41 protein-coding genes, 1 rRNA gene and 1 pseudogene (1 of these 43 cut by a window edge) are annotated in these 47,506 nt (G+C 71.9%); 29 read left to right on the forward strand and 14 right to left on the reverse strand.

Annotation, left to right across the window (positions count from 1 at the left end; all coding sequences use genetic code 11):
* A protein-coding gene (locus ACIQ87_RS22010) for a methyltransferase domain-containing protein (protein ID WP_402409263.1) crosses the window boundary here: on the forward strand, positions 1 to 948 show its 3' portion. It extends 156 nt beyond the left edge of the window; the window shows 948 of its 1,104 coding nt (coding positions 157-1,104); its start codon lies off the left edge, out of view; it ends in the stop codon at positions 946 to 948.
* A 128-nt stretch (positions 949 to 1,076) separates the two neighbouring features.
* Entirely contained in the window at positions 1,077 to 2,384 is a 1,308-nt protein-coding gene (gene aspS, locus ACIQ87_RS22015) for an aspartate--tRNA(Asn) ligase (RefSeq protein ID WP_402409266.1), read from the forward strand.
* 129 nt (positions 2,385 to 2,513) lie between these two features.
* Here the strand turns inward: aspS and ACIQ87_RS22020 are convergent, their stop codons facing one another.
* From ACIQ87_RS22020 to ACIQ87_RS22030, 3 genes are all read right to left on the reverse strand, one after another.
* On the reverse strand, positions 2,514 to 3,227 hold the full coding sequence (locus tag ACIQ87_RS22020) for an IclR family transcriptional regulator (RefSeq protein WP_030246527.1): 714 nt from the start codon (positions 3,225 to 3,227) through the stop codon (positions 2,514 to 2,516).
* 244 nt (positions 3,228 to 3,471) lie between these two features.
* Positions 3,472 to 3,588: ribosomal RNA gene (gene rrf / locus ACIQ87_RS22025) — 5S ribosomal RNA — on the reverse strand.
* 96 nt (positions 3,589 to 3,684) lie between these two features.
* Positions 3,685 to 4,812: a nuclear transport factor 2 family protein gene (locus ACIQ87_RS22030; protein WP_402409269.1), complete on the reverse strand. Its 1,128-nt coding sequence runs from the start codon at positions 4,810 to 4,812 to the stop codon at positions 3,685 to 3,687.
* A gap of 210 nt (positions 4,813 to 5,022) precedes the next feature.
* Here ACIQ87_RS22030 and sigJ point away from each other — a divergent pair, with 210 nt between their 5' ends.
* The 20 genes from sigJ (at position 5,023) to ACIQ87_RS22130 (ending at position 32,288) form a co-directional block, all read left to right on the forward strand.
* Positions 5,023 to 5,997, forward strand: a complete 975-nt coding sequence (gene sigJ, locus ACIQ87_RS22035; protein WP_402409272.1) for an RNA polymerase sigma factor SigJ — start codon at positions 5,023 to 5,025, stop codon at positions 5,995 to 5,997.
* 191 nt (positions 5,998 to 6,188) lie between these two features.
* Positions 6,189 to 6,977 (forward strand): response regulator transcription factor, encoded by a 789-nt coding sequence (locus tag ACIQ87_RS22040; protein ID WP_402409274.1) that lies wholly within the window; start codon positions 6,189 to 6,191, stop codon positions 6,975 to 6,977.
* Between the two features lie 11 nt (positions 6,978 to 6,988).
* Entirely contained in the window at positions 6,989 to 8,488 is a 1,500-nt protein-coding gene (locus ACIQ87_RS22045) for a sensor histidine kinase (RefSeq protein ID WP_402409276.1), read from the forward strand.
* Between the two features lie 239 nt (positions 8,489 to 8,727).
* Positions 8,728 to 9,642, forward strand: coding sequence for an LAETG motif-containing sortase-dependent surface protein (locus ACIQ87_RS22050; RefSeq protein ID WP_402409279.1), 915 nt, complete (start codon positions 8,728 to 8,730; stop codon positions 9,640 to 9,642).
* 258 nt (positions 9,643 to 9,900) lie between these two features.
* Positions 9,901 to 10,152: a hypothetical protein gene (locus tag ACIQ87_RS22055; RefSeq protein WP_402409282.1), complete on the forward strand. Its 252-nt coding sequence runs from the start codon at positions 9,901 to 9,903 to the stop codon at positions 10,150 to 10,152.
* Positions 10,145 to 11,503, forward strand: coding sequence for an oxygenase MpaB family protein (locus ACIQ87_RS22060; protein WP_402409286.1), 1,359 nt, complete (start codon positions 10,145 to 10,147; stop codon positions 11,501 to 11,503). The genes ACIQ87_RS22055 and ACIQ87_RS22060 overlap by 8 nt, the downstream gene beginning before the upstream one ends.
* Positions 11,504 to 11,943: 440 nt before the next feature.
* Complete coding sequence (locus tag ACIQ87_RS22065; protein WP_402409288.1) at positions 11,944 to 13,488, forward strand: cytochrome ubiquinol oxidase subunit I; 1,545 nt, start codon at positions 11,944 to 11,946, stop codon at positions 13,486 to 13,488.
* Positions 13,489 to 13,522: 34 nt separating this feature from the next.
* Positions 13,523 to 14,548, forward strand: coding sequence for a cytochrome d ubiquinol oxidase subunit II (gene cydB / locus ACIQ87_RS22070; RefSeq protein ID WP_402409291.1), 1,026 nt, complete (start codon positions 13,523 to 13,525; stop codon positions 14,546 to 14,548).
* A 4-nt stretch (positions 14,549 to 14,552) separates the two neighbouring features.
* Positions 14,553 to 18,044, forward strand: a complete 3,492-nt coding sequence (cydD, locus tag ACIQ87_RS22075; protein ID WP_402409294.1) for a thiol reductant ABC exporter subunit CydD — start codon at positions 14,553 to 14,555, stop codon at positions 18,042 to 18,044.
* A gap of 120 nt (positions 18,045 to 18,164) precedes the next feature.
* A complete protein-coding gene (locus tag ACIQ87_RS22080) occupies positions 18,165 to 19,982 on the forward strand; it encodes a GAF domain-containing sensor histidine kinase (protein WP_402409297.1) in 1,818 nt (605 codons plus the stop codon).
* Between the two features lie 190 nt (positions 19,983 to 20,172).
* Positions 20,173 to 20,586: a hypothetical protein gene (locus ACIQ87_RS22085; RefSeq protein WP_402409300.1), complete on the forward strand. Its 414-nt coding sequence runs from the start codon at positions 20,173 to 20,175 to the stop codon at positions 20,584 to 20,586.
* Positions 20,576 to 20,980: a hypothetical protein gene (locus ACIQ87_RS22090; protein ID WP_392881564.1), complete on the forward strand. Its 405-nt coding sequence runs from the start codon at positions 20,576 to 20,578 to the stop codon at positions 20,978 to 20,980. The genes ACIQ87_RS22085 and ACIQ87_RS22090 overlap by 11 nt, the downstream gene beginning before the upstream one ends.
* Positions 20,981 to 21,419: 439 nt before the next feature.
* Entirely contained in the window at positions 21,420 to 22,472 is a 1,053-nt protein-coding gene (locus ACIQ87_RS22095) for a PstS family phosphate ABC transporter substrate-binding protein (protein WP_402409303.1), read from the forward strand.
* Between the two features lie 166 nt (positions 22,473 to 22,638).
* The gene (locus ACIQ87_RS22100) at positions 22,639 to 23,235 is read left to right on the forward strand and encodes a hypothetical protein (RefSeq protein WP_402409306.1); all 597 of its coding nucleotides are present in this window, start codon (positions 22,639 to 22,641) and stop codon (positions 23,233 to 23,235) included.
* Between the two features lie 235 nt (positions 23,236 to 23,470).
* Positions 23,471 to 26,104 (forward strand): hypothetical protein, encoded by a 2,634-nt coding sequence (locus ACIQ87_RS22105; protein ID WP_402409309.1) that lies wholly within the window; start codon positions 23,471 to 23,473, stop codon positions 26,102 to 26,104.
* A 114-nt stretch (positions 26,105 to 26,218) separates the two neighbouring features.
* Positions 26,219 to 27,250, forward strand: coding sequence for a phosphate ABC transporter permease subunit PstC (pstC, locus tag ACIQ87_RS22110; RefSeq protein ID WP_402409311.1), 1,032 nt, complete (start codon positions 26,219 to 26,221; stop codon positions 27,248 to 27,250).
* Positions 27,251 to 27,314: 64 nt separating this feature from the next.
* On the forward strand, positions 27,315 to 28,553 hold the full coding sequence (gene pstA, locus ACIQ87_RS22115; RefSeq protein ID WP_402409314.1) for a phosphate ABC transporter permease PstA: 1,239 nt from the start codon (positions 27,315 to 27,317) through the stop codon (positions 28,551 to 28,553).
* Between the two features lie 38 nt (positions 28,554 to 28,591).
* The gene (locus tag ACIQ87_RS22120; protein WP_402409317.1) at positions 28,592 to 30,409 is read left to right on the forward strand and encodes a substrate-binding domain-containing protein; all 1,818 of its coding nucleotides are present in this window, start codon (positions 28,592 to 28,594) and stop codon (positions 30,407 to 30,409) included.
* Positions 30,406 to 31,338 (forward strand): sortase, encoded by a 933-nt coding sequence (locus ACIQ87_RS22125; RefSeq protein ID WP_402409319.1) that lies wholly within the window; start codon positions 30,406 to 30,408, stop codon positions 31,336 to 31,338. The genes ACIQ87_RS22120 and ACIQ87_RS22125 overlap by 4 nt, the downstream gene beginning before the upstream one ends.
* A 23-nt stretch (positions 31,339 to 31,361) precedes the next feature.
* Positions 31,362 to 32,288: a phosphate ABC transporter ATP-binding protein gene (locus ACIQ87_RS22130; RefSeq protein ID WP_402409322.1), complete on the forward strand. Its 927-nt coding sequence runs from the start codon at positions 31,362 to 31,364 to the stop codon at positions 32,286 to 32,288.
* 16 nt (positions 32,289 to 32,304) lie between these two features.
* On the opposite strand, the gene ACIQ87_RS22135 is transcribed toward ACIQ87_RS22130, so the two are convergent.
* On the reverse strand, positions 32,305 to 33,150 hold the full coding sequence (locus ACIQ87_RS22135; RefSeq protein ID WP_402409325.1) for an HAD family hydrolase: 846 nt from the start codon (positions 33,148 to 33,150) through the stop codon (positions 32,305 to 32,307).
* Positions 33,151 to 33,311: 161 nt separating this feature from the next.
* On the opposite strand from ACIQ87_RS22135, the gene ACIQ87_RS22140 reads away from it, so the two are divergent.
* Together ACIQ87_RS22140 and ACIQ87_RS22145 are read left to right on the forward strand one after the other, a co-directional pair.
* A complete protein-coding gene (locus tag ACIQ87_RS22140; protein WP_402409328.1) occupies positions 33,312 to 33,518 on the forward strand; it encodes a hypothetical protein in 207 nt (68 codons plus the stop codon).
* A 194-nt stretch (positions 33,519 to 33,712) separates the two neighbouring features.
* Positions 33,713 to 34,450, forward strand: a complete 738-nt coding sequence (locus ACIQ87_RS22145) for a DUF4232 domain-containing protein (RefSeq protein ID WP_402409329.1) — start codon at positions 33,713 to 33,715, stop codon at positions 34,448 to 34,450.
* 154 nt (positions 34,451 to 34,604) lie between these two features.
* On the opposite strand, the gene ACIQ87_RS22150 is transcribed toward ACIQ87_RS22145, so the two are convergent.
* The 3 genes from ACIQ87_RS22150 to ACIQ87_RS22160 all read right to left on the reverse strand — a co-directional run bounded on the left by ACIQ87_RS22150 (position 34,605) and on the right by ACIQ87_RS22160 (position 36,710).
* Positions 34,605 to 35,288: a hypothetical protein gene (locus ACIQ87_RS22150; protein WP_402409332.1), complete on the reverse strand. Its 684-nt coding sequence runs from the start codon at positions 35,286 to 35,288 to the stop codon at positions 34,605 to 34,607.
* 94 nt (positions 35,289 to 35,382) lie between these two features.
* Entirely contained in the window at positions 35,383 to 36,198 is an 816-nt protein-coding gene (locus tag ACIQ87_RS22155; RefSeq protein ID WP_402409334.1) for a hypothetical protein, read from the reverse strand.
* Complete coding sequence (locus ACIQ87_RS22160) at positions 36,195 to 36,710, reverse strand: RNA polymerase sigma factor (protein WP_402409337.1); 516 nt, start codon at positions 36,708 to 36,710, stop codon at positions 36,195 to 36,197. The genes ACIQ87_RS22155 and ACIQ87_RS22160 overlap by 4 nt, the downstream gene beginning before the upstream one ends.
* A gap of 117 nt (positions 36,711 to 36,827) precedes the next feature.
* On the opposite strand from ACIQ87_RS22160, the gene ACIQ87_RS22165 reads away from it, so the two are divergent.
* Positions 36,828 to 37,739 (forward strand): serine/threonine-protein kinase, encoded by a 912-nt coding sequence (locus ACIQ87_RS22165; RefSeq protein ID WP_402409340.1) that lies wholly within the window; start codon positions 36,828 to 36,830, stop codon positions 37,737 to 37,739.
* A gap of 327 nt (positions 37,740 to 38,066) precedes the next feature.
* Positions 38,067 to 38,534 carry a hypothetical protein gene (locus ACIQ87_RS22170; protein WP_402409343.1) on the forward strand — a complete coding sequence of 156 codons (468 nt, stop codon included), beginning with the start codon at positions 38,067 to 38,069 and terminating at the stop codon, positions 38,532 to 38,534.
* Between the two features lie 20 nt (positions 38,535 to 38,554).
* Here ACIQ87_RS22170 and ACIQ87_RS22175 read toward each other — a convergent pair whose 3' ends face one another.
* The gene (locus ACIQ87_RS22175) at positions 38,555 to 39,847 is read right to left on the reverse strand and encodes a hypothetical protein (protein ID WP_402409346.1); all 1,293 of its coding nucleotides are present in this window, start codon (positions 39,845 to 39,847) and stop codon (positions 38,555 to 38,557) included.
* A gap of 80 nt (positions 39,848 to 39,927) precedes the next feature.
* On the opposite strand from ACIQ87_RS22175, the pseudogene ACIQ87_RS22180 reads away from it, so the two are divergent.
* Positions 39,928 to 40,167 (forward strand): annotated as a pseudogene (locus tag ACIQ87_RS22180) (LLM class flavin-dependent oxidoreductase); the annotation flags it as partial.
* Between the two features lie 262 nt (positions 40,168 to 40,429).
* The gene (locus ACIQ87_RS22185; RefSeq protein WP_402409349.1) at positions 40,430 to 41,362 is read left to right on the forward strand and encodes a hypothetical protein; all 933 of its coding nucleotides are present in this window, start codon (positions 40,430 to 40,432) and stop codon (positions 41,360 to 41,362) included.
* 115 nt (positions 41,363 to 41,477) lie between these two features.
* On the opposite strand, the gene ACIQ87_RS22190 is transcribed toward ACIQ87_RS22185, so the two are convergent.
* From ACIQ87_RS22190 to ACIQ87_RS22205, 4 genes are all read right to left on the reverse strand, one after another.
* Positions 41,478 to 42,203, reverse strand: a complete 726-nt coding sequence (locus ACIQ87_RS22190) for a hypothetical protein (RefSeq protein ID WP_402409352.1) — start codon at positions 42,201 to 42,203, stop codon at positions 41,478 to 41,480.
* Between the two features lie 14 nt (positions 42,204 to 42,217).
* Positions 42,218 to 42,748 (reverse strand): Pycsar system effector family protein, encoded by a 531-nt coding sequence (locus ACIQ87_RS22195; RefSeq protein WP_402409355.1) that lies wholly within the window; start codon positions 42,746 to 42,748, stop codon positions 42,218 to 42,220.
* Positions 42,749 to 42,997: 249 nt separating this feature from the next.
* Entirely contained in the window at positions 42,998 to 43,885 is an 888-nt protein-coding gene (locus ACIQ87_RS22200; protein ID WP_402409358.1) for an LLM class flavin-dependent oxidoreductase, read from the reverse strand.
* Between the two features lie 39 nt (positions 43,886 to 43,924).
* Entirely contained in the window at positions 43,925 to 44,329 is a 405-nt protein-coding gene (locus ACIQ87_RS22205; protein WP_402409361.1) for a hypothetical protein, read from the reverse strand.
* A gap of 180 nt (positions 44,330 to 44,509) precedes the next feature.
* Here ACIQ87_RS22205 and ACIQ87_RS22210 point away from each other — a divergent pair, with 180 nt between their 5' ends.
* The gene (locus tag ACIQ87_RS22210; RefSeq protein WP_402409363.1) at positions 44,510 to 45,244 is read left to right on the forward strand and encodes a hypothetical protein; all 735 of its coding nucleotides are present in this window, start codon (positions 44,510 to 44,512) and stop codon (positions 45,242 to 45,244) included.
* A 25-nt stretch (positions 45,245 to 45,269) separates the two neighbouring features.
* Here the strand turns inward: ACIQ87_RS22210 and istB are convergent, their stop codons facing one another.
* Together istB and istA are read right to left on the reverse strand one after the other, a co-directional pair.
* On the reverse strand, positions 45,270 to 46,073 hold the full coding sequence (gene istB / locus ACIQ87_RS22215) for an IS21-like element helper ATPase IstB (RefSeq protein WP_402409366.1): 804 nt from the start codon (positions 46,071 to 46,073) through the stop codon (positions 45,270 to 45,272).
* A 3-nt stretch (positions 46,074 to 46,076) separates the two neighbouring features.
* Positions 46,077 to 47,324: an IS21 family transposase gene (gene istA, locus ACIQ87_RS22220; protein ID WP_402409369.1), complete on the reverse strand. Its 1,248-nt coding sequence runs from the start codon at positions 47,322 to 47,324 to the stop codon at positions 46,077 to 46,079.
* Positions 47,325 to 47,506 lie beyond the last annotated feature (182 nt).

The raw sequence follows: 47,506 nt of genomic DNA on the forward strand, positions 1-47,506 counted from the left end.
GAATCCGGCGTCCACCGGCCGTGGCGGGACGACGAGGTCTGGTTGCGGGAGGTGTACGCGGACCGGGTGCTGGTCACCGAGGTCGACGGCGTGCACGCGGAGGACGCCGACCCGGAGGGTGTGAGTGGGCCGGCGACCTCCTCCTCCACGCTGCCGAGCCTGATGGCCGACATGCTCGACACGCTGGATGTCCGGCCCGGGCACCGGGTGTTGGAGATCGGCACCGGTACCGGCTACAACGCCGCTCTGCTCTGCCACCTCGCCGGCGCGGCCCACGTCACGACCGTCGATCGCACCGAACAGCTGGTGGCCACCGCTCGAACCCGGCTGCGCGAGGCCGGGTTCGAGCCCACCGTGGTCCAAGCCGACGGGGCCGACGGGTACCCGGCCGCCGCGCCGTACGACCGGATCATCGCCACCTGCGCCGTCCGCCGGATCCCCCGCGCCTGGCTGGACCAGTGCGCGCCCGGGGGCCTCATCGTCGCCCCGGTCGGTGGCGCGGTGGCCAGGCTGACCAAGCTGCCGGACGGCCGTGCGGTCGGGCGCTTCCTGCACCGTCCGGTCGGCTTCATGCCGTTGCGCGACGGAACGGACGCCGCGCGGAAGGGGCCCGAGCCGCAGGCGAACAGCAGGGCCACGGAGGTCGACTCGCAGGTTCTGGACGACCCGGGGTTCGCGTTCTGGGCCGATCTCCACCTCGGCCCCACCGTCGTCCGCGAGGGCCACACCCTTCGCGACGACGCGGACGGCTCGACCGCCCACGGGCAGGGCCGGACGGTCGCCCTCGGCGGTCCCCGGGACCTCTGGCGGACGGTCGAGGCCGCCCACCGGACCTGGCTCGACCGGAACCGGCCCCGCCGGGAGTGGTGCACCGTCGAGGCCGGGCCGGAGGGCCAGTTCGTCGGCTACACGGCGCCGGACGGTACGCGGAGCAGGTGGGATCTCTGACACACGCGGGGAAAACGTGGCGACTGCGGGGAGCTTGATCCCCTACGGTGATCTCGCCCAGGGCGGCCGTTTACCGCCCGTCGACGTGGCGCGACCAACGCGCCCGCAAACCCAGGGAGTTCCCTGTCATGACGCGCACCCTTGTCGCCGAGCTGCCCGAGCACATCGAGGAGACGGTCACCGTCTACGGGTGGGTCAACACGCTCCGGCTCCAGCGGCGCATCCAGTTCGTGCTGGTCCGGGACCACACCGGGCTCGTGCAGGTCACCCACCTCCGTGGTGGGGAGGGCGACGCCATCGAGGCGGCCTTCGAGGGCGTGACGGCCGAGTCCGCCGTGAAGATCACCGGGAAGGTGGTCGCCAACCCGCAGGTGAAGCTGGGTGGGTTGGAGATCGTCCCGTCCGGGGTGGAGATCGTCTCACCGGCCGAGCCGAAGCTGCCGATCGACGAGAAGACCGGCATCGACCAGCGCCTGGACTGGCGGTTCCTCGACATCCGGCGTCCCTCCCAGCACCTGGTCTTCGACGTCCAGACCACCGTCGAGCGCGCGATGCGCGAGGTGGCGGGCGAGGAGGGGTTCACCGAGCTGCACACGCCGAAGCTGATGGGGACGGCCTCCGAGTCGGGCGCCGAGGTGTTCGAGGTCGGCTACTTCGGCCGGACCGCCTACCTGGCCCAGTCCCCGCAGTTCTACAAGCAGATGGCCATCGCGGGCGGCATCGACAAGGTCTTCGAGATCGGGCCGGTGTTCCGCGCCGAGCCGTCGTTCACCTCGCGGCACGCCACCGAGTTCACCGGGGTCGACGCCGAGATCGCCTGGATCGACGGGGTCGAGGACGTGATGGCCTTCGAGGAGCGGATGCTGCACCGCGTCCTCGCCGCCGTGGCCGAGCGGCACGGCTCGGCGATCGCCGGGCACTTCGGCACCCCGGTGACGGTTCCCGAGTTGCCGTTCCCCCGGATCACGATGGCCGACGCGCTGGCCCGGCTCCGCGCCACCGGCTGGGACCCGGAGGGCGTCAAGGACGACCTCGACCCCGAGGGCGAGCGCGCGCTGTGCGCCCTGGTCGCCGAGGAGACGGGGCACGAGTTCGTCTTCGTCACCCGGTTCCCGGCCACCGTTCGGCCGTTCTACCACCTGCGGCCCGAGGACGACCCGACCGTCACGGAGTCCTTCGACCTGCTGTGGAAGGGCGTGGAGATCACCACCGGCGCCCAGCGCGAGCACCGGTACGACCGCCTCGTCGCCCAGGCCCTGGAGAAGGGCATGGACACCGCGCCGCTCTCCGGGTACCTCGACTGCTTCCGCTACGGCACTCCGCCGCACGGCGGGTTCGGGCTCGGCCTCGGCCGGCTGCTGATGCTCGCCCTCGGCCTGCCGTCGATCCGTGAGGCGACTTTCCTCTTCCGGGGCCCGCACCGCCTCGAACCGTAGCTCGAACCGTGAACCGTAGCTCGAACCGTAAGAGGAACGGACGGCCGAGAAGACGGAAAGGGCCGCGGGCGAGGAGATCGGATCCTCGGACGCGGCCCTTTTCCGTCGTGCTCGGTGAGCCGTGTTCCGTCAGCTGCGGCGGAGGGCCTCGGTGAGCCGGTTGGCGGCTTCGATGATGGCCTGGGCGTGCAGCCGGCCCGGGTGGCGGGTCAGCCGCTCGATGGGGCCGGAGACGGAGACGGCGGCCACCACGCGGTTGGAGGGCCCACGGACGGGGGCGGAGACGGACGCGACGCCCGGCTCGCGCTCCCCGATGGACTGGGCCCAGCCTCGGCGGCGGACGCCGCTGAGCGCGGTGGCGGTGAAGCGGGCGCCCTGGAGGCCTCGGTGGAGGCGCTCGGGTTCTTCCCAGGCGAGGAGGACCTGGGCGGCGGAGCCGGCCTTCATCGGCAGGGTGCTGCCGACGGGGACGGTGTCGCGCAGGCCGGAGAGTCGTTCGGCCGCGGCGACGCAGATGCGCATCTCGCCCTGACGGCGGTAGAGCTGCGCGCTTTCTCCGGTGACGTCGCGCAGGTGGGTGAGGACGGGGCCCGCGGTGGCGAGCAGTCGGTCCTCGCCTGCGGCGGCGGAGAGTTCGGACAGGCGGGGGCCGAGGATGAAGCGGCCCTGCATGTCACGGGTGACCAGGCGGTGGTGTTCGAGTGCGACGGCGAGTCTGTGGGCGGTGGGGCGCGCCAGACCGGTGGCGGCGACCAGCCCCGCCAGCGTGGCGGGGCCCGACTCCAGTGCGCTGAGCACCAGAGCGGCCTTGTCGAGAACGCCGACGCCGCTAGTGTTGTCCATACCATGATATTGCAGTCTCAGTTGGCGAGACGCAAGTCTGTTTCGACGTTCGCCATCCTCTCAGATCCCCGCAAAGCGGCTCTTCCGGGACCTGATGTCTCACATGCCGGATGCGCCGGAGCGTGCGCCGCGGCGCGGGGGCCGGAGGGAAACGAAATGGCAGAGGAAATGGCAGAGGAAATGCCGGGAAAAGAAAAAAGCCCCTGCCGTGTCTCTGTCGGACACGGCAGGGGCCGTAAGAAGAATTCGGCGGCGTCCTACTCTCCCACAGGGTCCCCCCTGCAGTACCATCGGCGCTGTAAGGCTTAGCTTCCGGGTTCGGAATGTGACCGGGCGTTTCCCTCACGCTATGACCACCGAAATGATCGGGCCGGGCAATTGCTCGAAAGCACTGCCTTCGCCTCGACGTGAATCATAGCAGGGGGAGAAACGAAGGATTCCCGCCCGGAAGCCCCGCTCAGAAGCCGATGGCCTCGCGCAGCAGCAGCACGGTCCCCGGGGTGAGTCGGGCCGGGGCGTTGAGCACCAGGAGCTGGTTCACGGCGCTCGGCCCGCCGTACGCGGCGCGGGCGCGGTCGGACTCCAGCGGGAGGACGTGGTGCTCCAGGCGGCGCAGGGCGGCGGGGAGGTCCGGGACGACCTTCTGGGCCCCGACGACCCAGATCGCCCGCCCGGCGCCGCCGGCGTAGCCGGGCAGCTGGCTGCCGGTGGCCGAGGCGACGACCAGGGCGCCGGTCTCGGTGACGGCGGCGACGCTGCCGAGCGCGACGTCGGGGGTGGCGACCGTCCGGCGGATGTCGTCGGCCTCGGTGGCCCGGTCCATGGCCAGCGCGCGGGGCTTCACGGCCCGGTAGCGGTCGCCGCCGTTGACGTCCTCCTCGATGCCGGAGAGCCGGAGGGTCTCGCTGGCCCCGGTGAAGACGCCGGCGCCGGCCGGGATCAGCTCCGCGACCCGGGTGCGCGCGGCGGCGGCGTCGTCCAGCAGCTCGACGGTGAATCCGTTCGCCGCCAGCGCGGCGGCCGCCCGCTCCAGACGGTCGGCGGGCGCCGGGTCGGTGTGCGCGGCCGGACGGGCCGAGTCGGGCACCGAGCTGGTCGAGTCGGGCACCGAGCCGGTCGAGTCGGGCACCGCGCCGGTCGAGCCGGCCGGGCCCGGCGCCGCGCCGGTCAGCGGGCTGCGGTCCAGGTAGCGGGTCTCGTAGACCCGCTCGGTGAACCGCCAGCCGTCCGCCGTACGCCGGTAACGGTCGTGGTAGACGGCGTAGTTGAGCCCCTGGAAGCCGTTCTTCAGGCGGGCGATCTCATGCATGTGGGCGCGGCCGGTCGCGGTGTCGCCGTCGATCCGGATCGCGCCCGGGTGGGTGTTCTGGATGAAGAAGTCCCACTGCTCCTGGAGCTTCTCGCCGCCGACGCGGATCTGCTCCGGGCCGGTCAGCTCGACGGGGACGTCGGGCATCCGCAGCACGCCGTCCGGGGTGAACAGCGCGGCGAGGCGGGCGCGGTCGCGCATCATCACCGCGTCGGTGAACTCCGCCTGCAGGGCCGTGATCTCGACGCGGTCGGCGATCGCCTGGAAGTCGCTCATCGGGTTCTCCGTTCCGTTGACCGGTGTGTCCGTGTGTCCTTGCGTCCGGTGCGTCCGTACGTCCGGTGCGACGGATACGACAGAACAGCCGCCCGGATCGTGAGGTCGCGGGGAAAGGACGAGGGGGAGGTGTCACATTCCGGGCCGCCGCCCTGTCATAAGGGGAGCGGGGAACCGTCGAGTCGAACGAGTCGAAGGGATGGGGACACGGTGCGGGAAGCAGAGGGCGCCACCACGACCGAGCCGGGCCCGGGCGCGATCCTGGGCGAGCAACGCCGGCTGACCAACCTGGCGTACCGGATGCTCGGTTCGCTGGCCGACGCCGAGGACGTGGTGCAGGAGACCTACGCCCGCTGGTACGCGCTGCCCCGGCGGGAGCGGGAGGCGATCGTCTCGCCCGGCGGCTGGCTGACCACGGTGGCCAGCCGGATCTGCCTCAACCTGCTCGGCTCGGCCCGGGTGCGGCGGGAGCGCTACGTGGGCGAGTGGATCCCCGAGCCGCTGCCGGACAGCCGGGAGTGGACGGACCCGGCCAGCGGCCCGGGCACGGACCCGGCCGACCGGATCACCCTGGACGAGTCGGTGAGCATGGCGTTCCTGGTGGTCCTGGAGGCCATGACCCCGGCCGAGCGCGTCGCCTTCGTCCTCCACGACGTCTTCCGCTACCCCTTCGCCGAGGTGGCCGCGATCGTCGGCCGCACCCCGGCCGCCTGCCGTCAGCTGGCCACCTCCGCCCGCCGCCGGATCCGGGCCGGGCGGGCTCCGGCGGCGCCGACGGGCGCGCAGGCGGGCGTCGTCCGGGAGTTCAAACGGGCCTGGGAGGCGAAGGACCTCAAGTCGCTGATGGCCGTCCTGGATCCGGAGGCCACCGTGATCGCCGACGGCGGCGGTCTGGTCGGCGCGCTGCCGCACCCGCTGACCGGGCGCGAGCGGATCGCCGCCGCCCACCTGGACTCCGACCGCTTCGCGCCCGGGATCACGCTGCTGGAGTGCACCGTCAACGGCGGGCCCGGCCTGGTCGCCCAAGTGGACGGCGTCACCGTCACGGTGTTCGCGTTCCGGATCGCCGAGGGGCTGATCACCCACATCTGGGCGGTGCGCAACCCGGAGAAGCTCCGGCCCTGGACACAGGTGGGGCCGATCGGGAGTGGGCTGCGGCCGAGCGGGAGCGGAGCGCAACAATGAGGCGCGTCATGCCCGGCACGCGCCTGCCGGGCGTGTTCACGCCCGTACGCACACCACCGAGCCCACCCCTGCGCGCCTATCGCCCAAAAACCGACCGATAAGGTGTTAATCCAACATTCATCCATGCCGCATAGCCTCAGGGGGCTAGCCTCATGCTGAACGTCATCGTCCGACCGGGAGGCGAAAGCCCCGTGCAAGGCACTGTCACCACACCAGGCGGCTCCACGGTGGCCGGGGGCCAGGGCGAAGCGTTCCTGCTCGTCGTGGACGACGAACCCAACATCCGCGAACTGCTCTCCGCCTCGCTGCGCTTCTCCGGCTTCCGCGTCGCCTCCGCCGCCAGCGGCACCGAGGCGCTGGAACTGGTCGCCGCCGAGCGCCCCGACCTGGTCGTCCTCGACGTGATGCTCCCCGACCTCGACGGCTTCACCGTCGTCGAGAAGCTGCGCGAGCGCACCAGCCGCGGACAGATAGCCGGACCGGCTCACGGGCACCCCGGCGACCACCTGCCGGTGCTCTTCCTCACCGCCAAGGACGGCGTCGGCGACAAGGTGCAGGGCCTGGCCGCCGGTGCGGACGACTACGTCACCAAGCCGTTCAGCCTGGAGGAGCTGATCGCCCGGATCCGCGCCATCCTGCGCCGGGCCGGCGGGCCCGCCGAGGACGGCCGACTGGTCGTCGCCGACCTCAGCCTCGACCCGATCGCCCACGAGGTCACCCGGGGCGGCACCCCCGTCTCGCTCTCCCCGACCGAGTTCAAGCTGCTGCACTACCTGTTGGCCAACGTCGGCCGGGTGGTCTCCAAGTCGCAGATCCTCGACCACGTCTGGGCCTACGACTTCGGCGGGGACCTCTCCATCGTCGAGTCGTACATCTCCTACCTGCGCCGCAAGCTCGACTCCGGCCCGGCGCACGGCCCCAAGCTGATCCACACCGTGCGCGGCATCGGCTACGCCCTGCGCCGCCCCCCGCAGGGCTGACCGGCCCGCCCGTGCTCGCCCGGTTCTCCTCCCGGCTGTCGCTGCGCGCCCGGCTGCTGGTGCTGGCGCTCGCGCTGGTCACCACCGGGCTCGTGGTCAGCGACACCTTCGTGCTCGGCACGGTGCGGAGCCAGCTCGTGCAGCAGCTGGACGAGCAGCTCCAGCGGTACGGGCCGCCGCTCTCCCGCAAGCCGCCGGGCCAGCTGACCGCGCCGGCCGCCGGAAAGCCCGCCGTCGCCGGCCGGCGGGTCAGCCTGCCCAGCCAGTACCTGGTGCAGTACCTCTCCGCGGACGGCAAGGTCCAGGCGCTGATGCGCCAGCCCGTCTCGGACAGCGACCCGGCGCCCCAGCTGGCCGGGCTGGACCCGACCAGGACCGCCCCCGACGTCCCCTTCGACCTGCCCGACCAGCGCGGCCACCACCGCTGGCGGGTGCTGGTGCTGCCGCTCCAGCCGCCCCGCGGGCAGGCCGCCAGCCCCAGCGCGTACGCCGCGCCCGCCGTCACCCCGACCCACGTCATGGTGGCCGTCTCCCGCGAGGACATCGACGCCACCCTCGGCAAGCTGAACACCTCCTTCCTGGCCATCGGCGGCGGCGTCCTGGTGCTGATCGCCGCGCTCGGCTTCTTCGCCGTGCGGGCCGGACTGCGGCCGCTGCGCCGGATCGAGGAGGGCGCCGAACGGATCGCGGCCGGCGAGCTGTCGCACCGGATGCCGGAGCTCTCCCCGGGCACCGAGGTCGGCCGGCTGTCGATCGCGCTCAACGGGATGCTCACCCAGATCGAGGCGGCCTTCGCGGCCCGCGCCGAGTCCGAGGCCCGGATGCGGCGCTTCGTCGCGGACGCCTCGCACGAGCTGCGCACCCCGCTGGCCGGGATCCGCGGCTTCGCCGAGCTCTACCGGATGGGCGCGCTGCCCACCGAGGCCGACGTCACGCGGACCATGACCCGGATCGAGAGCGAGGCCGACCGGATGGGCGCCCTGGTCGAGGACCTGCTGGTGCTCGCCCGGCTGGACGAGGAGCGCCCGCTCGACCTGGCCCCGATGGACCTGCGCACCCTCGCCGCCGACGCGCTGCACGACCTCACCGCCCTCGACCCCAGCCGCCCGGTCGCGCTCACCGGCCCGGCCGGCACCGGCGCACCCGGCGCCGCGCCCGTCATCGGTGACGAGGCGCGGCTGCGGCAGGTGGTCACCAACCTGGTCGGCAACGCGGTCAAGCACACCCCGGCCGGCACCCCGGTCCGGATCGGGGTGGGCGCGGGCCCCGGCGGCATCTGCCTGCTGGAGGTCGCGGACTCCGGCCCCGGCCTCACCGAGGAGCAGGCCCAGCGGGTCTTCGACCGCTTCTTCCGGGTCGACCCCTCCCGCAGCCGCGACAACGGCGGCGGCGCCGGCCTCGGCCTCGCCATCGCCACCGCCCTCACCCGCGCCCACGGCGGCACCCTCACCCTGCACACCGCCCCGGGGGAGGGCGCCACCTTCCGCGTCGAACTCCCCCGCCAGCGCTGACCGGATTTTCTTCCGTTCCGCCCGAATGTCGGGAATCCGGGTGTTTCGGGAGGCCGGGCCGACCGCGAATTTGTCGACTCGTCAATTCCGCGGAGAACCGGGAAGATTCGTCGCCCGATCGTTGCCGGAATCCGGCATGGAGCGTCAAGAATGCGTATGCCTAAGATCGGCGCTGCCCGGACATCGGAACTCCTCCGGGCCAAGGCTTTTGCCTTCCTTTAGACCCGAAAGGGGTCATCGTGAATCTCCGCCGTTCGCTGGTCTCGGCCGCCCTCGTCGCCGCCGTCGTCTCGCCCGCCGCCGTGCTCTCCGCCACTCCCGCCCTCGCGGCGCCGGCGTCGGCGGCGCAGACCCGGAGCGACAACGGCTCGATCGCCGAACTGGAGCGGGCCGCCGCCGACGCCGCCAAGGCCTACACGGCGGCCGTCGCCAACGAGGCCAAGGTGCAGGCCGAGTCCGCCGCCTTCCTCGAGGACTCGCAGCCCTACCTGGGCGAGTACCAGGAGGCCAAGGCCGCCGCGGTGAAGGCCGCCGCCGCCAAGGAGGCGGCCAGGAAGGAGGCCGAGGCGGCCTCCGAGGCGTACCGCCTCGCCACCGAGGAGGAGCTGCCCGCGGCCAGGGAGCGGCTGACCAAGGCGTACGCCGCCGCCAACGCGGCCTCCGAGGCGAACGAGAAGGCCAAGGCCGCCGTGACCGCCGCGGGAACCGCCATGGACGACGCCAGGGTCGCGGCGTTCCGGCGGATCCACGAGGCGCAGCAGGCCACCAAGGCCGCGGCCGCCGCCAAGGCCGCCGCGGACCAGGCGCTCGCCGACGCCAAGGCGGCCCCCGAGCAGCCGGTCGAGCAGCCCACCGAGAAGCCGGTCGAGCGGCCCGCGGAGCAGCCGGCGGAGAAGCCCGCCGCCGTCACCCCGGTCTCGGACAAGGCCACGGGCACGACCAAGACCTCCTCCACCGTCGGCAGCAGCACCGGGAACAAGCCGGCCGCCTCGACCACCACCCGGGCCACCACCGGCTCGGCCACCGAACTCGCCGACACCGGCTCCGACCCGGCCACCACCTACCTCGCCCTCGGCTCCGGCCTCGCCCTCAGCCTCGGCGCCGCCGCCCTCTACGTCTCCCGCCGCAAGCCGGCCACCCGCACCACCTCCTGACCCACCCCGTCGCGCCCGCTCGGGAGGAGGGCGCGACCACCCCGGAACCGCGGGACATGCCCCGGCCCGTCCTGCGGTTCCGCCGTTCCCGGCCGCGAAACTCCCCGATCGGGTGAACCCGCCCGTGTTCACCCGGTCGGCCCCCCGGTCGTGTGCGACCGTCCAGCCATTGCTTGTGCGGCCTCGCGCGGGCTGATCACGTTGGACGGGAAGTGGGGTGTCTCGATGAGCGCGCTCGTCGCCGAGAGGACCGTCGCCGTGGACCTGGACCAGGCGCTGTGGGAGATGTGGAAGTCCGCGGATGTGCCCGAGGGCTATCGCCTGGAGATCATCGACGACCAGGACGACGGCGGCGCGGTGACCGTCCTCACCGATCCCGATCCCGATCCCGAACATCGTGACGACGCCTGCTCGACCCGGGTCGCCCACGGCAAGGAGGCCGTGATCCCGGAGGGCCCCGCCAAGGGCTTCGTGATCGGCCCCGACAGCACCGGAGAGCGCCGTGGCTGACCGTGGCGCCTCGTTCCGGCGGGACCTGTCGGAGTGGCGGATCGCGCTGGTCGCCTGGCGGCTGCTGGTGCTGCAGGCGGCGGACCCGGTGGTGTCGGCGGGGATGGCGGAGCACTCGACGTACCGGGCGCACCCGTGGCGGCGGGTGGAGCACACGCTGGGCAGCGGGCGGCGGCTGTTCTACCAGGACGAGGAGACGCTGCGCCGGGAGATCGCGCGGCTGGAGCGGGCGCACAAGCGGATCCGGGGGACGGGGCCGGACGGGCGGCCGTACGACGCCGGGGACGCGGCGACCAGGGCGTGGGTGCTGCTGACGCTCTTCGAGTGCGTGGTCGCGATGCGCCGGCTGGGCGGGGACCCGTACGACGCGCGGGAGTTGGAGCGGGCGTACGCGGAGTTCCGCGGGGCGGTCGCCGCCTTCGGCCTGCCCGAGGGTGAGATCCCCGGCACCGCGGGGGAGTTGCCGTCCTACTTCGCCCGGTACGCGCGGGAGCGGCTGGAGTTCACCGAGGCGGCGCGCTACCTGCTGGGCGATCTGCTGCGCGAGGCGCCGAGGCCGCGCCGGCTCTGGTTCCTCGGCGACGCGGGGTGGCGGGCGGTTCGGCTGGTGGTCGCCCGGCTGATCCGCGAGCTGACGGTGGCGGACCTGCCGCCGGCGGTGCGGGAGCGGCTCGGACTGGTCCGCACCCGGCGGGCCGCGCTGCTGTCCGCCGTGCTGCACCGCGGCGCCGGCGCCGTCGTGCCCCGCCTCCCGGACCGGCTGCGCTACCGCTCCCCGGAGCCGTCCCGGCCGAAGCGCCGCCACCCGCACCGGGACGGCCGCGGGCCCCGGCTGGACCGCTTCTTCCGCGAGGTGCTGGACCAGACCGGCGACGGCTCGATCACCTCGCACGACCTGCGGGCGATGGCGCACAACGTGTGCTGGCAGCTGGAACTGGACGAGGCCGGCGAGGCCCGGGTGTACGAGGCCTTCGACAGCTGGTGGGAGCAGCTGCGCGCGGTGATGGACGCCGACGGGGACGGGAGGGTCAGCCGGGAGGAGTTCGTGGCGGCCACCCTGGCCGGCTGCGACCGGGACGAGGCCTACCTGGAGCGCGGGCTGCTGCCCGCGCTGCGGGCGGTGTTCGCGGCGGCCGACACCGACGGCAGCGGCTTCCTGGAGTTCGACGAGTACCGCGCGGTGTTCGGCGGGCCGCGGGTGCACCCGGCGGAGCTGTCGCACGGTTTCCGCCAACTGGACACCGACGGGGACGGGCGGATCACCCGGGAGGAGTTCCTGGCCGGCTTCACCGGCTTCTTCACCGCCCGCGCCGACTCCGTCCCGGGCACCGAGCTCCTCGGCCGGGCGTAGGGCGTAAAAGCGCCAGGGCGCAGAGCGTCAGGGCGCAGAGCGCTGGAACGTAGGGCGCCAGGACGCAGAACGCCGGAACGCAGGGCACGCGCCTAGCACGCGGATCCCGTCGGCGCGACCGGCTCCCGAGCCTGTCAAGCGCCGGTTCGGCCAACAACTTCCGGCCATCCGCCCGGTCGTTCGTTGCCCCGCTCCGCGGTCGGTCCGCAGACTGTGCGGACCGCACCGCGGCCGTGACGCACCGCACGGGGCCGTCAACCGGCTGTCAACCCCACCCCACCTGCAGTTCCTCCGTAAGGATGATGGATACTGCTCCTTGTGAACGTGTTCACGTTCACAAGCGGACAAGCTTGCGTGGTTGAGCAACGGTCTACGGCTATAGATGAAGTTTGTCCGGAAGATGCCCGTCATCACACGGGCAGGTTGGGAGAGAGGGCGACGTGGAACTGGCAATCGCTCACGAGACCATCGCGCGATGGCAATTCGGCATCACCACCGTCTACCACTTCCTCTTCGTCCCGCTCACGATCAGCCTGGCCGCGATCGTGGCCGGTCTGGAGACCGCCTGGGTGCGGACGAACAAGGAGAAGTACTTCCACGCCACCAAGTTCTGGGGAAAGCTCTTCCTCATCAACATCGCGATGGGCGTGGTCACCGGCATCGTCCAGGAGTTCCAGTTCGGCATGAACTGGTCCGACTACTCCCGCTTCGTCGGTGACGTCTTCGGCGCCCCGCTCGCGATGGAGGCGCTGATCGCCTTCTTCTTCGAGTCCACCTTCATCGGCCTGTGGATCTTCGGCTGGGACAAGCTGCCGAGGAAGATCCACTGCGCCTGCATGTGGATGGTGGCGCTGGGCACCGTGCTCTCCGGCTACTTCATCCTGGCCGCCAACTCCTGGATGCAGCACCCGGTCGGCTACGCGATCGACCCGGTGACCGGCAAGGCCCAGCTCACCGACGTCGTCCGGGTGCTGTTCCAGAACACCACCCTCGTGGTCGTCTTCCACACCCTGACCGCCGCCTTCCTCACCGGCGCGGCCTTCGTCGTCGGCATCGCCTCCTTCCACCTCTGGAAGGCCAAGCGCAAGCCCGAGGCCGCCGACCCGAAGCGGACCGCCGCGATGCGCACCTCGCTGCGGCTCGGCCTGGTGCTCGCGGTGGTCTTCGGCCTCGGCACCGCGCTCAGCGGCGACACCCTGGGCAAGGTCATGTTCGAGCAGCAGCCGATGAAGATGGCCGCCGCCGAGGCGCTGTGGGAGACCCAGTCGCCGGCGCCGTTCTCGGTCTTCGCGGTCGGCGACGTCAGCAAGGGCCACAACTCGGTCGCCCTGGAGATCCCCGGGATACTGTCCTTCCTCGCCCACAACGACTTCAGCTCCACCGTCCCCGGCATCAACGACACCGCCGCGGCCGAGGCCGCCCAGCACGGTGGCAACCCCAGGGACTACATCCCGAGCATCTTCGTCACGTACTGGGGCTTCCGCCTCATGATCGGCTTCGGGATGACCTCCTTCCTGGCCGGCCTGATCGGTCTGTGGACCACCCGGAAGAAGCTCTTCCTGCACCCCGACTTCCGCACCGGCGAGACCGAGGTGCCCCGGCTGATGCTCACCCCCAAGCGCGAGCTGGGGCCGACGCTGACCAAGTGGAGCTGGCGGATCGGCATCCTGACCATGGGCTTCCCGCTGATCGCCAACAGCTTCGGCTGGATCTTCACCGAGATGGGCCGCCAGCCCTGGGCCGTCTTCGGACTGATGACCACGGCCAGCGCGGTCTCCCCCACCGTCAGCATCGGCACCCAGATCGGGGCGCTGGCCACCTTCACCACGCTGTACGCGATCCTCGCCGTCATCGAGGTCAAGCTGCTGGTCAAGTACGCCAAGGCCGGCCCGGTGGTGACCGAGCAGCCTCCCACCAAGGACCCGTCGCTGCGCGGGCCGTCCTCGGACGAGGACGCCGACAAGCCGCTCGCCTTCGCCTACTGAGGCGCCGGGACCACCGGGGAACTGAGGATCTGACATGCAACTCCACGACGTCTGGTTCGTGCTGATCGCGGTCCTGTGGATCGGCTACTTCTTCCTGGAGGGCTTCGACTTCGGGATCGGCGTGCTGCTCAAGCCGCTGGCCCGCAACACCGCCGAGCGGCGGGTGCTGATCAACACCATCGGCCCGGTCTGGGACGGCAACGAGGTCTGGCTGCTGACCGCCGGCGGCGCCACCTTCGCGGCCTTCCCGGACTGGTACGCGACGCTCTTCAGCGGCTTCTACATCCCGCTGCTGGTCATCCTGGTCTGCCTGATCATCCGCGGCGTGGCCTTCGAGTACCGGCACAAGCACGACGGCGCCCGCTGGCAGCGGAACTGGGAGGAGGCCCTCTTCTGGACCTCCCTCCTCCCGGCCTTCCTCTGGGGCGTGGCCTTCGCCAACATCGTCCGCGGCGTGGACATCGACGCGCAGAAGAACTACGCCGGCACCCTCTGGGACCTGCTGAACCCGTACGCGCTGCTCGGCGGCCTGGTGACGCTCGCCCTGTTCACCTTCCACGGCTCGGTGTTCGCCGTGCTCAAGACGGTCGGCGAGATCCGCGAGCGGGCCCGCAAGGCCGCGCTGCTGTCCGGGCTGGCGACCGCCGTGCTGGCGCTGGTCTTCCTGATCTGGACCCAGTCCGCCCACGGCAACGGCCGCAGCCTCGTCGCGATGATCGTCGCGGTGGTCGCCCTGGTCGGCGCCCTCGCGGCCAACCGACTGCGGCGCGAGGGCTGGGCGTTCTCGCTCTCCGGGGTGACCGTCGTGGCCGCGGTCGCGATGCTCTTCCTGGCGCTCTTCCCGAACGTCATGCCCTCCACCCTGAACCCGGAGTGGAGCCTGACCGTCAGCAACGCGTCGTCCTCGGCGTACACGCTGAAGGTGATGACCGTCGTCGCGGCGATCTTCACCCCGCTGGTGCTGCTCTACCAGGGCTGGACGTACTGGGTGTTCCGCAAGCGGATCGGCGTCCAGCACATCCCCGGGCACGACCCGGCCGCCCAGCTCGACCAGGGCTGACGCCGTGAAGCCCGTCGACCCCCGACTCCTCGGGTACGCCCGCACCACCAGGGCCTTCCTCGCCGGATCCGTGCTGCTCGGCGCGGTCGGCGCGGCCCTGGTGGTCGCCCAGGCGAGTCTGATCGCCGAGATCGTCGTCCGCGCCTTCCAGCGCGGGGCGACGCTCGGCGAGCTGACCACGCCGCTGCTGCTGCTCGCCTTGACGGCGGTCGGGCGCGGGCTGGTCGGCTGGCTCACCGAACTCACCGCGCACCGGACCGTCGCCCGGGTGAAGTCCACCCTGCGGCGCCGGCTGCTCGACCACGCCACCGCGCTCGGCCCGTCCTACCTGGCGGGCCGGCGCACCGGCGAACTCACCACCCTCGCCACCCGCGGCGTCGACGCGCTGGACGACTACTTCGCCCGCTACCTGCCGCAACTGGCGCTGGCCGTGGTCGTCCCGGTGATCGTGCTGCTGCGGATCGTCGGCGCCGACTTCACCTCGGCCGCGATCATCGCCGGGACGCTGCCGCTGATCCCGCTGTTCATGGTGCTGATCGGGATGGCCACCCAGTCCCGGATGGACCGGCAGTGGAACACCCTGTCCCGGCTCTCCCACCACTTCCTCGACGTGGTCGCCGGACTGCCCACCCTCAAGGTGTTCAACCGGGCCCGCACCCAGGCCGCCACCATCGCCCGGATCACCGCCGACTACCGCCGGGCCACCCTGCGCACCCTGCGGATCGCCTTCGTCTCCTCCTTCACCCTGGAGCTGCTCTCCACCCTGTCCGTCGCGCTGGTCGCCGTCACCGTCGGGTTCCGGCTGGTGGACGGCACGCTCGACCTGGAGACCGGGCTGCTGATCCTGGTGCTCGCCCCCGAGGTGTACTTCCCGATCCGCCAGGTCGGCGCGCTCTACCACTCCAGCGTCGAGGGGCTGACCGCCGCCGACGAGCTGTTCCGGGTGCTGGAGACCCCGCTGCCCGCCGCCGGCACCACCCCGGCGCCCGACCTCGCCGGCGCCGTGATCGCCGCCGACGGCCTGGTCGTCCGGCACCCCGGGCGCACCGAGCCCGCCCTGGACGGCGCCGCACTGACCCTGCGTCCGGGCTCCAGCACCGCGCTCACCGGCCCCAGCGGCGCCGGCAAGTCCACCCTGCTGGCCGTGCTGCTCGGCCTCACCGCCCCCACCGCCGGCACCGTGCGGATCACCGCCGCCGACGGCCGCCCGTACGACCTGGCCGAACTGGATCCGGAGAGCTGGCGGCGGCAGATCGCCTGGGTGCCGCAGCACCCGCACCTGTTCGCCGGGACGGTCGCCGAGAACCTGCGGCTCTACCGGCCCGACGCCACCGACGAGCAGCTCCGGACGGCGCTGCGGGCCGCGCACGCGCTCGACTTCGTGACCGACCTGGCGGCCGTCCTGGGCGAGGACGGTGCCGGGCTCTCCGCCGGACAGCGCCAGCGCCTCGCCCTCGCCCGGGTGCTGCTCGCCGACGACCGGCCGCTGGTGCTGCTGGACGAGCCGACCGCCAACCTGGACGGTGCCTCCGAGGAGGCCGTGGTGGACGCCGTCCGGGCGCTCGCCGCCGACCCGGCGCGCACCGTGCTGGTGGTCGCGCACCGACCGGCGCTGCTGGCCGTCGCGGACCGGCGGGTACGGCTGGCGGGGGCCCCGTCCGCACCCGCGCAGCCGGTCACCCCGCTCACCCACAGCGGCCGCCCGACCCCCGCCCCCGCCACCGCGGAGGAGCCCGGGGCCGAGGGCGGCAGCACCCCCCGACTGGCACTCTCGATCCTGCTCGGCGCGCTCGCCCTCGGCTGCGCCGTCGCGCTGATGGCCACCTCCGGCTACCTGATCTCCCGGGCCTCCGAGATGCCGCCGGTGCTCTACCTGATGATGGCCGTCACCTCCGTCCGGGCCTTCGGCATCGGCCGCAGCGTCTTCCGCTACGCCGAGCGGCTGGTCTCGCACGACGCGGTGCTGCGCACCCTCGGCACCCTGCGGGCCGCCGTCTACCGGCGGCTGAGCGCGCTCGCCCCGGCCGGGCTGCCCGCCTTCCGGCGCGGCGACCTGCTCTCCCGGCTGGTCGCCGACGTGGACGCGATCCAGGACCACTACCTGCGCTGGCGGCTGCCGGCCGCGGTGGCCGGGCTGGTCGCCCTGGCCTCGACGGTGGCGATGGCCGCCTTCCTGCCCGCCGCCGGGCTGGTGCTCGGCCTCGGGCTGCTGCTCGCGGGCGTGCTGGTGCCCGCCCTGGCCGCCCGCTGGTCGGCCGGTGCCGAGCGGCGCCAGGCCCCGGCGCGCGGACGGCTGGCCACCACCGTGGTGGACGCCTTCACCGGCACCGCCGAGCTGACCGTGGCCGGCGCGCTGCCCGGCCGGCTGGCCGCCGTCCGCACCGCCGACGCCGCGCTGACCCGGCTGGCCGCCCGCTCGGCCGCCACCACGGCGCTCGGCACCGGGCTGATCGCCCTGCTCACCGGGCTGACCGTGGCCGCCGCGGCCGCCGTCGGCGTCCAGGGGGTGCGCGACGGGGCGCTGGCGCCGGTCTGCCTGGCGGTGGTGGTGCTGACCCCACTGGCCGCCTTCGAGGCCGTCACCGGGATGCCGCTCGCCGTCCAGGCCCGCCAGCGCAGCCGCGCCGCCCGGGCCCGGCTGGACGAGGTGCTCTCCGCCGAGCCCCCGGTCACCGAGCCCGCCCAGCCGGCGGCGCTGCCCGAGCAGCCGCTGCCCGTCGCGGTGCGCGGACTGACCGTCCGGCACCCCGGGCAGCCGGTGGACGCGCTCACCGGAGTGGACCTCGACCTCGCGGCCGGGCGGCGGATCGCCGTGGTCGGCCCGTCCGGCTCCGGCAAGACCACCCTCGCCCAGGCGCTGCTGCGCTTCCTGGAGCCGAGCGCGGGGACGGTGCGGTTCGCCGACGGCAGCCCCGGGGCGGTGGACGCCCGCGCGCTGGCGGGCGAGTCCGTCCGCCGGGTGATCGGGCTCTGCGCCCAGGACGCCCACGTCTTCGACAGCTCGCTGCGGGAGAACCTGCGGCTCGCCCGGCCGCAGGCGCGGGAGGAGGAACTGCGCGCCGCGCTGGCCGCCGCCCGACTGCTGGAGTGGACCGAGAGCCTGCCCGACGGCCTGGACACCATGGTCGGTGAACACGGCGCCCGGCTCTCCGGCGGGCAGCGCCAGCGGCTGGCGCTCGCCCGCGCGCTGCTCGCGGACTTCCCCGTGCTGGTCCTGGACGAGCCGGCCGAGCACCTCGACCTGCCCACCGCCGACGCCCTCACCGCCGACCTGCTGGCCGCCACCGAGGGCCGCACCACGGTGCTGATCACCCACCGGCTGGCCGGGCTGGACGACGCCACGGTGGACGAGGTGCTGGTGCTGGACGGCGGCCGGGTGGCCGAGCGGGGCCGCTGGTCGGAGCTGGTCGCCGACCCGGACGGGCGGCTGCACGCGATGTGGCGGCGGGAGCGGGAGGCGGACGGGCTGCTGGAGGCCGTCCCCTCGTACCGCTAGGCGGCCGGGCCGCCGGGCAGCGCACCCGCCGGCCCGCCCGCCGGCCCGCCCGCCGGCCCGCCCGTCGGCCGCCCGTCACGCCGTCCTTCGGCTGAAAAGCGTACAAACTAGGCTTTCTCCATGGACCCCACGCCGGACCTTCCCGAGGCCACTGCCGAGCCGACTCCCCATCGGGTGCCCGAGATCGCCTCGCTCGGGCTGGACACCCTGGTCACCGAGGTCGCCGAGCGCCTGCAGTCGGCCGCCGCGGTCACCGACCGGATGCAGCGGCTGCTGGAGGCGGTGGTCTCCATCGGGGCCGGGCTGGACCTGCACGCCACCCTGCACCGGATCGCCACGGGGGCGGCCGAACTGGTCGACGCCCGGTACGCGGCGCTCGGCGTGATCGCCCCCGGCGGCACCGGCCTGGCCGACTTCATCCACGTCGGGGTCGACGACGAGACCGGCACCGAGATCGGCGAACTGCCCACCGGCAGGGGCATCCTCGGCGCGCTCATCGACCGTCCCGAGCCGCTGCGGCTGACCGACCTCGGCGCCGACCCGCGCTCCTCCGGGTTCCCTCCGCGACACCCGCAGATGAGGACCTTCCTGGGCGTGCCGATCCGGGTCCGCGCGGAGGTGTTCGGCAACCTCTACCTCACCGAGAAGAAGGGCGGCGGCGCCTTCACCCCCGAGGACGAACAGGTGGTGCACGCCCTCGCCGCCGCGGCCGGCGTGGCCATCGAGAACTCCCGGCTGTACGAGGAGGGCCGCCGCAGGGAACGCTGGATCGCCGGCGCCGCCGCCGTCACCACCGCCCTGCTCTCCGCCGAGCAGGCGGAGACCGCGCTGACCGTCGCGGCCGAGCAGGTGCGGGAGCTGGCGGACGCCGCGCTCGGCATGATCCTGCTGCCGACCGGCCCCGAGGGCGGCGGCGAGGGCGACGGGCAGATGCGGGTCGCGCACGCCTCCGGCGAGCTGGCCGAGTACGTCTGCGGCGAACTGCTGCCCAGGGAGAGCTTCGCGGCCCGGCTGCTCGCGGGGGAGAGCGTCTACCTGGACGACATGTCCAGCGACCCGACCGTGGTGATCCGGCTCGCCCGCCGCTTCGGCCCGTCCATGGCCGTGCCGATGGTCGCCGCGGGCCGGGTCCTCGGCGGGCTCTGCGTCTGGCGCCCCTGCGGTGCGGTGCCGTTCACCGACAGCGAGAAGCAGCTCGCCGAGACCTTCGCCTCGCAGGCCGCGCTGGCCCTGCGGCTCGCCGAGGGGCAGCGCGACCAGCAGCGGCTGGCCGTCTTCCAGGACCGCGACCGGATCGCCCGCGACCTGCACGACCTGGTGATCCAGCGGCTGTTCGCCACCGGGATGATGCTGGAGAGCGCCGCCCGCCGGGCCGTCGTCCCCGAGGTGAAGGTCGGCATCGGCAAGGCGGTGGACGAGCTGGACGCCACCATCCAGGAGGTCCGCACCACCATCTACGCCCTCCAGCACGACAACCACGGCGACGCCCCGGACACCCTGCGCACCCGGGTGCTGCGGGAGGCCAGCCAGGCCGCGGCGGCGCTCGGCTTCAAGCCCTCGGTGAGCTTCGTCGGGCCGGTGGAGAGCCTGGTGGGGGAGAAGACCGGACGTCAACTGCTGGCCGCCCTGCGCGAGATGCTCTCCAACACGGCCCGGCACGCGCGCGCCTCCCGGGTCGGCGTGGAGATCGACGCGACCACCCACCTGGACGAGGACGGCCGCCCGATGGGCGGTGATGACCCGGAGTCGCTGGACCGGGGCGGGCGGCCCGGTGTGCTGCTCACGGTGACCGACGACGGGGTGGGCATCCCGAAGGGCGGGCGGCGCAGCGGCCTGCTCAACCTCACCCGGCGCGCCGAGGCGCTCGGCGGTGACGCCTGGCACGAGAGCGGGCCGTACCGGAAGGGGACGATGGTGCGCTGGACGGCCCGGCTCTGACGGTTCCAGGTCGCTTTCCGACCGACTTCCGGACCGCTTCCGGCCGGAACGAGTGAAAGTTAAACGAGGGAGAACTTCCCGGCCAACGGCGCAAGTTGTGAACGTTCTGGGCTTTCGGGGCCTCCGTGTGCACACATAGCTTTGCTCCCGCTCGGAGGGGAATCCGGAGGGCAACCGGACGGAGGGGGCAGTGAACGCTGCCGGCCGCGGTCACACCGCAGCAGGGGCAAGTCGAGGGGGGTTCCGCGCCGAACGGGCGGCGGACGGGCGCTACCGCTGGCAACTGAAGGCGCCCAACGGTCGGGTGGTCGCGATCACCCCGGCCGTGTTCGAGACGGCGGGGGAGGCCGAGCGGGGCTTCGACGGCCTGCGCGCCACCGCGGCCGGGCTCACCGCGCGGATCACCCACGTACGGGAGGGCATCGGCTGGATCTGGGTCGTCCCGGGCTCGCGCGCTCTCCCCGAGGTGCGGTCCAGCCGCGCGTACGAGCGGTACGCGACCTGCCAGAACGCCTTCCGGAGGTTCGTGGTGCTGCTCTCCAAGCAGCCGCCGCGCGAACTGCCGGAGCCCGCCGTGACGTCGAGACGCACCGATGGCCGCTGAGCGGCGCGGTCCGCGGCTGCTGATCGTGCCGGCGGGCGACCGCTGTCTCGGCTGGGCGCTGCGGGCCGCCAACGGGCGGCCGCTCGGGGTCGGCGTGCGGACCTATCGCAGCGAGGAGGAACTCGCCGATTCCGTACGTGAGTTGCTGATCGAACGGGCCGCGCTGCGATGTTCGGTCGGCCAGTCCGAAGGGCGTCAGTGGGTCTGGGCCGCCTACCTGCCGGTGCGCAGCACCCGGCCGGGGGCGGCCGACGCCGTTCCGGTCGCCCGCAGCGCGCGCGGGTACCTGCGGCGGGACCAGTGCCAGGCGGGGATCGACGGGTTCCTGGCCGGACTGCAGTGGGTGGGGCAGGAGTTGCGGCGGTCCGGACGGGACGGCCGGCGGCCGCTGTAGGTGTCCGAATCCATGACGGTCGGTCGGTCGACGGACCGTCATCTCGGCGTTCCCGGAAGCGATCCCGGGAGCGATCCCGGAGACGGCGCCGGGCGCGGTAGCGGACGTGATCCCCCCGCATCGGATCTCCTCGCGTGCTGTTCCGGTGAAGGGGAGGTTTCCGGCAACACCCCGAGCAGCCTCCTGCAGAAGAACGTCGACCGGGTGCCGAGGCCCGGCGGCGCCCCTGTCACGTGCACGCTGACCAGTGACTAAACCTCGCCGAACCGATGAGTCGACAATCCCCGGCCGGAGTCGACCTCTCTTCCGGCGGAACCTCCCCGCCGGACAGGATCGGCACTGCCGGCGAGGCCGCAGCGGACGCGGCCACACGGCCCCGAACTCCCGAACGGAGTACGGGTTCACGCGATGTACGTCTCTCCCCCGGAGGAAGAGGAACATGCGCAAGACCGCTGCCAAGCTGCTCACCGTCGCCGCGCTGGCGACCTCCATCGCGACCGTCGCCGGCGGCACCGCCGTCGCCGACCCGGCCGCCGGTGTCACCCCCCGCGCCATCGACTTCGTGGGTGTCGGCTCCGACACGACCCAGGCGCTCCTGAACCAGCTCGCCACCGACTACAACGCGTCGCTGACCAGCTCCACCGCCCCGCGCGTCTACAGCTGGGACGCGATCCCCACCGGCACCATCACCCCCAAGACCGGTGCCACCGCGATCACCCGCCCGAACGGCTCCGGCGCCGGCATCAACGCGCTGAACGCCAACACCAACGCCACCGTGGACTTCGCCCGCTCCTCGCGCGGCCCGGTCGCGACCGACCCGACCACCGACAACTTCGTCGCCCTGGCGAAGGACGCGGTGGCCTGGGCCGCCAAGAGCGGTGGCAACGCGCCGGCGAACCTGACCACGGCGAACCTGAAGGACATCTACACCTGCACCGTCACCAAGTGGAACCAGATCAACGCGTCGCTCCCGAACGCCACGATCAAGCCCTTCCTGCCGCAGACCGGTTCCGGCACCCGCTCCTTCTTCCTGACCGCCATCAACGGTGGCGTCACCGCCCTGACCCCGGGCGCCTGCGTCAACAGCAGCGTCCAGGAGAACCAGGGCAGCGACACCCTGCTCAACGACGTCAACGCGGTGGTCCCCTACTCCGTCGCCCACTACATCGGCCAGGTGTACTTCGGCAAGGGCAGCGGCGCCGACGTCCAGGGCCCGCTGACCATCCGCAACATCGACGGCGTCGTCGGCGGCCCGGTGGACACCACCAACAAGGTCATCAACAGCAACTACGCCGACACCCAGTACGGCCGCGTGGTCTACAACGTCTTCCGCAAGGACGACTGGGCCCCCGCGGTCGACACCACCCGCGCCGCCACCCTGCGCGGCATCTTCGGTGACGGCGGCTGGTTCTGCACCAACGGCACCGCCGACATCAAGAGCTTCGGCTTCCTGCCGCTCGACTTCGGCTGCGGCAGCGTCACCACCTCCTGACCCACCCCGCACCATCCCGGCGGCCGCAGGGGCCTCGTCCCTGCGGCCGCCGGCCCGCCCGAACCCGCGTCCGGCCGGCCGTGCCCGCCTGTGGCGGTGTCACCCACGCATGAGCTTCTTCGAACCGCACGACCCCTCTCCCTCTCCCTCTCCCAAGGAGTTCGGCATGTCCCGCATCAGTGCCCGCCTGGCCTCGACCGGTGCCGCCGTCGTCCTCGCCGTGACCGCCGCGAGCGGGGCGGCCGTCGCCGACACCACCCCGGCCCCCACCCCCGCCGCCGGCCAGGCCGTGATCACCGCCGATCTGGACTTCCTGACGAACGCCGCGCTCAACGGCGTCCTGGTCATCCCGCTGCAGCCGGCCGACCCGAACGCCGACCCGGCCACCGGTCTCACCGTGACGCTCCCGGTCACCGGCGGTGCCGCGAACATCCCGTCCTTCTACGGCCACGTGCAGTTCGGCGGCGGCCTGCTGTTCCTGAACCTCAAGACCGGCAAGAGCGTGACCTTCAAGCAGATCGACTTCTCGGTCTCCAAGGGCTACTTCACCGGCGTTCCGAACGGCTCGGACACCCCGGTGCCGCTGCTGGACCCGCGCAGCAACGTGATCAACCGCAACGGTGCCGTCCAGAACCTGAAGTCCGACAGCTTCCAGGTGGACCCGGCCGGCGCGAACTACCTGGACACCACCCTCGGCACCACCTACTTCACGGGTGGCCAGAAGGTGGGCTCGCTGGCGCTGACCTTCACCCCGGCCGGCTGATCCCGGCACCACGTCGCCGCAGTCCGGCGGGCCCGCGCCCAGGCGCGGGCCCGCTCGCATGCGGATCTCCCAACTCCGGTACGGAGTCGCCGCGTTGTGGTCTCGTACACCTGGCCGACCGGATCCCGCCATGTCCGGCTGGCCGAATAGTACGCACGGAATCGTCCGTCCCCAGCGCGATCCGACGCCCTCGCGCCGCCTCCCTTCGGCGGCCCGCATCTCCCGGAGGCCCCGCATGAGAACCCGCGTACCCGACCGAAGAGGTCGGGGAAGGTGGCGCCGTCGACTGCCGGCCCTGGCCCTCGCCAAGGCGGTGGTGGCGGCGCTCGCTGTCATTCCGATCGGGTTGGGCGCGGCGCCGCAGGCTCACGCCGACTCCGCGACGACCGTGACCGGTCCGAAGGTCTGGATCCCGGCCAGCGGAACGTACGGCGACGAGGGCAGTGTGACGGTCTCCCAGACGGGCAACCTGACCAACCAGGTCCTCCAGGTCTCCTGGAGCGGGTTCACGCCGAGCATCACCCAGACCGGTGGCCCGGTCACGAGCACGCCCGTGAACTCGACCTTCAACCTGTACACGGTGCGGGTCTACCAGTGCCGCGGGCTCGACCCCGCCGTGACGGACTGCTACGGCAGCACCCTCTACGGCGGTGACCGCGACAAGGGCTTCGAGCAGCCGGCCCGGCCCGTGCACACCGAGACGCCGGACTTCCCCTCGAACATGGTGCTGGCGCCGACCGGACCGGACGGGTCCGGAACCGCCTCCATCGAGGTGTGGAGCTCCAAGGAGAGCCCCTCGCTCGGCTGCGACGCCACCCACCCCTGCTCGATCGTGGTCGAGCCGAACTACGGCGGCGACCCGACGGACCTGTACAACATCCGGGGCGGCAAGGCCGACTGCAACGACCACCGGATGGACCGGGACCGGTTCTACAACGCCGCCTCCGACGGCGTCATGAAGCCCGGCCGGATCAACTCGAAGACCAAGAACCGCACCAGCGAGCAGTGCGCCTGGCTCCACCGCACGGTGGTCCCGCTCTCCTTCGCGCCCACCCCGGACTCCTGCGTCGCGAGCGCCCAGGACTTCGGTGTCGCGGGCCTCGAAATGGCCAACCGGGCGATGCAGCAGTGGCGTTCGGGCCTGTGCCTGGGCGACTCCCCGATGACCGTGGGCTACATCCCGGCCGGCGGCGAGCCGCAGGCCAGGGCGGCCTTCCTGGGCGGCGCCGCCAGCACCGACGTGGCGCTGACGGCGCGGTCGGACATGTCACCGCCGCCGCGCCCCTACGTCTACGCCCCGCTGGCGACGACCGGCATCTCCGTCACGTACCTGATCGACGACCCGACGAACGGCCGGCAGATCAGGGACATGCGGCTGAACGCGCGGCTGGTCGCCAAGCTGCTGACCCAGTCCTACGCGTCGCCCGGCGCCGACATCGCCTCCGTGGCCGGCAACCCGGTGTGCCTCTTCACCGACCCCGAGTTCAAGCAGCTCAACCCGGAGACGGCGGAGAACGGGATCCACTGGCCCACCAACTGCGGCGGCGCCCTGACGATCTTCCCCGGCGTCCCCGGCGGCACGACCGACTTCACCTACCTGCTGACCTCGTGGGTCGCGGCCGACCCGGACGCCGCCCGGTTCCTCGACGGCGAACCGGACCAGTGGGGCATGCACGTCGACAGCTTCTACCTGAAGCCCAGGTTCACCGGCTACCCGTCCGAGGCCTTCCAGCCGCAGGACCAGTCCGGGTCGAGCACGCCGCAGGAGGGCGCGGACACGGCGCACTGGAAGCAGTACGAGTGGGTGCCCTCCACCGAGGGCCTCTCCCGGGTCGCCCGCAACCAGGTGCAGAACCGGCCGAACTGCCAGCTGCCGACCTTCAACGCCAACGGCGGCCACGACGCCTGCGCCGTGCAGCAGCCCGGCCAGCGCATGATGCTCGCCATCATGGACACGGCCCAGGCCAAGGCGTTCTCGTTGCCCGAGGCCGCGCTGCTCAACCCGGCCGGCTCCTACGTGACGCCCTCCACGGCCGGCTTCCAGGCGGCCGTCGCCGACATGCCGACGGACCCCACGACCGGGGTCCAGCAGCTGCCGTACGGCACGCCCGACACCGCGTTCACCCGTGACCAGCGGGCGTACCCGCTGAGCTACGTCCAGTACGCGATGGTCCCGACCGGCGGGGTCCCCGCCGCGAAGGCGGCCGTGATCGCCAGGTTCCTCAGGACGGTCACCACCACCGGGCAGACCTACGGCATCGCGCCCGGCCAGCTGGCCCAGGGCTTCCTCGCGCTGAACAACGCCCAGCGGCAGCAGGCCGACCAGGCCGTGCAGCACGTCGAGGCCCAGGACGGCAAGCTGCCCGGCAACCAGACCGCCCCGCCGGCCGGGAAGCCCGAGCCGGGCACCCCGGAGAGCGGCAACGGCGGCTCGGGCTCCGGCACGGGCGAGGGCACCGGCCCGGTGAGCACCTCCGGCACCGGCGGCACCACCGCGGACGGCAACTCCGGCGGCACCGGCTTCGGTTCCTCCGGCGGCTCGACCGGCGGCGGGCTCTCCGGCACCGGCGCCACCGGCGCCACCGGCACCACCGGGACCGGTGCGGCCGGCGGCGCGGCTCCCGGCGCGGCCGGCGGCAAGCCCGGCGCGACCGCCGCCCCCTCCGGCAACGCGATCGCCGCGGCCCCCGTCGGCACCCCGGTGCCCGACCGCCCCGGCACCGCCCGGCTGCTGCTGCCCGTCGCGCTGATCGCCGGCCTGGTGCTGCTGGTCGGCGGACCGGTCGCGCTGTTCCTCGGCGGCACCCCGGCCGGGGCGAAGGCCCTGGCCGGTGCCCGCACCCAGTGGTCGCGGCTGCGCCGCAAGTAGGGAACCGCGCTCGGCGGGGCCGCCGTTCCGGCCCCGCCGAGCGCTTCCCCGACCACCGAGGCAGCGCCCCGGACCCTCACCGAGCACGCCCGTTCCCGAGTACGGAGAGCACACATGACATCCGCCGCCGAGCCTGCGGCACCGTACGCCGGGTCGCCAGGCCGACCCGACCACGGGCCCGACCAGGACACCCCCCGCGCCATCACAGCCCCCGCGACCCCCGGCGACCGGGTGTTCCGCGGCGTGCTGCGGCTGGCCGGCCTCTCGGTCTTCGCGATCATGGGGCTGATCGCCTTCTTCCTGATCCTCCGCGGCACCGACGCGCTGCGCGCGGTCGGCTGGTCCTTCCTGACCGAGCAGAAGTGGCAGACCGCCGCCCACAACTTCGGCATCGCCGCCGTCCTGCCCAACGGCCTGCTGATCGCGGTGATCGCGCTGGTCATCGCCGTCCCGGTGGCCCTCGGCACCGCGATCTTCATCTCCGAGTACGCGCCGGTGCGCCTGCGGGCCGCGCTGATCTCGCTCGTCGACCTGATGGCGGCGATCCCCAGCATCGTCTACGGCCTGTGGGGCCTGTTCTTCCTCCAGCCGCGGATCATCGGGTTCGTCCGCTGGATGGCCAACCACCTGGGGGAGTACATCCCCTTCCTCAAGGTGCGGATCGGTGACATCGGCACCTCGTACACCTCCTCGACCTTCATCGCCGGCGTGGTGGTCTCCCTGATGATCATCCCGATCGTCACCTCGCTCAGCCGGGAGGTCTTCTCCCAGGCCCCGCAGGGCGAGCGGGAGGGCGCGTACGCGCTCGGCTCCACCCGCTGGGGAATGGTCCGCACCGTGGTGCTGCCCTTCGGCAAGGGCGGCGTCATCGGGGCGGTGATGCTGGGCTTCGGCCGGGCGATGGGCGAGACCATCGCCGTCGCGCTGATCATCTCGCCGAGCTTCAAGGCCATCACCCACGTCCTGGAGAACGGCGCCAACTCGATCTCCGCGCTGATCGCGCTGCGCTTCGGCGAGTCGGACGCGCTGTCGCTCTCCGCGCTGATGGCCGCGGGTCTGGTGCTGTTCGCGCTCACCCTGCTGGTCAACGTGCTGGCCGGGGTCGTCATCAACCGCTCGCGCTCCGGCGCCTCGACGGCGGACTGAGCATGACGGACCCCGGAGCCGCCCGCAGGGCACGCCGCCACCCGAACCGTGAAGGGACCAACCGATGACCACGCTCGACCTGCCACCGGTCGCGGTGCCCGGGCCCGCCGGTGAGCCCGCGCCCGCGGAGGCCGCCGCGACCCGGGCCCCGGGCCCCGAGAAGAAGCTCCGGATCGGCGGCGTCACCCGCGACGACGTCCTCACCGTGGCGGGCGCGACGGCCGGCTCGCTCGCGCTGGACTGGGTGCTGTACGAGCGGGTGCTGCCGTTCAGCGGCGCCTTCGGCTTCCTGATCTGCTGGTACCTGCTCTTCCTGGCCGGTTACTACCTGCTTGGCCGGCTCCAGTGGCACCCGATGATGGTGCGGGACCGGCTGGTCTCCGTGGTCGCCTGGAGCTCCGGGCTGCTGGTGGTCGCGCTGATCGCCGACCAGATCGGCTACGTCGCCAGCCGCGGCTGGGAAGCGGCCCAGCACCTCAACTTCTTCACCGAGTCGATGGAGCACACCGGCCCGCTCGACGGGCTGCTCTCCGGCGGCGCGCTCAACGCGATCGTCGGTTCGCTCGAACAGCTCGGCCTGGCAACGCTGTTCGCCGTTCCGCTGGGCATCGCGGCGGCCGTCTTCATGTCCGAGGTCGGCGGCCGGATGGCCCGTCCGGTGCGCACCCTGGTCGAGGCGATGACGGCGCTGCCGTCCATCGTGGCCGGCCTGTTCATCCTCGGCGTCGTGATCATCACCTTCGGCTTCGAGAAGAGCGGCTTCGCCGCCTCGCTCGCGCTCACGGTCATGATGATGCCGATCGTCACCCGGGCCGCCGAAGTGGTCATCCGCCTGGTGCCGGGCACCCTGCGCGAGGCCTCGTACGCGCTCGGCGGCAGCCAGTGGCGCACGGTGTGGAACGTGGTGCTGCCCACCGCCCGGCCCGGTCTGGTGACCGCGGTGGTCCTCGGCATGGCGCGCGGCGTCGGCGAGACCTCGCCGGTGCTGCTCACCTCCGGCTTCACCTCGCAGTTCAACGGCAACCCCTTCGAGGGCCACCAGGTCTCGCTGCCGCTCTACATCTGGAACTACGTCAAGCAGCCGTACGACGCCATGATCGCGCGCGGCTTCGCGGCCGGCCTGACCCTGATGGGCGTCGTGCTGGTCCTCTTCGTGACCGCCCGCGTGCTCGGCGGCCGCCGGCCCGGGCAGCTGACCCGGGCCCAGAGGCGCCGGATCAGCCGGGAGGCCCGCCGCATGGAGGCGGCCACCCTGGGCGCCGTCGCCCGCCCGTACGCCCTCCAGCCGCGGGAACCGCAGTGATGACCAGACCAACCACCCTCCGTACCAGAGGAGTTCACATGTCCAGGGGCCTCAGTCGCTCCGTGGCCCGGCTGCTGGCGGGGACGATGTCCCTGATGCTCGCGGCCGCCTCCCCGCTGCTGGGGCAGACCCCGGCATCCGCGGCCTCCGTCTCGCTGAGCGCGGACGGCTCCAGCTGGGCCGGTCCTGCCATCGACCAGTGGCGGCAGGACGTCTCCCCGCAGGGCATCCAGATCAACTTCAACCCGGTCGGCTCGGCCGCCGGGCGCACCCAGTGGGCCATCGGGCAGGACGACTTCACCGCCTCCGACGTGCCGTTCCGCTCCTCGCCGGACACCGGCCTCGGACAGTCCGGCCACGCCAACGGCGGCGGCGACCGGGAGAACCCGGTCTACGGCTACTCCTACGTGCCGATCACCGCGGGCGGCACCACCTTCATGTACAACCTGGTGGTCGGCGGCAAGCAGGTCCGCGACCTGCGGCTCTCCCCGCAGACCATCGTGGACATCTTCACCGGCAAGATCACCAACTGGAACGACCCGAAGGTCACCAACGACTACGGCAAGGCGCTGCCCAGCCTGCCGATCACCCCGGTGATCCGCTCCGACGGCTCCGGCGCGACCGCGCAGTTCACCCGCTGGATGGAGCACACCCACAAGGACCAGTGGGACGCCTACTGCACCTCCGTCAACGGGGTGAGCTGCGGGGACTACACCGAGTTCTTCCCGCCGTCCGGCCGGATGGTCGCGCAGAACGGCTCCGACGTGGTGGCCGGCTACATCAAGTCCCCGGGCAACGTCGGCACCATCGGCTACGACGAGTACGCCTTCGCCAAGCGCAGCAACTGGCCGGTCGTGAAGGTGCTCAACGCGGCCGGCTACTACGCGCTGCCGACCGCCTCCAACGTCGCCGTCGCGCTCACCGCCGCCAAGATCCGCGGCGTGGACGACGGCACCCCGGCGAACGACCCGAACTACCTGCAGCAGAACCTCGACGGCGTCTACACCATGAACGACCCGCGCGCCTACCCGATCTCCAGCTACAGCTACCTGATCGTGCCGCGCGCCGGAGCCTCGGCGCCCCCGCCGCCGCGCTTCAACAACGACAAGGGCTCCGCGCTCAGCCGCTTCCTCGCCTACGTGCTCTGCGACGGCCAGGGCAAGGCGGACGACCTGGGCTACTCGCCGATCCCGCGCGGACTGGTCAAGGGCGGTCTGCTGCAGACCAAGGCCATCCCCGGCAACGCCAGCCCGGTCGACCCGGACACCCTCTCCAACTGCGCCAACCCGACCTTCAACTCGGCCGGCGAGCTGACCGTCCTCAAGAACGCCCCGATGCCGAGCCCCTGCGACAAGGCCGGCGCCCCGATCGACTGCACCGTGCAGAACGGCCAGCCGGTCAAGACCGGTTCGGGCTCCGGCGGCACCGGCGGCGCGGCCGGCGGTACCGGTGGTGCGGCCGGCGGTTCCGGCGGTTCCGGCGGCACCGGCGGGTCCGGTGGTGCCGGGGGCGGTACGGGCGGAGCCGGTTCCGGCGGCGCCGGTGACCCGAACGCGGCCGGCGCCGCCGGCGACCCGAACGCCGCGGGCGGCGCGGCCGGCGGTGACCCGAACGCGCCCGGCGCCGGCGACGGCACCGGGGACGTGGTCGACCCGCAGACCGGCCAGGTGGTCGCCCGCGGCCGCGGCGGCTCCGCCACCGAGGTGGCGGCCACCGTGGTCGAGGTCAGCGGCAAGCCCGAGGACTGGATGCTGACCTCCCTCACCGCGCTGGAACTGCTCGCCGTGGTGCTCGTCCCGCCGCTGCTCGGCCGCCGGCTGCTGCGCCGCCGCAACGGCTCGGGCGGTACCTCGTGACGGCCCCGGTGCTGGAGAAGCCGGCCGCCGAGCAGGGCACCCCGGCGCGGCCGGCCGCGTCCGCCGCTCCCGCGGCTCCCGCCGGGTCCGCCGCCCCGGCCCGGACCGCCGTCTCCCCCGGGCGGCGGCGGTTCCTCCAGGGCGCCTGGTCGGTCAGCCTGGCCGCGGCGCTGGTGCTCGGCTTCGTCGGGTACCTGTTCACGCTGTCGCACGTCCAGGAGAAGCACTACCAGGCCGCCGCGTACAAGACCTTCCGCGACCAGCTGGCCCGGGCGGTCGCCCCGACCGGCGCGGCCGCCGACGGCGCCCCGGTGGCGCTGCTGGACATCCCGGCGATCGGCCTGCACCAGGCCGTGGTGGTCGAGGGCACCACCGGCCGGGACCTGATGCGCGGCCCCGGCCACCGCCGGGACACCGCGCTGCCCGGCCAGCGCGGGGTCGCCGTGGTCTTCGGCCGCGGCGCCACCTTCGGCGCGCCGTTCGCCGAGCTGTCCAGGCTGCGGGTCGGCGACAAGATCGAAGCCACCACCGGCCAGGGCAAGTTCACCTACACCGTCAACGCGTACGGCGACGGCGACCACCCGGTCGTCGACCAGGCCCGCAACCGGCTGGTGCTGGTCACCGGCGACTCCGACTGGATCCCCGGCTCCACCGTGCTGATCGGCGCCCGGCTGGACGGCGACCCGCAGCAGAACCCCGGCGGCCGGCCCGCGACCGTCCCGTACGACAAGGCGCTGGCCGCGGACAAGGGCGCGCTGGCCACGCTCCAGCTGTGGTCGCTCGGCCTGCTCGGCGCGCTGGCCGGCGCCCTGGTGCTGGCCCGGTACTGGCGGCGCTCGGCCGCGTACCTGAGCTTCGCGCCGGTGGTCGGCGCGCTGCTCTGGGCGGTCTACGAGAACGCCGCCGCCCTGCTGCCCAATCTCTACTGACGCGCGCCCGGAGGACCGTTCCGATGACCGACGCACCACTGACCGACACCCAGGCGACCGACCCGGTCGCCGACACCATCACCCTCCCCCCGGTCGCCGACGCCCCGTACGCCGGCCGGGAGCACCCCGGCGCCCACCCCGACGCCCACCTCGACGCCCGCGTCGACGGTGAGCCGCTCGCCGGGCTGGAGACCAGGGACGTCTCCGCCTGGTTCGGCAGCCGCAAGGTGCTGGAGCGGGTCTCGCTGGCGATGCCGGCCGGCGAGGTCACCGCGCTGATCGGCCCGTCCGGCTGCGGCAAGTCCACCTACCTGCGGATCCTCAACCGGATGCACGAGATGGTGCGCGGCGCCGCCCTCTCCGGCGAGGTGCTGCTGGAGGGCGACGACGTCTACCGGCCCGGCCGCCGGCCCGCCGAGGTGCGGCGCCGGATCGGCATGGTGTTCCAGCGGCCCAACCCGTTCCCGGCGATGTCCATCCAGGACAACGTCTCCAGCGGGCTCAAGCTGGCCGGGATCAAGGTGTCCAAGGAGGAGCGCCAGCACCTGGTGGAGACCAGCCTGCGCCGGGCCGGGCTCTGGGACGAGGTGTCCACCCGGCTGCACACCCCGGGCGGGGCGCTCTCCGGCGGCCAGCAGCAACGCCTGTGCATCGCACGGTCGTTGGCCGTCTCGCCGGACATCCTGCTGATGGACGAGCCGTGCTCCGCGCTCGACCCGACCTCCACCCGGCGGGTCGAGGAGACCATCGCGGAGCTGCGCGGGCGGCTCACCATCGTGATCGTCACCCACAACATGCAGCAGGCCCAGCGCGTCTCGCAGACCTGCGCGTTCTTCCTGGCCACCCACGACACCCCGGGGCGGATCGTCGAGGCCGGGCCGACCGGGCAGATCTTCGGCAGCCCGGCCGACCAGCGGACCTCGGACTACGTCAACGGCCGCTTCGGCTAGGCCGCTTCGGGGGTGGCTACTCCAGGCCGAGGAGCTGCTCCAGCACCGCCGCGACGCCGTCCTGCTCGTTGCTCACGGTGTGCAGCGGCACTGCCGCCAGCACCTGCGGGTGCGCGTTGGCGACGGCGTACGCGGTGCCGGCCCAGGCCAGCATCTCCAGGTCGTTCGGCATGTCGCCGAAGGCCACCACCTCGCTCCGGTCGATCCCGCGCCCGGCGCACCAGCGGGCCAGCGTGCTGGCCTTGGTGACGCCGGGCGCGCTGATCTCCAGCAGCGGGATCGACGCGGAGCGGGTGATCTCGGCCAGATGCCCGGCCGCGTCCCGGGCCTCGGCGAGGAACTTGTCCGGCTCGAGGTCCGGGTGCTTGGCCAGCAGCTTGAACAGGCCCCGGACCGGCCCGCCGGCTCCCAGCAGCTCCTCCGCCGTCCCGACCTCGAGCTCCACCGCGTCGCCCCACATCGGCACCGCGTACCCGGCCTCGCGCGCCCAGCCGCCCGGGTACTCGAAGGCGAACGCGGTGCCCGGCAGCTTGGCCCGCAGCGCCTCGACCACCGCCAGGGTGGTCTCCACCGGCAGCGGGAAGGTCTCCAGCAGCTCGCCGCGCCGCACGTCCACCACCGCGCCGCCGTTCGAGCAGATCGCCACCCCGTGGCCGCCGATGTGCGGGCTCACCTGCTGCATCCAGCGCGGCGGCCGCCCGGTCACGAACACCACCTGCACCCCGGCCGCCTCGGCCGCCGCCAGGGCCGCGGCGGTGCGGTCGGTGACGGTGCCACCGGAGCAGAGCAGGGTGCCGTCCAGGTCGGTGGCGACGAGTCGGGGCGCGGTACGGGGTTCGGTCACCGGTCCATCTTCGCCCATCGGCGCGGACGGGTCACCGGCCCGTGCCCGCGGCCGCCGCCCGCCCCGACCGTGATCAAGCCCTTCATGCGCCGTTTCCGGCCGATCCGCCCGCCCCCGGGGTGCCCGTCCGGCCACGGCGGGCATGACTGCCCACGGCCACCCCGTCGGCAGGAAGAGCCATGCCCACACGCCAGCTCCGCGACCAGCCGCCCCCGACCGCCCGCCCCGACGCCCGCGACCCGCGGGCCCCCGACGCCTCGCGGGCCCCCGACGCCTCGCGCGACCCGGTCCTGCTCGGCGACGTCCTCTTCCACACCCTCGCCGAACTCGCCCGCCGCACCTCGGCCCCGTCCCTGCCCGCCCAGCGCACCCGCCCGCACCCGTAGCGCCGTACCGCGCCGATTCCCGTGTTCACCGGGTCTCCACCGCGCGCACGCTCCGCCGCCTCACCGCTGTGGCGCGGCTGTGACAGCCGAGGCATGGAGCTGTGGATCTCCGCCCGATACAACTGGTGTGGAAGGTTTACGAATACGAGCGACACGGATACGGCAGGGAAGCCCTGCCCTGGGGGGAAACACACATGCGCACCGCAGCACGCCTGATCGCCACCGCCGCCGTTGCCCTGACCGCCGGCCTCGCGCTGACCGCCTGCGACGGGCCCGGCGCCGGTTCGGAGGCGGCGGGCTCCGCGCCCTCGGCGGCCGGCTCCGCGCCCTCGGTGGCGGGCTCCGCGCCCTCGGCGCCGGCCCCGGTCGCGTCCGGAAAGACGGCCGGGGCGAGTTCGGGCGCCGGCGCGACCCCGGGCGCGGGGAGTTCGACGACGGCCGGCGGGGCCGGCGGTTCCGGCGGTTCCGGCACCGCCGCGGGCTCCAAGAGCTGCACCGCCGCCGACGTGAAGCTCAGCGTGACCGGCCCCACGGCCCACGCCTCCGAGCAGCAGCCCGCCACGGCGATCATCCGTGCGGTCAACACCTCCGGGCGCAGCTGCACCCTCAGCGGCTTCCCCGGCGTCCAACTCGCCGACGACCAGGGCAAGTCCTCCCCGATCGACGCCGTGCGTCACGACGGCGGCCCGAACACCCCGGTGACGCTCGCTCCGGGAGCCCAGGCCACCGCGGATCTGCTCTACAGCGACGTGAACGGCCAGGCCACCGCCTCCGGCCGTTACGTGTGTGCGGTGACCGGCTCCAAGGTCTCGATCATCCTGCCGAACACCACCCAGCAGGTGCAGGTGGCCGTGACCGGCGGCGTCGACAACGGCACCCTCAGCGTCTGCGGCGACCTCAACGTCGACCCCTTCGCGAGCGGCCGGGGCTGACCGGGGTGCCGAGCGCGCCCGTGGGTGGACACCACGGACCCGCTCGCCCTCCGTCGTTCCGGCGGACCGAGGCCCGGGGGAACCCGGGCGGGTGAGCGGCTTCGATGTTCGGGCCCCGCTCCGCCCGCCGGCGCGGGCGGAGCGGGGCCGCCGTTCAGGAGTTGAGGCGGTTCAGTGCCGCGGTGACGATGCCCTCGACGTAGGCCGGGGCGTCGGTGGGCCGGCCGGTGAGCTCGACGACGGCGACCCTGGTGCCGCTGCGCAGGACGGCGGCCCCGCCGCTGACGGTGCCGTCGCCGTTGTAGGCCAGGTACCAGCGGGCGGTGCCGCCGGTGACGGTCAGGGTGTGGGCCGCGCCGTAGTACCAGTGGCCGGCGGGCTCGTCCTGGCACTCCTGGACGAGCGCGACGAGCTGGTTCTCCCAGGTGGCGGCCGCGGTCCCGGTGGGGTCGCTCGCGGCCGACTCGGTCAGTCGGCCGGGGGTGTCGAAGGTCCAGGCCACGGAGGCGTACCCGGTGGCCGTGCCCTTGGTCAGGTCGCGCATCGTCTCCTCGCCGGTGCACGCGGACAGCCCCTCGCGTCCGGCCAGCGAAACGGTCGCGGCGACCGGGTTCAGGCCCTGCCGGAAGTCCTCGCTCTGGACGAGGGCGGCGGAGCCGAGTCCGGGCGCGGCGACCGCGACCGCGGCCGGGTGGGCGGGCTTGTGCGCGGCCCCGTCGGCGGTGGCCGACTGGGTGCCGACGACGCTGACCGTGATCAGTGCGGCGGCGAAGCAGGCCGCGGCGGCGACCCGGTTGCGGCGAACGGACTTCTGGTGGACGGGCTGGTTCTCGGTCATCTGGTCCCCCTGCTGGTCGGGACGCCTGCTGCGTCCTCGTACAACCGGGGAGATGCCGCCGGAGAAGGGAAAGTTGGAGTCCCGACCGGCTGTTTCACAGCTGTGACAGAGCGGTCCTGACCACGCGGTCCATCGCGGCCGTCCCCAGGCAGGCGTGGACCTCCAGCACCGCGTAGTGGTTGCCGCTGCGCAGCACGGCGATGCCGCCGCAGGGCTCCTTGCCCTCGGGCGCCGTACCGGTGGTGTTGAGGTCTCCTTGGTAGCTGCCCATCCAGCTCGCGGTGACGTCCGGGGCGAGCCGCACCGTCGTGGTCCTTCCGTAGACCCAGTGCCCTGGCGTCGCCTCCTGGCAGGGCACCTCCTCCAGCAGCAGGCGGTCGGCGGCGTTCTGCGCCAGGGAAGGGCTCCGGGCCTCGGCGGCGACCTCGCGGGCGACCTGGTCGGCGATGCCGGCGGCGGTCCACGTGGGGTCGTCCGGGGAGGTACGGGTGCTGGTCATCAGTCCGCGGAAGTGGGCACCGGGCCCGCCCAGGGTCTGCGTGAGGGTCTTCTCGCCGGAGCAGGCCGCGTTGGCGTAGGCCCCGTCGCCGAACCGGTCGGTGACGTGGATCCGCCCGGGGTCGACGTCCGGGCCGAACGCCGCCGGTCCCAGCAGGTTCGCGGTCGTCACCGGCCCGGTCGCACCGGTCGGCGAGGCGGGGCCGGAGCCGGCGGCCGAGGACTCGGGCGTCGGGACGGACGTGCCGGGCGTCGGGAGGGCGGACGCGCCCTGGGACGCCCCGCCGGGCGGCGGTGGCAGGACGAAGCGGCCGGTCGCCAGCCCGAGCGCGGCGGCTGCCACCAGGGCGGCGACGGCGGACCGGGGCCGGACGGCGACGTGGCCGCCGCCCGCCGCGGGACCGTCGTTCACAGACCGGTGGCCAGGCGCTCGCGCATGAAGCGGCGGGCCTGGTGGATACGGTCCTTGACCGTGCCCAACGGAACGTCCAGCTCCTCGGCCACCTGGACGTAGGTCAGGTCGCCCAGGTCGCGCAGCACGAAGGCCTCCACCAGGGTGGGGTGCCGCCGCTCCAGCGCGGCCAGCGCCTCCATCACATCGAGCCGAGTCCCGGCGATGACGCTGGTGGTGCGCGGGTCGACGGACTCGGGGAGGTCGGCGTGGCTGTCCTCGGCGCGCCGGCGCATCGAGCGGTAGGTGGACCGGGCGGCGTTCGAGGCGATGACCGTCACCCAGCCCAGGAAGGAGCCGTGGCCGCCGTACTCGTCCAGGTGCGTGCTGATGGACAGCAGCGCGTCCTGCGCGGCCTCCTCCGCGTCGGCGTGGTGGGGCAGGAAGCGGGAGCAGCGGCGCAGCACCACCGGCCGCAGCTTGGCCAGCAGGTACTCCCTCGACCCCGGCTCCCCCGCCTGAGCAGCCGCCACGAGCCGTTCCAGCCCGCCTTCCTCGAACACCCGGATCCCCCCGTTCCGTCCCGCCCGGCATCCCGTCCGTCGAACGGGAGTTCCGCGCTCTCCCCGACTCCGGCAGAATGCTGCCACATGCGCAAGCTCGGCCGTTACCTCCTCCTGGAGCGGCTCGGAGCCGGCTCCTTCGCGACGGTCTGGAAGGCCTACGATCCGGAGCTCGACACCGAGGTCGCGGTGAAGGTGCTGGCCGAGAACTGGGCCGCCAACGCCGATGTGCGCGAGCGGTTCCTGGCGGAGGCGCGGCTGCTGCGCCGGATCGCCAGCCCGCGGGTGGTCCGGGTGCACGACGTCGGGGTGCAGGAGGACCGGCCCTACTTCGTCATGGACTACGTGCGCGGCGGCACCCTGGCGGACCGGGTCGGGCAGTGCGACCCGCAGGAGGCGCTGCGGCTGGCCGCGGAGGCTGGCCACGCGGTCCAGGTCCTGCACGAGGCGGGCGTGGTGCACCGCGACGTCAAGCCGTCCAACCTGCTGCTCGCCACCGGCCCCGCGCCCGCCGCGGTGCTGGTGGCGGACCTGGGCAGCGCGAAGAACCTGGCCGACGCGTCCGGGCTGACGGTGACCACGGGCACGCCCGCGTACATGGCACCGGAACAGGTCTTCCAGACCGGCGGGGTCGACGGGAGAGCCGACGTGTACGCGTTGGCCGTCGTGGCCTACGAACTGCTGACCGGGCAGAAGCCGTTCGGCCCGGGCGGACGCGCCACAGCCCTGATGACCGACCGGCCGACCGCCTCGACGCTGCCGGCGCTCCCGGCCGGAGCGGAGCTCCCGCCGAACGTCGCCCTGTTGCTGCGGAGCGCGATGTCCGTCGAGCCGGCGGACCGACCGCCGACCGCCCAGGCCTTCGCAGAGGCGCTGCTGGCTCCGGTCCAGCGGTCCCGGCCCCCGGAAGGCCCCGGGTGGCTGACCCCGCGGGCCGTCTGCCTGGCGTCGGGCACGGTGTTCGCGGTGACGACCCTGCTGAGCTGGCTGCGGCGTTGAATCCGCGTCGACGCTGACGACGGTCCGCTGCCGTAGGGACGGCGGCTGCCTGCACCACCGAGCGGCGTACATCTACGGTTCCTGGGCGGCCCGCCATAGTGGCGTGCCCGGACCGGTCCCAGCAGACGTCGACGTCCTGGTCGTAGGACGCCCGGATCCGGACGAGCTCTTCGATCTCGCTGAACGCGCCTCCCGAGAGCTGCGCCGGGAGGTCAACGTCCACCGTGTCACTCCGGAGGCATGGGCATCACCGAGTGACGAACCCTTCCTGACCTCGGTCCGCGAGCGACCGCTGGTCCACCTGCGACTGCGTGAGGAGAACGGCGAATGAGCCGCTGGGAGCAGGGCCGAACCGTCGTCGACGACTTGATCCACCGTCGGGAGGTCGAGAGGGTGCCGGCCTCGTCGGAGCACGCGGAGGCAGAACTCGCCCAGGCCCGGCAACATCTGGCCTCCGCGAAGATGCTCCTCGACACCGATCCGGTCGGTGCGTACAGCCTCGCCTACGACGCCGCACGCAAGGCGCTTGCGGCGGTCCTGGCGAACCAGGGACTTCGCGCCACGAGCAGGGGCGGCCACGTCGCGGTCTACGAGACGGTGAAGGCACAGTTGGACCCGCCACTCGGAAGCACCCCGCGACCGTTCAGCCGTATGCGGGTCCGCTGGAACGAGAGCGAATACCGATCTGCCGAAGCTCCGCCAGTCACCCCCGAGGAAGTCAGGGGAGATCTGCCGAAAGCACAGGCGATCATCGATCTGGCGGAGAAGGCGATGCCACACATGAGCCGCTACTGATCGCTGAAGGGCGGCCGCGGTCACGGGTGATGGGGCCGGCGCGGTACGCGCTGCGCCCTGGTGAACTTCTGTCGTCGGTCGCCCGCCGCGAGTTCGCTGAGGCGCTCGCCGATCACGGAGACGCCTGGGCGCGGTTCCTGCGCGTAGTACCGGGGTTTGCGTCGGCGCAGCAGAGCCTCGCCGTGCTCGGCCCAGGTGAATCCGGGCTTCCGCAGCAGCTTCCGGAACACCTCGTCGACTGTCTCCGGGTGGGCGGCGGCCAGCCGGCGGATCGGCAGTGGCGCGATCGACTCCTCGCGCAGGTACACGCGTAGCAGGTCCTGGTGCTGCTTGCGGCCCGGGAGGGTCGGGTCGGCGAAGAGATCCCGCAGCATTCCGTAGTCCGGGTAGAAGTTGAGCCCGTCGACCTCGTCGTAGATGACGCCTACCGTGTCCGATTCCGCGAGGCCTTGCGGTAGTTCGAAGGCCGGGAAGTCCAGGCCGGGGAGCCGCCTGCCCCGGGCCCGGTCGGGGTGCTCGGCGACGGCGGCCTCCTGCCGGTGCCGGTAGTAGGAGTTGAGCCGTTCCTCGACTTCGGCAGGGGTAAGGACCAGTTCGTCGCTGCCGCAGAACGCGATGAACGCGGCCCGGTCCTCCCGCATCGACTCCCATCCCTGCTCGATCTTCTCGGGGTTGCGGAAGACCAGTTCGGGTTGGGTGGTGGCCAGGTGGAGCGCCGCTCGGGCGATCTCGGTGGCGGTGGACTTCGGGTAGGACGACATCGCCCCGGAGATCAGCCACGCCCCGTCGGCCGAGTGGACGGGCACCACGCAGGCGAGGAGGAAGCCTCCCTTGGACACGCCGCGGAAGGCCGCCCGCCCGACGTTCGAGTACGTGCGGTACTCCAGGTCGTCGACCAGGTTCAGCAGGACGACGGCGTCCCCGTCCTTGTTCCGGACCTCGAAGATGCCCTCGACCGGGTCACGCCAGCCGAGCAGCATCGTCCGGTCGGCCTCGGTCAGGTCCCGCCGCCCCGCGACGAACCGGTCCACCACGGTCGAGCCGTCCGGCAGGTGGTACCGGAGGATGAAGTGGTCGATGATCCGGATGGCTTCAGCCTCGTCCAACTGCCGTTCGGGGCCTGCCGCCTCCAGCAGCAGGGGAGTCAGCCACCGGTCGAACCGCGCGCTCTGCGCGAACTCGACCAGTTCGCCTTTCAGTTCGGCACAGCGTTCGATCAGGCCTCGCAACGGGGCCTCCTCGTGCTCGTCGTAGGTGTCGACCGTCGTCTCATCGACCAGCGCGGCGAGATCTCGCCTGCTCAGCGTGCCCATGGCGCCACGCTAGCCGACCTGCCACACAGCGCCTCGCGAGCGGTCCGAGGTTCCGCCGACTTGGCGCGTATCGTCACTGCATGCGCTTGAGTACCGTTATCCTCCCCGTCCACCGGTGGAGCGAAGGGCAGAAGATCTGGCGGCGGGCCGAGGAGCTCGGCTTCCAGGCCGCGTACACCTACGACCACCTGAGCTGGCGCTCCTTCCAGGACGAGCCGTGGTTCGGCTCGCTGCCGACGCTGACGGCGGCGGCCTGCGCCACCGAGCGGCTGCGCCTCGGCACGCTGGTCACCTCAGTCAATCCTTTTTCACCCATCACGCACTGACCTGCGGAAACGCAGCATGGTTGGAGGGTGAGCGGTGTTTTTCAGAGTCACGGCCGCGTGAACGTCGTGGTTCGTCCCCGATAACGGTGCGTCCGAGTAGGCAACGCTTGATCGAGGATGCGGTGCTGGACGTCGCGGAGTTCGTAGGTTCACACCTCCTCGGCCTGTGGCTGGCTGGTGCGGTCCTGTGTTCGCCTGGTTCTGTCGGCCCCCTCCCGTACCGTGGGAACGGCATCGACGAGTGGGAGGGGCTTCCGTGACTGAGGTAAGACTCGAGGACCTGCTCAAGGACCTCGACCAGAAGGCGAAGGACGAGTTCGCGTCCACCCCAGAAGTGGTGGACAAGGGGGACAACCTCGATGTGTCGGCACTGCCGATCACGGCGAGGAAGTGGCACAAGGTAACCGACGCGGTCGCCGTGGTCGCGGACTTGAAGGGCTCGACCAAGTTGGGCACTGCAAAATGGGCTGCGAGTACGGCCAGTATCTACGAGGCCAGCACCGGCGGCGTCGTAAGGATCTTCGACGAGTTCGAGGCCAACTTCCTGGCGATTCAGGGGGACGGCGCGTTCGCACTCTTCTGGGGGGACCTCCGATACGAGCGTGCGCTGGCCGCCGGGATCACCGTCAAGACGTTCAGCGTCGACTTGGTGGAACGTCTTGAAGCTCGGTGGCCGAACGACCCCCAACTGCCCAGCACCGGATACAAGGTCGGCGTCGCCTCCAGCCGTCTCCTCGTCAAGCGGGTCGGTACGCCCCGCAACCTCAACCAGCAGGAGCCGGTTTGGGCGGGCAAGGCTGTCAACTACGCAGCCAAGGCGGCGCAGTCGGTCGATCGACACCTCATGGCCGTCACTGGCAGCGTATGGGACCGGGTCGAGAAGAATGACTACCTGGCTTACACCTGCCCTTGCGGCGAGGGACCGTCTGACACCCTCTGGGGAGACCACGCCATCGATCGACTTCCTGACGGAGACCCAGAGGCTCAAGGGCGCGTACTGTCCTCCACTTGGTGCGCCACCCACGGGGAGGAATATTGCGCGGCCGTTCTGCGTGGCGAGAGGAAGCGCGACGACGTCGATCATCTGAAACGAGCGGCCTTGTCGGCTCAGATGCGTGAGGCGATCTGGGTGAAGGCGCAGCAGGAACGTCACGCGCTGCGAGCGCGACGTGCTGGGTTGTCTTCGTGATGCTGAGCGGGCGAGACCCAGCTTCACATCTGCTGCACCTCTCAGGAGCCGGCTTGTAGCTGCAACTGCACGGCGGGACGCGTCTGGCCGCCGAACGTCGCAGCTGGGGCAACAACTATGTGCAGTTTGCCTGGCGCCAGGCCTCCATCGCACTATCAACCACGTCTGCGGTATAGCACTCGCGATTACGGTCATACTGGCAGAAGCCTTGATTGTCCGCGTTAAGGTTGAAGTGGAAATCCTCAGACAGTACGAGCGGCGGAATAAATGGCTGGCCCCCATGATTGGCGAGCTTCGCCGCTTCGTTGACCACGTCACCCATATAGACGACATCGTTGATGCCGCTGCCGTTGTATCCCGCCTTCACCATGAGAGCCCGGCCGTAGGACATGCCGACCCCGATCTTGATCGGAGTGCCATAGCCAGCCTTCACCATATAGTGGTTCATGAGCTTGACCATCGAGTTGGCCTTGTATCCCATCGCGAATACCGCGTCGATGTTGGGCTTCGACGGCGTGTTCACAACCGCCCAGGCTGCGTCTCCTGCGATGTTGATCTCGCGAGTGAACGGGCTGTCGTTGAATATGGCAACAAGCTCGGAGAGGTACGCGCGGTAGATCCGGGCCAGGCGCGGTCGCTTGTATTGGCCGGGAAGCCGGGAAGAGCTACGGATATCGACAAAGATCGCCGAGCAGTTGGCGTAGAAGCCGTTCGTGAAGGTTAGCTTGTCCCGATTCGGAAGCGCGATCGCCTCCTCGTAGCTGTTCTGGGCGCTGGTCAGGTAATCCTTGATCCGGCTGGCGCTCGCAATGTGGTCATACGGCTTGTAGTTGCTGTCCAAGTCTCTCTCCAGGGCTAGTCGAGGACACGAAGGATGGCGGTCACGGAAAGAAGGAGGAGTGCCAGCAGGAGCAAGCGAATTGCCCGGCCGCCCCACATGTACTTGTCGTGGGCCACTTTGGAGTTCGCCCAACTTTGGGCGGCAATTTCGGCAACGAGGGCCTCCATGTCCTTGGTCAGAGCAACCAGAGAGACGGCGTAGGAGTCGCTGGCAGCATGGCCGCGCGCGATGTGGTGGAAGTAGAGGAGGCTGGTGGGATCTTCCTTCATCTTCAGCCGAGGCCAGAGCACCATCCCAGTGCAGAGGCCAGCCATCAGGACGGTCAGCCCGCACAGGGCCGCGCTGGTGATCAGCCAGGCCGACGGTTCCGCCACGTCCTTGATGAGGTTGAAGAGCAATCCGCCCGTGACCCCGGTGGCTGCGAGAGTGGCTCCAGCCTTGGTCTCAGCGTGTTTGATCCAATCTATGACCAGGCCCAGCGCCTTCCAGGCGTGGTCAGGATTCGGCGGCTGCTCCGGCCCAGGTGTCGAGGATGCTTCAGTCACCCCGCCATCTTCCACCGCGCCACCGACAATGGTCCGGGGAATACCTGGAGTGCCCCTCGGGTAGGGCTTTGCGAGGGCTCGAACGCCTTCGCCGAGAGACGAAGCGCGTCTACAACCACAGCCGTGAGGCGTTCGGAGGGCCTCAATCTCCGTCGCACGAGCAGTGTTGGTGACCTTGCACAACGTCACCAACACTGCTCGTTGCGCCTTCCAGGGCATACCAGGTGCCGAGGACGCGTCGGCTATCACTCAACCCAGCTGGGCCAGGCCCTCGGTGGCGATCCGCTCGAAGACCGCGAGGTCGTTCTCGAAGATCGAGTCCGGCACCGGCCAGTGAATCACCAACTCGGTGATCCCCAGCTCCCGGTACTTGCCGGCCCAGTCGACGAAGGCGTCCACCGACTCCAGCGGCTTCTCCGCCGTCGACCCCTGGAGCAGCACCTTCTCCAGCGCCGCCACGTCCCGGCCGGTCGCCTCGCAGGCCGCCGTCAGCTTCTCGATCTGCGCGGCGATCACCGCGGGCGCCTGCTCCACCGGCACGTCCGCCGGCCCGCGCGGGTCGCCGTACGTCACCCAGCCCTGGCCGTACTCGGCGGCCAGCTTCAGCCCGCGCGGACCGGTCGCCGCCACGTAGAACGGCACCCGGGGCGTCTGCACGCAGCCCGGGATGTTCCGAGCCTCGACCGCCGAGTAGTACGTGCCCTCGCGCGTCGTCGCGTCGTTCCTCAGCAACTCGTCCAGCAGCGGCAGGAACTCCCCGAACCTGTCCGCCCGCTCCTTCGGCGACCACGCCTCCTGCCCCATCGCCGTCGCGTCGAACCCCGTCCCGCCAGCCCCGATGCCTAGGGTGACGCGACCGCCGGACACGTCGTCCAGAGTGATCAACTCCTTTGCGAGCGTCACGGGGTGGCGGAAGTTTGGCGACGTTACGAGTGTTCCCAAGCGAAGCCGCTCGGTGGCCGTTGCCGCTGCCGTCAGCGTCGGGACCGACCCGAACCACGGCTCGTCTCGGAAGGACCGCCAGGAGAGGTGGTCGTAGGTGTACGCGGCGTGGAACCCGAGGTCCTCGGCCCGTCGCCAGATCTTCTGTCCCTCGCTCCATCGGTGGATAGGGAGGATCACTGTGCTGAGACGCATGTCCTCGACCTTAACCGGATGGATGGCACCCCGTTCTCCTCAGTCGCGGGGCTGGGCCGAGCGACGAGCGACGAGACCGGCATCATCCGGTTCCATTTCGACCAGCTCCATGTAGCTGTACGTCTTGAACCCTTCGCTCTGCGGCAGCGCCTCATCTACATTCAGGCGGCCGTCGTCGATCGCTTCAAGCGTGCGGACATCTGCACGCCACCGAGCATGTGCGCCGTCCCTGCGAACCAGCATGATCACCTCACGAGCGTCGCAACGCCCGTTGTCGCAGTAGACCTCGACTCGACCCTGGTCACCGTCAAGGTCACCCGTCGAGAGGATCGCCGTCTGCGCCCCGCAGAAGAGACACTGCACCTTCTTCTGCCCCGAGGGCTGCTGCTCGGCCTGTGCGCGGCGAAGCCACGGAGTCGTACCGGTGTCCCATCCAAGTTCCATACTGGTCAGCGTATTTGCACCCAGTGCGGGACGATGCTCGTTTCCCTGATCTGGCTCTGGGGCCAGACAGCGGTGCGGTCGCCAGCCGTCCGTGACCAACCTCCGTCCCGCCAAGGTGCACTCCGCCCGAAGGGTGAATCTGGCCAGAGTTGACTCGCCGCCGGGTCCAGAATTTCGTCCATGGCCAAAGCTCCTGCACCGCCCGGCGTCCTCTACACCAAGGGCATCCCCAACCGTGTTCACATGCCCGCACAGATGGCGGCCGAGGTAGCGCGACTGCTGACCACCTCCAACGGGTTTCCGACGGCGTCAGATGCTGCGGTTGCCGCCAGGCACGCCGAGGTGCTGCGCGGACTCCTCCAGCCCCGGTGCGGATACGGATACGAGTACCGCGGGCGACGCTCAACGGCGATCGACGGCTGCATGGTCGATGTGGCCGAACCCGGGATGAAGTGCGAGGAACACGGCACCTGGCCACGTCTGGACGGGCGCGATCCCGACCCGCAGCGATGCCAGGGCGTGCCACTGCTCGGGAAGGGCACCCTGACGTGGGTGTCACCGGCGGTCCCGGTGCGCGTCTGGGGTCGTACAGTGACCCCGCCAGAGGCAGGCGTCCACCAGTCCACCCGGTGTCCCTACCCGCGCCGCGACGGTAGCCCGGTGTGCGCGCTGCACGACCCACGCCCGGACGATCTCTGCGGGTTCGTGGAGTCGACCAACGCCGAGCCATGCACGGAGGTCGTCGCCTACTACGGATGCCGCGAACACACCTGGAAGACCTTCTCGAAGCGGCAGGAGGAGATCAGACTCTCGGTGCCATGCCCGCTGCCGTCCTGCCAAGCGCCGGCGGGCGAGTCCTGTCGGTCCTGTCGGCGGTCGCTGAACCTGGACCCCTTTCGGGTCGGTCAATCCTGACCCCGTTTGACTTGTTTGCCGGTTTCTAGGCCGCTGTGGTTGGTGGGGTGCGGCCGATGTCGCGGTCCTTGAGACGGTAGGAGTCTCCCTTCAAGGAGAGCACGTCGGCGTGGTGGACGAGACGGTCGATCATGGCGGCGGCGACGGTGTCGTCGCCGAAGGTCTCTCCCCAGCGGCCGAAGGCCTTGTTGCTGGTCACGATCACGGAGGCGCGTTCGTAGCGGCCGGAGATCAGCTGGAAGAACAGGTTCGCGGCCTCCGGTTCGAAGGGGATGTAGCCGACCTCATCGATGATCAGGACGGGGATCCGGGCAAGCTTGGCGAGTTCGTCCTGGAGCTTGCCGGTGGTGTGGGCTTCGGCCAGGCGGTCGACCCACTGGGCGGCGGTGGCGAAGGCGACCCGGTGGCCGGCCTGGCAGGCCCGGATGCCCAGCGCGATGGCCAGGTGGGTCTTGCCGGTGCCGGGCGGGCCGAGGAAGACCACGTTCTCCTTGGCGGTGACGAAGTCCAGGGTGCCCAGGTGCATGACGGCCTCGCGCTTGAGACCGCGCAGGTGGGCGAAGTCGAACTCCTCCAGGGACTTGCGGGCGGGGAAGCGAGCGGCGCGGATGCGGCCCTCGCCGCCGTGGCTCTCGCGGGCGGCGACCTCGCGCTGCAGGCAAGCGGCCAGATACTCCTGGTGGGTCCAGGACTCGGCGGTGGCTCGTTCGGCCAGTCGATCGGCCGCGTCCAGCAGGTTCGGGGCCTTCAACGCCCGTGTCAGGAAGGCCAGTTCGGCTCTCATGTCGCGGGCGGAGGGCTTGGCCTGGGCGGTGCGTTGGGCGGTCATGGTTCACCCCTCCGCTCCGGCGCCGCCCTCGATCAGGCGGAACACCCGGTCGTAGGAGGGAAGTTCGCGTTCTTCGACTTCCACCGCCGCAGCCGCGGTGCCATGGGCCAGCGCGAGCCGGTGGCTCTCGCGCATCAGCGCGGCCTCGTCGGCGTGGGCGGGGTCGGTCAAGCTCTGGTGACGGGCCCAGCAGCGGGCGTGGTCGGCGACGAGGCGGCCGTCGAGGTAGGCCCGCACCGTCTCGGTGTCCGCCTCGACGCGCACGATCCGGCCGATCGCGGACGGATGGATCGAGTAGTCGCAGGTGTCCAGGCGGATGTAGTGGTCCCGTCCGAGCCGCACCGAGGTCTGCCACCAGCGCGGCGGCGCGGTCGGCGGCAGCGGCAGCATCGCGGCCCGGTCCGCCTCCCACCGCTCGGCCGGGCGCGCGTCCAGTGTCCGGTGGATGCGCCGGTTGGCGATCTCCAGCCACGCGGTCAGCTGGGCGTTGAAGTCCGCCGGGGAGGCGAAGACCCTGCCGGGCAGGAACGAGGTCTCGAGATAGCCGTTCGCGCGCTCGACCAGGCCCTTGGCCTCCGGGTCGCGAGGCCGGCAGAGGACCACCTTGCAGGCCAACAGCCCGGCGAGTGCGGCGAACTCCGTGCTCAGCACCGCCTTGCCCTCGCGCCGGCGGCCGACCGCCGGCTCGTTGTCCCAGACCAGCGCTTTGGGCACCGCGTTCCAGCCGGACAGCAGGTCCCAGTGCCCGGCGACCAGGTCGGCGGCCTGCCTCGTGGGGATCATCCGCGCGGTGATCACCCGCGAGTAACCCGACACCATGACCAGCACCGGTGGCCGACCGGTCTGCCCGAACCCCAGCGGGATGTCCACCGGCGGGAACCACAGGTCGCACTGGGCCAGCTCGCCGGGCCGGTACGTGGTCCTGGACACCGGATCCGCCGGGAGATAGACCGGCCGCAGCTCGGCCACCCGCCGCTTGAGCACCGACAACGACCGCTCCCAGCCGATCCGCTCGGCGATCACAGTGGCCGGCATCCGCGGGAACTCGGCCAGCAGCTCGCGGATCGCCGGCTCCACCGGGTCCACGATCGAGCCCTTCGGCGCCCGCCGGTACTTCGGCGGATCGTCACTGGCCACAGCCCGCCGCACCGTATTGCGCGCGATCCCCAGATGCCGCGCGATCCCCTTGATCGACATGCCCTCCGAGCGATGGAGCCGCCGGATCTCCGCCCAGTCCTCCACGCCAATCACCTCTTCCTCCTGACTCCCCATGGAGCCAGCCTGATCACCCGATCACGGAAGGGGTCACTTTTCATCGACCGTTAGAGGGTCACGGTTGGGGTTCTGGATCACTTTCCGTGCCAGAGCCACAGAGCGTCACCACAACCGCGATCATGAACGGTCGTGGCTGACGACCTCCTCCAAGACCTCTG

It is taken from the genome of Kitasatospora sp. NPDC096204, from assembly GCF_044763205.1.
Classification (GTDB): domain Bacteria; phylum Actinomycetota; class Actinomycetes; order Streptomycetales; family Streptomycetaceae; genus Kitasatospora.

What these genes read in the sequence shown, in the direction of transcription:
- aspS (WP_402409266.1), top strand. Translation starts at nt 1,077, where the DNA reads ATGACGCGCACCCTTGTCGCCGAGCTGCCCGAGCACATCGAGGAGACG.
- ACIQ87_RS22020 (WP_030246527.1), bottom strand. Translation starts at nt 3,227, where the DNA reads ATGGACAACACTAGCGGCGTCGGCGTTCTCGACAAGGCCGCTCTGGTG.
- ACIQ87_RS22030 (WP_402409269.1), bottom strand. Translation starts at nt 4,812, where the DNA reads ATGAGCGACTTCCAGGCGATCGCCGACCGCGTCGAGATCACGGCCCTG.
- cydB (WP_402409291.1), top strand. Translation starts at nt 13,523, where the DNA reads ATGCAACTCCACGACGTCTGGTTCGTGCTGATCGCGGTCCTGTGGATC.
- ACIQ87_RS22080 (WP_402409297.1), top strand. Translation starts at nt 18,165, where the DNA reads ATGGACCCCACGCCGGACCTTCCCGAGGCCACTGCCGAGCCGACTCCC.
- ACIQ87_RS22090 (WP_392881564.1), top strand. Translation starts at nt 20,576, where the DNA reads ATGGCCGCTGAGCGGCGCGGTCCGCGGCTGCTGATCGTGCCGGCGGGC.
- ACIQ87_RS22095 (WP_402409303.1), top strand. Translation starts at nt 21,420, where the DNA reads ATGCGCAAGACCGCTGCCAAGCTGCTCACCGTCGCCGCGCTGGCGACC.
- ACIQ87_RS22100 (WP_402409306.1), top strand. Translation starts at nt 22,639, where the DNA reads ATGTCCCGCATCAGTGCCCGCCTGGCCTCGACCGGTGCCGCCGTCGTC.
- ACIQ87_RS22105 (WP_402409309.1), top strand. Translation starts at nt 23,471, where the DNA reads ATGAGAACCCGCGTACCCGACCGAAGAGGTCGGGGAAGGTGGCGCCGT.
- pstC (WP_402409311.1), top strand. Translation starts at nt 26,219, where the DNA reads ATGACATCCGCCGCCGAGCCTGCGGCACCGTACGCCGGGTCGCCAGGC.
- pstA (WP_402409314.1), top strand. Translation starts at nt 27,315, where the DNA reads ATGACCACGCTCGACCTGCCACCGGTCGCGGTGCCCGGGCCCGCCGGT.
- ACIQ87_RS22120 (WP_402409317.1), top strand. Translation starts at nt 28,592, where the DNA reads ATGTCCAGGGGCCTCAGTCGCTCCGTGGCCCGGCTGCTGGCGGGGACG.
- ACIQ87_RS22130 (WP_402409322.1), top strand. Translation starts at nt 31,362, where the DNA reads ATGACCGACGCACCACTGACCGACACCCAGGCGACCGACCCGGTCGCC.
- ACIQ87_RS22135 (WP_402409325.1), bottom strand. Translation starts at nt 33,150, where the DNA reads ATGGGCGAAGATGGACCGGTGACCGAACCCCGTACCGCGCCCCGACTC.
- ACIQ87_RS22140 (WP_402409328.1), top strand. Translation starts at nt 33,312, where the DNA reads ATGCCCACACGCCAGCTCCGCGACCAGCCGCCCCCGACCGCCCGCCCC.
- ACIQ87_RS22145 (WP_402409329.1), top strand. Translation starts at nt 33,713, where the DNA reads ATGCGCACCGCAGCACGCCTGATCGCCACCGCCGCCGTTGCCCTGACC.
- ACIQ87_RS22150 (WP_402409332.1), bottom strand. Translation starts at nt 35,288, where the DNA reads ATGACCGAGAACCAGCCCGTCCACCAGAAGTCCGTTCGCCGCAACCGG.
- ACIQ87_RS22165 (WP_402409340.1), top strand. Translation starts at nt 36,828, where the DNA reads ATGCGCAAGCTCGGCCGTTACCTCCTCCTGGAGCGGCTCGGAGCCGGC.
- ACIQ87_RS22170 (WP_402409343.1), top strand. Translation starts at nt 38,067, where the DNA reads ATGAGCCGCTGGGAGCAGGGCCGAACCGTCGTCGACGACTTGATCCAC.
- ACIQ87_RS22175 (WP_402409346.1), bottom strand. Translation starts at nt 39,847, where the DNA reads ATGGGCACGCTGAGCAGGCGAGATCTCGCCGCGCTGGTCGATGAGACG.
- ACIQ87_RS22200 (WP_402409358.1), bottom strand. Translation starts at nt 43,885, where the DNA reads ATGCGTCTCAGCACAGTGATCCTCCCTATCCACCGATGGAGCGAGGGA.
- ACIQ87_RS22205 (WP_402409361.1), bottom strand. Translation starts at nt 44,329, where the DNA reads ATGGAACTTGGATGGGACACCGGTACGACTCCGTGGCTTCGCCGCGCA.
- ACIQ87_RS22210 (WP_402409363.1), top strand. Translation starts at nt 44,510, where the DNA reads ATGGCCAAAGCTCCTGCACCGCCCGGCGTCCTCTACACCAAGGGCATC.
- istB (WP_402409366.1), bottom strand. Translation starts at nt 46,073, where the DNA reads ATGACCGCCCAACGCACCGCCCAGGCCAAGCCCTCCGCCCGCGACATG.